This is a genomic window from Paenibacillus solisilvae, assembly GCF_042656405.1.
Lineage (GTDB): Bacteria > Bacillota > Bacilli > Paenibacillales > Paenibacillaceae > Paenibacillus_Z > Paenibacillus_Z solisilvae.
In genome coordinates this window covers 1-57120 of record NZ_JBHSOW010000098.1, presented here as the reverse complement: position 1 = coordinate 57120, position 57120 = coordinate 1, and the positions used below count along the sequence as shown (strand labels likewise).

Below are 57120 nucleotides of genomic sequence, written 5' to 3'. Positions count from 1 at the left end.
CAAGTAAGTGGAACAGGTGGTGAACAGTCAAGTAAGTGGGAATGGTGTGTGGAGCGGTTAGTGTGTAAGCAGATGTTTGAGAAGAGCTGAGCGAGACAGTTGATACCTATACTGGATTGCCTGCAGTATAGGGACCCTTTTTATTTAGTCCAGGCTGCTATACTGTAATCCATGTAGTATAGGAGCTCAAAAATGGCATTTTGGGCTGAAATTAGCCTGAAATAGGTGGAAAAATCCAGTTTAGATCATAATAATGACCGAATCATCGCCAAATAACTGGATTTAACCAGTATAGCTTCGGGTCATGAGTCGAAGAAACATCCTATATCGTAAAGTGTGGGACAACCGCGAAACGATACGAGAAATAATGACGCATCGAACGGACCGATAGCCCGGCTTTTTCAGTCCGGCTTCCTCCTCGATATTCCGCACCGTGGCCTATTTGGTGCTAAGCTTCTGTTTTCGAAACTGAACCGAACACTGCATGCCCGGTGTTAAGTTCAATTCGTAATACAGCAAATTTGGAACAGAACCCTTTTGAAGGGGATGTTACAATCAAGCTACCGATCGGGAGGTGGAGCGCTATCGCGTATATCGAGAGTTTCCAGAAGAGCATTGATTATATTGAGGAGCATCTTAAAGAACGAATAACCGTCGAGTGTCTGGCTGAAATCGCCGGTTTCTCCGCGTACCATTATTACCGATTATTTAATGCTTATGTCGGAATGCCGGTCATGGAGTACGTCCGTAGAAGGCGGCTGGAGCATGCGGTTAGTGAATTATCCGGTCATAAACGCATTATCGATATTGCAATGGAGTACGGATTTGAGTCCCACAGCGGTTTTGGCAAAGCCTTTCGCAAAGTATATAGCTGCTCACCGGAGCAATATCGGATTCATGCCACCGGCAATACGCCAAGCAAAGTGGATCTCATGCTGTTAAAACAATTTAATTTATCGGGAGGCATTATTCTGGAGCCAAAAATAATAACGAAGCCCGGCTTCAAGGTAGTTGGGTACGCACTGGAAACGACTTTGGAAGGCAATCGGAGAAAGCGCGATATTCCGGCTTTCTGGGATCATTTTAACGTTGAAGGGCTTGAAGCCAAGCTGTATGAGATGATTCAGCCCAAGGAGCATGGCGAATTCTGCATCTGTTTCCCGCCGGATATGGAGACCGGCAAATTCACTTATGTTATTGCGGTGAAAACGGATACTTTCGAGAATGCACCTGCGGATTTGTACAAAGGTGAAGTGCCTGAGGCAACCTACGCTGTATTCACAACGCCGCCTGCAGATTACAACGATAAGGGCTTTGTCCAGGCCATCGAGGGAACATGGCGATTTATTTACGAAAAATGGTTTCCCGCCTCCGGGTATGAGTTTGCCTCGGATAAAGTGGATTTTGAATTCTACGATGAACGGTGTCACCCTCAAATAGGGGCTGTGATGGAGATTTACATTCCAATCACCAGGTCCTCATAGGGAAGCAAAAGCGAATCCGCATGATTGCGAATCCGGCTTCATTCGAATCCAAGACCTCATAAGCAGCAATAAGCGAAGCCATTGGATGCGAATTTGGACAGAATTCGGGTCTATGGCTTCGCTTTTTCATGCTTATTCTCACGTGCATGCACTAGTGCGTTTCAACTCCAAGAGAGTCTTATGGATCCAGATAGCTGCCTGGGCGCCTTCTCCCATAGCAATCGTGACCTGCTCGGCATGTGCGGCCACATCGCCCGCCGCCCACACTTTCGGGACACTGGTCATTTTGCTGCGCGAATCGGTCCATATATGCTTATTCTCATGCAGGCGCGCGCCCAGCTGCTCAGCGAGTGCAGAACGAACCTCATTCCCGCCAAAAGCCAGAAAAGCCCGCTCGGCCTCAATTAGCCGACCGTCTTCAAGGACAATCCCGCGAAAGCAGCCGTCCTCTGTGCCGGCAACCCGCTCACTTACAGCCTCGAGATAGTCGATGCCGCCCGCATGCAGCGAATGGAGAAGCTCCGCGCTCACCTGCCCTTGCGACCGCCCGTGATTGATGTAGAGCAGCTTATTCGTCCAAATTTGCAGCGTCATGGACATACGGGCCCCGGCATCTCCTGCACCCAGGATAAGCGTTCTGCGGTCTTTAGCCTCGAAGCCGTCGCAATCCGGGCATACATATACAGTAAGCCCCAAGCACTCCCGCAAACCCGGAAGATCGGGGAACCGGTCCATAACCCCCGTTGCAAGAAGCAGCGTTCTTGCCTCATAAGAGGAGCCGTCCTGGCGGCCATGCAGAAGAAAAGAGCCGCTTGGCAGAGCCTTGGCCCGCATAACTTTATCGCGGATGAATTGAACGCCATAAGCAGCGGCTTGCTCTGTACCGGTCGCTCTCAAGTCCGACCCCGAAACTCCTTCCGGGTATCCCAGAATATTGCGATAGCTGCGGCAAATCGCTGAGCGCCCTTCTCCTGCGTCAAGGACCAGTACATTATGCATCGCGTATCTGCCCAGCTGAATGGCAGCTTGAAGTCCGGCTATTCCCCCGCCGACAATGATACAATCCCACACCATTTGCGGATCTCCTTCCAGTGGCGGCAATCTCACCTGTATCTCATTAATGTCGCCAACTCCAAATGAAGTATGCATCAGCAGGATACAGCCGGAAGCTTTGAAAATCTTAATATGTAGGATACGCTTGCGGTAGATAAATATAAGTCTCACTAACATGGAAAGCAGGGTGTACCTAGTATGAATCTTAACGAACAGTTTGGCGATATCGATATTTACTTATTTGATCAGCTGCTGAAAGGCAGGATTACACCGGACATGCGTATTCTCGATGCTGGCTGCGGCTCCGGGCGGAATTTGGTTTATTTGCTGCACAGCGGATTTGAGGTGTACGCGGTGGATCGCTCGGCGGATGCAATCGCCGCCGTTCAGCGGCTTGCGAAGGAGTTGGCGCCCCGCTGGTCAGAGGAGCAAGCGCGGGTTGAAGCGGTGGAGAGCATGAGCTTTGAGAGCGGCAGCTTTGACTTCGTCATCAGCAGCGCGGTCCTGCATTTTGCCGGCAGCGTGAAGCATTTTGACCAAATGGTGGAAGAATTATGGCGGGTGCTGAAGCCGGGAGGAAAGCTATTTGCGCGTCTGGCCTCCTCCATCGGCATCGAATCGAAGATCCAGCCGCTTGGCAATGAGCGTTATTTGCTGCCGGACGGGAGCACCCGGTTCTTGGTCGATGAGGAGCAGCTTTTGAATAAAACAGCTCAGCTTGGAGGGATGCTCTTCGAGCCGATCAAGACCGTACAAGTAGCAGGCCAGCGCTGTATGACAACTTGGTGTGTAAGCAAGAAATAAGGGGAGTGATAATGAGAAGGGGGAGCGCGAATGAATTAATGTTTGGCTGCGGAAGCGCGGCAACGGCGGGAGGGAATCTTGGATTTCTCGGAATGGGACAAGTTCTCAGTATGTTTCGGGCTGTTCGGATCAATGTGGGAGTCGGCGAGAACAGCGAAGGCAAAATACGACTCCTCCGCAGAAACAAACGTCGTTCCTCCGGTGAATTGGGATAAAACTGATAAACCGACAACACCGCCTGCAGCCTTCAAAAATCCGCGCCTGTCAATCGGACGTTTGAGCAAAGTTGAGGAATATTATTCCTTATTCAAGTTCAGGTTGTGTTTTTGTAAATGATAATCCCGATGCTACCTTAATAGTTGGTATAGGGGTGAGTGGATGGTCACTGGTTCGCCAGGTTTACTTAACATTAAAACGATTTATTAAAGCGAGTCACCTGGAAGCGGCGTTTTGGATTTGCTGTTTTCGGTGTGTTCGGCATCAGCTGCTGTTTCTGCAAGCCATTAAGGGTCACAACATTTTTGGATTATATATTCCTTGACAGGAATATTCCGTTTAAGGTATATTTAACTCAAGAAATTATCCACACGAATGAAATAACCTGTGCTGCAATCTTGGATTGAAGTATTGATCTCATATCTTATATTCGAGGAGGATTAACAATGACTCAGAAGAATGAAGCTGGAAATATCACCACAACGGTGAGAGAACGGGATTTTACGATGGAGCGTATCTTTGATGCACCGCGCGAGCTTGTGTTTCAGACATTTTCGAAACCTGAGCATATATCACGTTGGTGGGCTCCGCGCCCCTATACGATTCCCGTGTGCAACATTGATTTCAGACCCGGCGGGGTGTGGCATTACTGTATGCGGTCACCGGAGGGTGAGGTTCACTGGGCAAGGAGCGTTTATCAAGAAATTACAGAGCCGGAGCAGATTGTTTTTACCACCACCTTTGCAGATCAAGACGCCAATCCCACAGATGAAGTCCCGCTGCAGCGGGCAACCGTAACCTTAACCGAATATGAAGGCAAGACGAAGGTTAACCTTCGCTATCAATTTGAATCGGACGAGGATCTGCAAGTGACGGTAGCAATGGGCATAGTCGAAGGGATCACAGCTACGTTCGGGAATCTGGAGCAATTGTTACAAGAAATCTAAACGAAAGAGGGAAACCTTTGCAACAAACCTCTGATTCCTTGTAAAATGATAAGATAAAGCAAGTCTATCTGTTTGGAGTGGGTTCAGGTCATGGATACAACGACTTTTAGCGCTCTTGCCGAGCCCAACCGCTTTAACATTGTCGAACTTTTACGAAACGGACCGCTGTCCGTTGGAGAAATTGCTGATCGACTTGGGCTCAACCAGCCGCAAGCCTCCAAGCATCTTCGCGTCCTTAGTGAAGCTGGACTTGTCGAGGTACAGGCGATCGTCAATCGGAGGATTTATAAGCTGCGGCCCCAGCCGCTGATCGAGCTGGATAATTGGCTGGAGACCTACCGCAGTATCTGGAATGAGAGATTCGATCGTTTGGATGAGTATTTGCTAGAGCTGCAGAGTAAGGAAAACAAAAAGAGCGACCTATAATCAAGGTGAAAGGCACCGGTGTGCGGCCATGGGCGATCGACCCCGCACCGCCGGGCGATTATGGCGGCTGAGCGAGGAGCTTGCCGGCGCGAAGTTGGATCTCTAAGCTGTCCGGTGACTGCGGTCAGCCACGAGCGCTTATATACCGAGAAAAGAGCTAACCCTACAGCAGAGTGCTGCTTGCCGGGTCAGCTTTTTTTCTTTAGAGAGCCTCGGCAGCCCGCAGTCCTTATCAAACACAGTTTCAAATAGACTTCATCAGGAAACAACTGTAAAATCAACTTGTGCCTATTTGAAATGGGGGAAGAGGTGGCTCTACTTGTCTTTTGTTATACGGTTAAAATGGTTTTTTCAGCAAAGATGGGGCAGTTACGCACTCGCAATCGGCTTAATGTCAGCGGTAAGCCTGCTCACGACCATACCGCCTAAAATGATTGGGAACACGATAGATCATATTCGAAAAGGGGATTTAACCGCCTCCGGCTTGAACCAGACAGTTCTGCTGCTCGTATGTCTGTCCTTTCTGCTGTACGTTATGGTCTATGTATGGATAACGACTTTATTCGGCAACTCCGCATTGGTGGAGAAGCTGCTGCGAGGCAGGCTCCTGGCGCATTTGACGCGGATGACACCGGGCTTCTTCCAGCGCAACAGCACAGGCCAGCTTATGGCGCTTGCAACCAATGATATTCTGGCGATCGGACAAACCTCCGGATACGGCGTCATGACACTGGTGAATACGCTCGTAGGCGCTTCCGTGGTTATTGTGATGATGGTCACTTATATCAGCGCGAAGCTGATGCTTGCCGCGCTCATTCCGCTTCCTTTTCTGGTGCTGGTGATCAGCTCTTTAGGTAAGAAAGTACGCGTGCGCTTCCTGGATGCGCAAGCCTCCTTCGGTAAAATGAACGACCATGCGCTGGAGTCGATTTCCGGCATTCGCGTTATTCGTTCGTACGTGCAGGAGAATGACGATCTTCATGCCTTCGATGCGATGACGACAGAAGTCAGGGATAAGAACAAACGCGTATCGCTGCTGAATGCGCTTTTCCAGCCGCTTATATCGCTTATCGTTGGTGTCAGCTATTCCATTGGAATCGGTTACGGCGCGTATCTGGTCTTTGATGGTCAAATCACGCTGGGTCAGCTTGTTTCCTTTAATATTTATCTTGGCATGCTCATTTGGCCGATGATCTCGTTTGGCGAGTTTATTAACGTCCTCCAGCGCGGAAGCGCCTCTGCCGACCGGCTTCAGACCGCATTGGCGCAAGAAGCGGATTTGAAGGATGCGCAAAAGCCTGTAGAGCTTGATGTACCGGCGTCTATTGAGATGAAAGCCTTAACATTTACCTATCCAACCGCCCAGCAGCCGAGCCTCGATCACATTTCGTTCCGCTTGGAGCGAGGGGAAACGCTTGGCATTGTCGGACGTACGGGGAGCGGGAAGAGCACGCTGCTTAAGCAGCTGCTGCGGCAGTATCCTGTTGATCCGGGCAAGCTGTATCTATCTGATGTACCGGTAGAGCAAATCGCTATTGATCGGATGAAAAGCTGGGTTGCGTACGTCCCTCAGGAGCATCTGCTGCTGTCCAAGTCCATACGCGATAACATCGCGCTCGGCAAGCCAGGCGCGAGCACGGAGGAGATTGAGAGAGCCGTGGAGATGGCTTCCTTCACCGGGGATATCGCCCAGATGCCGGAAGGATTAGCCACGATCGTGGGAGAGAATGGGGTTATGCTCTCTGGCGGACAGAAGCAGCGCCTCGCCATCGCCCGGGCGCTGCTCATCAACTCCGAAATTTTGCTGCTCGACGATTCCCTGTCTGCTGTCGATGCCCGCACCGAAAGCCGGATTCTGCATCATATCCGGCTTGAACGGGCAGGCAAGACGACCCTGATTTCGACGCACCGCCTGTCAGCGGTTAGCCATGCGAACTGGATACTCGTTCTAAGCGAAGGCCGGATACTTGAAGAAGGCACGCATGAAGAATTGATGCTCCATGGCGGCTGGTACAAGGAACAATGGGAGCATCAGCAAATGCAAGCGAGCCTGGAGGAGTAGGAATTGACCAGGCGAAAGCACCGCAAAAACTTAGATTATGCTTTCGAAGCGAGTTTTGGCTTGATGTGCTTCATTCTTCCGCACACCAGGCGAAGCCCGCATAAACTTTTAAGGAGCTAAGCGACCATGTCGAAGCAATCGACGACGAGCAGACTGCTCGCGTATGCGCTTGTCTATAAATTCCGGATCATCGGCTCGCTGTTGATTCTATGCTGTGCGGTTGGTGCAGAGCTTGGCGGGCCCTATATTACGAAGACGATCATCGATAAGCATTTATCCGGCGGAGATCATGATCTATCGGCGGTGCTTCTGCTGCTTGGCCTGTATTTGGGACTGCTCTTCGTCGCGAGTGTCGGCAATTTTACGCAGGCGTACATTTTGCAGTCGACCGCTCTCCAAATCATCAAGAATATGCGGATGGACTTAATGCGCCATATCCAGCGCATACCGCTGCGCTATTTCGATAACACGCCGATTGGGCAGGTCGTCTCCAGAATTGCCAATGATACGGAAGCCGTCCGTGATCTGTTCATGAGTTTCATGGCCACCTTCGTGGTGAGCCTGATCCAGCTCTCCGGCATATTCATCGCATTATTCATCCTGGATGCGCGGCTCGCGCTGTTCACCCTGCTGCTGCCGCCGCTGTTCGCGGTCATTATGGTCGTTCATCTCAAGTACTCGAAGATCTATATTACGATCATGCGGGCGCGCCTTAGCGACATGAATGCCATGATTAATGAATCTATCGTCGTGATGCCGATTATTCAAGCTTTCCGCAGGGAGAAAGTAACGCTGGATGAATTCGAAGTGCTCAACGAGGACCGGTATGTGAACCAGATCAAACAGTTCCGTATCTTCTCCTTGTCCTCCCGGAACATCGTCGGTACGATCGGCAGCCTGCTCACCGCCTATGTCATCTGGTATTTTGGCCGCAGCTCACTGGAAACGGTCATCTCTTACGGGGTATTCTATGCCTTCATTGATTATTTGGGACGGATTTTTCAACCGATCATCGGGATCTTCGATCAGCTGACGAATGCGCAGCGTGCGTTTGTTTCGGCGGACAAAGTGTTTGCTATTATGGATCTCGAAGGTGTGGAAGTGGAGGAGACCGGCGCTGTGAAACGTCCGGAGGGGATCGTGAAATTCGACAATGTCACCTTCGCCTATAAAGCCGGGGAAAATGTGCTCAAAGGCATTTCGTTCGAAGCTCGAAAAGGGGAGACAGTGGCGCTTGTCGGCCACACCGGTTCAGGCAAGAGCTCCATTATCAACCTGCTGCTTGGCTTCTATGAGCCGGATGCCGGGCGAATTACGATAGATGGCGAAGCTATCTCGACGTTCTCCAAGCAGGCGCTGCGCAAGCATATGGGCATCGTGCTGCAGGACCCGTATTTATTTGCCGGAGACATCAAATTTAACGTTAGCCTCTATAACAAAGACATTTCAATCGAGCGGGTCCGCAGCGCGCTTCGCGACGTGGGCGCGGCGCCATTCATTGAGCAGCTCCCCAGCGGGTATGACGAGCCGGTGGTGGAGCGGGGCAGCACGCTGTCCTCGGGCCAGCGGCAGCTGATTTCTTTTGCCAGAGCTCTGGCGTTCGATCCCTCGATTCTCATTCTGGATGAAGCGACTGCCAGCATTGACAGCGAAACGGAAGGGCTCATTCAGCAAGCGCTGAAGGTGGTCAGCGAAGGAAGAACGACTCTCGTTATTGCGCACAGGCTGTCAACAATCAGGGATGCGGATCAAATTCTCGTGCTGCATCGCGGCGAAATTGTGGAACGGGGCAATCATGAAGCGCTGATGGCGCTCGAAGGCCGGTACTACAAGATGTATCAGCTGCAAAAAGGCGGAGAGAAGGTCTCTTCCTCCGCTTCAGCGGTGCCCGGCAAGGAGATAACCATTTAACGGACGATCCAGAATAATTGGAGACAGGGGCCGTTCAAAATCCGCCTGGGCCTAAAATGTCGTTTATGGATCGGCCTCCAGCTCCGATGAAAATCCGGAAAGGCTGTGCAGGCATCTGCGTCCAACGTTACGGCATATTCGAATTCAGTCCCGACATTTCAGCCGGGGCTGTTTGTGTGTATAATCCGCGCCGAATGCGTATGACCATTCGCAATCCCCATTTGCCAGCGTTTATAATGAGATAACCGTTCGGAAGCGGAGGCACTCCGCTTGCCGGGCTGCCTGCAAGAGAAGATCACCAAGCAGAAGATGATTAGGAGAATGCGCATGCTTATTGCACTTGCCGTTATTACCGTACTTATTGCCTTAGTTTATCTGGTTATGAACCTGTATCCGGCCTTTGGGGGAAAACAACAGGTGGAAAAACGTGCCCGGTTTGAACGAACCGGTCATTATGTAAACGGGAAGTTTGTGAATCAAATTCCAACCTCTATGAGTATGAATGCGAAGGAAACCGCTCGTGTGTTCTTCGAGTTTATGAGAGGCGCCCCGAACGGTAAACCGGCCAAACGAATCGCTGTAGAACCGCTGGTTCCTCGTCATCTTGGAGCCGGGCAAGCGGCGGTCACCTGGTTCGGTCATTCTGCATTGCTGCTTCAAATTGGCGGGAAAACCTTGTTCATCGATCCGATGCTCGGCAGGGCACCGTCGCCTTTTCCGGCAATTGGAGGCAAGCGTTACAGCGCTAATTTGCCTGTCGCCATTGAAGATCTTCCTCCGCTTGATGCAGTATTAATCTCACATGATCATTATGATCATCTGGATTATGGCTCCATTATGAAATTAAAAGATAAGGTCCGGCGGTTCTTCGTCCCTCTTGGCGTGGGCGTCCATCTGGAGCGATGGGGTGTGGATCCGGAGCGGATTGAAGAGCATGACTGGTGGGATGAATTCGAATTTGAAGGGCTAACCCTGGCCAGCACGCCGGCTAGGCATTTCTCGGGCCGAAGGGGTATGGACCGCGATTCGACGTTATGGTGCTCGTGGGTTATCGCCAGTCAAGAAACGAGGGTATTCTTCAGCGGAGACAGCGGCTATGGTCCGCATTTTGCCGAGATCGGAAATAAATACGGTCCCTTCGACTTAACGCTGATGGAATGCGGACAATATGATGAGCGCTGGGCAGCGATTCATATGATGCCGGAGGAGACCGTGCAGGCCCATCTGGATCTGCTCGGGAAGCTGATGATTCCGGTTCATTGGGGGGCTTTCACATTAGCGCTGCACAGCTGGACAGATCCTGCGGAACGCGCAGTTAAGGCGGCCGCAGCGCATAACACGCCGATTTGCACCCCGAGGATCGGAGAGACGGTGGTAATCGGAGCTTCCGGACTTCCGGCTTCACCTTGGTGGGAGGCATTTTCATAAGGCAAGCTTGACTGATTCAGAGCGACAACTCCCCACATGTAGAGGGATACGCGGATTTCAGTGTGTATTCCTTACTTCAATATAGACGAAAAAGGCCTCCGCCAAATCGTAGGGTTACGATTCAGGGAGGTCTGCAGGCGGTTCCATCCATTGTTCAGCCCAAGCGGCGATCTCAGTAAAGAGCGGGGCGAGGCCGCGGCCCTTCTCCGTTAGCTTATACTCAATGCGTACAGGTGTTTCAGGATAAACATCCCGCTGGATAATCCCTTCTGCCTCGAGCTCCTTCAATCGTTCGGAGAGAACCTTCCCGCTCAAATTCGGAATGGATTGCTCCAGATTAACGAATCGATAAGGGCCGGAGAGCAGCTGATACACGATCATGGATGTCCACCGTTTACCTAATATTTCGAGTGCCCGTTCGAACTTAGGACACAGATGCTGCGAAAACTCCATCATTATCACCTCATTCTTATCCTATATTATAGCGCCCTGGCTCTGATAAAACAAGCTTACCAAATCAAATATACATACTTGTTTAAATTAAATAATTTATAAATATCAACTTACATTAAGTAAACGATTTATAAGTCAAACGAGTCTTCAAATGGGCTCGGGTCCTGCTAATGATCAACCGGATACCATAATTTCCGCAGATCCACCCAGCCCTGAGAGTTGAAGCTGACCCCCCGTATGGAAGGCAGATAGGACGTTTGAACAGGCTTTTCATATAAAATATGCAGCTGATTCTCTTGAATAAGCCTTGCTTCAATCCGTTCATACTGCTGTGAACGCAAATGTGTGTCAGCTTCCCGCTTCACAGCTTGAAGGGACTGCTCAATATCTACCCGTGTATGCGGCTCAACATGGCCGGATATGGTAAGGTAGAGGTCGAACAGGCGCAGCTGCTCGTCCTGATCGCGCAGCAGGGAGAACAGAATGAGATCGGATTCAAGGCGGATGGAGCCTTTGAAATCCTCGGGCGAGGTGAATACCACCTTGCAGGCATAGCCGAATTTCGCAAGCTTCGCAGCAGCATTCTCCGCATCCTGCTTGTAAGGCGGAATGGTTGCAATCTGCAGTATGCATGGGAACTCCGAAACTTTTGCTTGTTCGTGGACAGAATCAGCGGCATCGCCGCTGTCATCCCGGAGACAAGCAAATAGATGAGCGCGAACGGTCGGATCGGTTAACGGTCCGGCTTTTTTGGTGTTGCAGGTTATAAATTTGCGGACAGCGGCATCGGAGTGGATCTGGCTCCATGCGCTATCTGCCGAAGATGGATTCTGAATCACATGGAAAGGAAGCAGATTGTCAGAGGATGCGCTGTTCTGGAGCTCCCAGGGGACATGCACGATCTCTACACGGTCCAGATGAGCCCTCTCCTGAAAGTAATGCGCGAAAGCCTCCAGCACGCAAATACTCTCATTCATCTCCGCCACCTTGAATGGTCCGGTGCCAATGGGCCGGGTGCCGAAGCCCGCCTCGCTGAGCTGATCCAGATCTTTCGGAACAATTGCAGCGCGGCTTGTGCACAGGAAGGGGAGGAAGAGCTCGCTTGGCTCTTCCAGTTCAATAGTGACCGTTGTCGCATTCCTTGCACGCACAGCTTTGATTTGTTTGAAAATAAAGCTGTACAGCGTTCTGCGCGAGGAGTTAATTAACCGCTCGAAGGAATAAACGACATCGGCGGCGGTCATGATTTTGCCGTTATGGAAGAGTACCTCCTTGCGCAGGAAGAAGGTCCATCTTATTCGGCTCTCATCCAGCTCCCAGGCATGTGCGATATTCGGCACAATCTCATCGGAATGAACGCGCCGCCTAACAAGTCCGCCAAACACATGGCTTGAGACGAAAGACTCGGCGAGCAGGTTCATGTATAACGGATCAACCGTATGCAGCCGCTCCCGGATAGGCAGGCGAAGCGTATCGATCTGCTTGTCGCTTCTGATCTCGGAATGATGGCCGAAGTATGTCAGCAGCCAGCCCTGCAGCCGGTCCTGCAGGGAGGATGACCGGGAATGAAGGCTGATCTGTTCCAGGGTTCGTTTAAGGTCCCTGCGGTTGATGGACTGCATGATGGATTGAACGGCAATTTCCTCCGGCTGAATCAAGAATCGCAACCTGGAGCGGCGTCCGCGTCCGCGGTGGGATTCCCATGCGATCCAGCCATGCTCCGCCATGTTATTGACGATCAGCATCGCGTTGCGATGCGTGCATTCTAACGTCGCCGCAAGCTCCGCGAGCGTGATGTCGACTGCTTCATGGTGCCCGTAATGAGCATGCAGACGCAGAAATTGATTGTTCAGCTTCATGCAGCGATCCACCGCCTTCTAAAATACGAAATTAATTCGTAATTTCTTTCTCTTTATCTTCTTATTTTATCATCTAGAATAAGCGTTAGATAGGTTGAAAGCGGAGGTATTCACGATGAACATCAAATCTGCACCGCTGTTAGGTCGGTCGCTTACGGCGCTGCTGGCGTCGCTCGTACTCACATTCGTGCATCATTATTTATTTTTTGGCAGCGATCCGGGCGTGTCGTTCCCCATCTTTGTCATTCTCTTCTACGGGTTTATGTTTCACTTGGCGCAGGATAGAATGCGGGCTCAAATGGGGTTCGGATGGCTGCTGCTGATCTCAGTCATCATGCTGTCCATGACGTATGTCCTGTTCAGCAATTCATTCTTCTACGTGCTGAACATGCTTGCCGTGCCGCCTCTGATCTTCATACATATGTCGTATATGCTGGGTTCAAGGCGAATGGAGTGGTCGAATCCCCGGATCCTTATCGATGCGCTGGATCATCTCGTTCCACAGAGCTTCCGGCATTTCTTCACAGCCATGAAGGTCGTCAGGTTCTCTGCCGTCCGCAGAGTAGGAAAGCACCGCAAGAATGTCATTGGCAAAGTATTGACCGGTCTTGCAGTCGCGGTTCTATTCTTAGTCATTGTCATTAAACTGCTGGCCTCGGCGGACGGAGTGTTTAATCATCTGCTGTCCGGCATTCCGAATTGGCTTGATCAGCTCACTTACAGCGAGAGCATCATGCGGGGAATATGGGTCGTAATCTTCAGCTTCCTGTTCTTCGGTTATCTCTGGGGGTTTGTGAAGCCGAAAGTTTACCAGTGGGAAAAGGATGCAGCAGCGCAAGCTGCGGAGGGTGAGGCCGGCAAGGACTGAGCGCTGTCCAAAACAAGCGTTCAGCTCGATCCGATCATCCTTGCGACCGTGTTAATCGCCTTCAATGCCGTCTACGTTCTGTTCGTCTTCGTACAGTTCAGTTATCTGTTCGGGGCTTGGCAGGGGGCGCTGCCCGAGGGAAGCTCCTATGCAGAGTATGCGAGGAGCGGGTTCTTCGAGCTGATTGCGGTATCGCTGATTAACTTTGTGATGATGCTGATTGCACTGAATTTCGGCAGCGGTCACGGGCAGAGGAGGCTGCAGCAGTTTATCCATGCGCTGCTGTATGTCTTAGTGGGATGCTCCGGCGTCATGCTGTATTCTGCTTATATGAGGCTGGCGCTGTATGAGGACACGTACGGCTACACCTATATTCGCTTCTTAGTGCATGCGTTTATGATCTTCCTGGCCCTGCTCTTAATTATCGCGGGGCTCCGGATCAAATACCCTCGAATACCGCTTGCCAAATGGTATATTATCCTTGCATTAGTTTCGTATGTGCTGGTCAATTACGCAGGCATGGACCGTATTATCGCATTTAATAACATCGAGCGCTTCCGGGATACCGGCAAAATCGACGCTCATTATTTGGCGGGTCTATCCACTGACGCTATGCCGAGGCTCATCGGCTTCAGCGAGGAAGAATATCCGCAGCTGAAGACGCTTCTGCAGGAGCGGTTGGAGCGTTTACAAGCCAGCAGGCTGAACCGAAGCTGGCCTTCGTTCAACTTATCGAAGTACCGGGCGGAGCGGGCATTGAACCGTTATTTTATAGAAGGAAAAGGGAGTTAACCCATGAAGGATATCGAGCTGCTCTACAATGGATTGTCAATCATAGCAAGCAGTAAAGCACAAACGGGCGATCATTGGGAAGCTCATTTCGGAGCGGCTGCAATCGCCGGTTATTTCTTCGTGCGGGATAATGATCTATCCGGGGAGACCGGTGCAGGTGTCACGCGCCAAGCGACTGCGATGGTGAACCGTTACCTTGGCGGCACTGATGCCGGCGGGAATGCCGCTGGAGGAGGTACAGGAATTGGCCTTCAGGAAGCGGAGTCGCTGATCCTTGCAGAGCTGGACAAAACCATTGACGGGCTGCACTGGGTAGGACATCCGGTCATTTATTCGGCCATCAGCCTGCTTGCTCTTCATGAGCTGGGCGGCTGGGGAAGTGAGGAGGAAGCTGCCGGAATCGCGGCGCTAATCCGCTCATTCGAGAGGACGATACCCGGACGGTCATGGATCGGCTATTCCACATCCGAAGTGAAGCGGGTGCAGCTGGAGGAGGAAGACCGGATACCCGATATTCATCATCCGGATCAGCTGTCGAAGTTCATTCTCGGTGAGCTGGCCGCTTGCCAAACGATATATAGAGCCGAAGCGCATCATGATTTATTGGGACATATGCTTACTTATTCGGATGCGCTCAACTTGTTGTATGATCTGGGTCATGGGGATTTCTTCCGGAGGGGCCTAACACCGTTATTCAAGATGGTCAAGGTGCTGAGGGCAAGCCGCAGCTTACATCCCGGCGATGACCTGAGGGTCTTCTCGCCTGTCGACCGGCTGCCGTTATCGGAGTGCAAGCGATCCGTTTGGCTGCCTACTGAGCTTGAATATTGGTCTTTTGACTACAGCGGGATCGATTGGGATTTTGGGCATGTCTTCAAGTTCCCCTTCAGCTTCTACAATCATCTAAAGCGTGATCTGATTGCCGGAGCCGGTGCAATTGAGCATTTCCGCTATATTATCCTTGCGCCTGATCAATAAGCGGTTGATGCATCATCCACGCTCTTCCCCCCGATATCCATTCCATCTGAATAGATGATAACCAGGGGAGACTGCCGAGATCGTGGCTCAGATTTTGCGGGAGGAACATTTTAACGTTGAGATTTCAGACACCCTTGATGTTTTTCTGGACACTGAGAAGCTGAAGCGGACCGATTTGATCGTTCCCTTATGGACAGCAGGTGTCATTACCAGGGATCAACTGCACAACCTGCTCAGTGCAGTTGCCGCCGGAACCGGTCTGGCTGGGCTGCATGGGATGGCAGATGCTTTCCGCTGCGAAATTGAATATCAAGGCATGGTCGGAGGACAGTATCTGGAACATCCCGGTGACCAAGTGACCTACCGGGTTCATTTCCCGTATCCTTATTATCCGCTTGTCGCAGGAATAGGCGATTTTTTCGTGAAGACCGAGCAGTATTATTTGATGGTGGATCCGTCGATTCAGGTTCTGGCTACCTCGTACTTCGACCGGGTCAATCCCCCTTTGGTCTGGAGGCCTGTGGTGATGCCCGTCGCTTGGATCAAGCAATACGGGAGCGGGCGGGTCTATTATACCTCGCTCGGTCATAGTCCGGATATTGTGAAGCTTCCTCAGGTCACAGCTATGCTTCGCCGGGGCATGGTGTGGGCAGCGCGATAGAGCCGCGGTTATTCTCCGACGGCTTTTGATTTTTTGTCAGGGCCTTTGATCAACGCGATCAAGGTGAGCAGAAGCAGCGGCGCAAAGTTAGCGATGCCATTCCACAGCGGCCATACGTTCCCCCATTTAATCTCGCTATCGTATAACACAATAGAGAGGAACAAGTTGATAAGTGCAAGAGGAAAAATAAGCAGCCGTTCATCCTGCAGCCGGAACAGCCGGGATAAAGTCAAATTCAGCACGAACAATGCGACCGCAGCTTTCATATACGAACCGGCAATCAGGGGACATGCCGATGACGGATTCGATCCTTTGGACGATTTCCTGAATGTCGATCATACGCGCGACCATATACAAGGAAAACTTGATGTCCCCGATCGCAGGCCCGAGCACCATATTCACGCAAAGCACGGACAGGATGAGAATGATTATGTTGAGCAGCAATGCAATCAATGCAATGAACATGTATCGTTTCATGCCGTATTTAATGCCCTGCTTTTTCTTGACGAACGGCAGAATCGTGGCGAATAGGAAGATTTCTGCATATGGGAATCCGAACGTGAAATAAGCACCATGCATAATCGGCTTGAATCCTTCAGGCATGATGGGAAGAAGCTGATCCATCTTATAATTGGGTATCGATAACAGCAGTACGATAAAAACAAAAAACAGCATGATTAGGATGAGGTTGGTAAACATGCGAACCATTACTTCAATGCCTGCCCGCACCGTGAAGGCAATGAGCAAAAAGATGAGGGAATTTAACACGAATATAGGCGTTTCCCTCATCATCGTGGTGGTCACGAATATGCCCACATCCAGCACGATCCCGGAAACCATATGAAACACGAGCAGGATAAAAGGGATGGATAGCAGCGCCGTCAACCAAGGTCCGAGCAGCTGCAAATCAGCGATCAGCTTGCCGAATTCCTGCTCAACCGTTTTTTTAACCCTTTCTTTGAAAGCGGTCTCATCCATTTTGTTTGTATAATTGAATATAAGGCAAAAGGGCAATCCCCACTTGGCTTTTTAATTGAATGGTCAAATCAAGCAAATTCGTTTTTACCGTTTTCGCCGAGTAGCGGGTTGCCGAGTATTCCATGGTCCTCAGCTGCTCGCCAATCGTGGATTCAATAAACGGCGAAACGTTTAAATACTTGCCAGCCTTTCCCTTTGCTGCCATGACGAGGACTGTCCCCCTCGGCTCGTGATCCCTGGAGAAGAAATCCATGATTTCCCCGATATCATGCCGCTTGATTACCTGCTCGCTTATGAGGATAACCCGCATATGATCCCATTTGGCTTTGCGTCCGGAATGGATGGTGATGTCCCGGATGGCTTCGAAAATCGTGTTCGCTTCGGTTTCAATCGTGAACGAACGGGAAGGGGGTTGTTGTCCGCCTTGCTGCGATCCGCTGCCCCGCCTGCTGGTCTGAAGAAAAGTGTCGTCAATTTCAGGTTGCTCTCACCTGCCTTGTCGATGGAAACGGCTTGGACGTAGCCGCGCTTGGAAGAAACTCCCTGGTTCTCGAAAAAACGGATCACATTTTCCGGGGCAATAACAGATAGGACCTCTCCGGATTCCTGAGAGGCGAGGTCCCGAAAGGCGGATTTGATAAAGAGAACCTTTTTCTCATCTGCCAATGTATCGCAATGAACCGAGAGAGCTTGATATTGATAAGTGGAACCATATTGGTACGGCTGCATCATGATGTCATAGCAATTTGCCAGCAGCTTGTCCAGTTCCTGGCGGTTATCGGACAAGCTTTGTGAAATCGGCTGATTCGTATTTAGTTGAGAGCTAGTATTGGATGTCATAGTGATTCCTTTTCTATAGGCAATCTAGAGGTATATTATCCCCTTGCTGGAAAGAACCATTCATTATTGGAAGGTCTTTTTCTTACGCGGCGGATTCGGGATTTTAGGGGAAGACAGCGCCGATATGGAGCAAGGCGGACAGGTCATTTATCAGCTTTAGCTTGGCCGATAACCAATGAAGCTATGAATCGGGTTATCGTTATTTCAAAGACTGCCAGGGTGTATCCGCGTTCGGCCTGCTGATTAATAGAATGGCAAAATGGCTGTGCAGTCGCTATTTTACTGCATCTAACCGAACAACCAAGCCTATTTTACGAAAAACAATCTCCTTTAATCGTGAAAGACATATCCTATTAGTAATGACAATACTACCGACTTGGGTGTGGATGGATGTAAAAGTTTCAACGTTAAAGGAGGGGACTGAATATCATGGGATACGGCCGCCGTTCATCACGACCCAAAATTAATATCGCTATCAACAATATCAATGTCACAACCATGAGCGGATCAGCCTCTTTTAACGTTGGAGACTTCGCAGTCATTGACCCGATCAGCAGTCAGAATACGTATACCAAAAACTTTAACAGCAACAACAACGCCAGCAGAACGACAACCACTCAGCATGGTGGAGCAGGCGCGTTCAATACGGGTAACAACAACCGGTTCAATACGCCGTTTAACCGCATAAACGATCTTGGCAACGGCGGAAGCGGGACTATCTGACCAGGAGGAATTCAACGTGAATTTGCAGACTTACGCCTACCAGTGGTATCCGTATTCATACATCGAACCTCCCGCTGCGTATCAGAGCGCATATCCATACTCCAGCAATGATTCCTATACTCAGGCATATAATGAGAAAATGATCCAAACCATGCAGCAGCTGCAGCTTGACCAGCAGCATACATCGCAAACCATGCAGCGGGTTCAGCATGACCAGAGGCGTACATCGCAATTTATGCAGCAGCTGCAGCATGACCAGCAGCGTACATCGCAATCCATGCTGCATTTGCAGCGCCAGCTCACTGACATTCAATCCGCCGTGGCGCAAATGAACCAGAACCGCCAGCCATCCAATACGTACGTCCATAACGATTTTGATAAGTTTGAGATTTTTCTCGATTCGATCAGCGTCCAGACGCTCAGCGGTTCTTTGCAGATCGGATTGTTCAACGGTTCCGCGGCTACCGGCGCTTTACCTCCCGTTGTCACAACGACGAATATAACGAGTCCACCCCATGCCCAGACTGCTCCTGGTGGAACTCAGGCTGCTCCTGCTGGTGGAACTCAGGTTCCTGCCCAGGTTCCTGACTCGGGTGCTGCTCCAGCTGCACCAGAGCCGACTGAGACCCTGCCTGCGGGAGAAGAGGACTTTGTCGGCAATCTCATACCCGGATCGCCAATCCCTCAAGGTTTCAGCATTCCGCCGGGACTGCCGCTTCCGCCGGGATCATCGATTGGGACCGGTATCATTCCGTTCTCGACGGGTGAAGAATCGCCTTCTTCCGCTCTTCCGGCGGGAGTGACAGTCGTTCCGCCAGGCATGTCGCTGCCTCCCGGAGCGGTCGAGATCGGACCTGGTCTCGCCGTGCTGCCCCCTGGAACATCACTGATTGCTGCCGGATCTGGCGCCTAGACGCCTCCAGAAGGCCGAAGACGACAATAAAGACACGGAATAGGGCGGTTACAGCCGCCTGTTCCGTGTCTTATTTGAAATTCCGTCTCATATCTTCCAGCTTCTGCTTTAGAAATTCGCGTTTCATCGCCTTCATTTCATCCTTCATCTGTTTGATGAGCTCGGCGTCTTCCTCTCTTTGCGGATTCATCGTAACAGGGGCAGGGGAGCCTTGACTTGACGGGATGGTTTTGCTGGATTGCTGTAGGTTGCTCTGATACGTTTCCAGGGCGGGCCGCCTTGACAGGTCGAGCTCTGCAAACGGAGTGCCCTGGCTCTTCATATCGTTTTTCCAATACTGATAAGTCCGCTCGTACAAGCTCTTCACTTCCTGCTCGCTCAGCCAGTCTTTTCTTTGCCATTCGTCGATCGTCTCATTGATCAGAAACTGCTGAACCGCCATCTTAATCTCCAGGTTCAGAATTTGATCGGAGATCGTCCCGATAACCTCCTCCATTAATTTGGAATAATCAGGAGAGTAGGGAGTGCTGCCTATACGTTTCTTAATCGGTTTAGATGCAGCAGGTTTGCGTTTCTTGCCGGCGGCACGTGATTGCTTCCGGCGTCCAGATTTCTTCCGAAGCAATAGAAGCGCTCCTTTTATAGATCATCATAGTGCTGTTCTACTATATGCCGGAGGAAGCACGACTCGTGACACATTGGCCGATCCGCATGTATTCCACCGACAAGCGGGAGCCCATGGTGGTCCGATACGCTGTACGTCGGCCCGGGTGAGAGGTATGAGGCTGCCTTTCTCGCGGATAATCCAGGCATATGGATGGATCATTGTCACAATCTGGATCATGCGAAAGTCGGCATGTCGATGCATCTTGCCTACGAGGGGGTCACGACTCCCTTTGTACTCGGGACGGAGTCACATAACCATCCCGAATAGATGGATTATGGAGGAAACCGGGGGCGGGCCATTGCAGCATCAATATGGAGCGAGCAGCGTATGAGCTGCCACGGCCGGGTGGGCCGGATGGATTTTTACAGCATATAAGCAAAACCGGAGGCGCTGCTTGAGCGGCCTCCGGTTGTTATGTGTTTGTAATGGACAGCAGAAGGCGGCAAATCATTATTGCTTCCAAACGTCATGATATTCTTTCTTCCGTTTGAATTGCGACAATGCATACGAGCAGACGGGGATAATCATCTTATTCGTTTCACGGGCGTAATCCACGACGCGCTTCACGAGGGCTTCGGCAATTTTCTGGCCGCGCAGCGCCTCCGAGACAAAAGTATGATCGATGACCAGGGTATCCTCCCCTTGAGGCACGAATGTAATTTCAGCTGCCCGTTCCCCGTTTTCTTCGATAACAAAGCTGTTTCCTTGTTTGATCAATTCGCTCATCCCGCATCACCTTTCCCTATCTCTCAATTGACGGTTTCGCTGCCGAGCCCGCCTAGTTGTCCATTTCAGTATGAAATAGCGGATGGATTAAAGCAACCCGTTTCCTGCGCGCAGCAGAACGAAAATAACCAGTTGACAAAAGCCTGACATTGTATTATCTTTAATTTAAGATAAAACAAACCGAGATAAACGAAAATAAGAGTTGAGGTGAACAGCATGGGACAATCTAAGGATGATTCCTTGAATCTCTTCATCGTACTTTCTCGAGCAAGCCAATGGGTTAATGCACATGCCGACCGGGATATTCGGTCACACGGGCTGAACCGTACCGAGTTTGGCGTACTGGAGCTCCTTTACCACAAGGGGGCACAGCCGATCCAGCAAATTGGCGGCAAAGTACTCATGAGCAGCGGCAATATTACGTACGTGGTGGATAAACTGGAGCAGAAGCAATTCGTGCAGCGCAAGGCTTCCACGGAAGACAGGCGTCTCATCTATGCGGAGATCACGGACAAAGGCAGGCAATTTATCGAAGAAATCTTCCCGGCGCATACGGCAGTCATTGAGAAGGCTGTAGCCGGACTGACGCCCGAAGAGAAGAAGACAGCGAGCCAGCTGCTTAAGAAGCTGGGAAGTTTCGCTCAGGAGAGCTTCAAGTAGGTATCGGGCCGTGCCTGATAGCTGCGCTCTCTTTTCTCATATATCTTAATTTAAAGATAATTATATTCCACAATGATAAGGAGATGGATTAGGATGGCACAACAAACGGCCGGTATCCACCATATTACTGCTTTTGTAAGAAATGCGCAGGAAACCGTTGATTTCTACTCAGGTGTACTCGGACTGCGCTTGGTGAAGAAAACAATCAATTTCGATGCGCCTGAAGTATACCATCTGTATTTCGGAGATGAGGCAGGCAGCCCGGGCACGATTATTACCTTCTTCCCTTGGGCGCATTCACGCAAAGGGCAAATCGGGGCAGGACAGGTTGGCACAACGACCTATGCCGTACCGGTTGGCGCATTCGGATTCTGGCAGGAGCGGCTGACGAAGCTCCAAATCCCCTTCACCTTGACACAGCGGTTCTCGGAATCTTATCTGGAGTTTGTTGATCCGGACGGACTGCAGATAGAGATCGTCGAGCGCGGGAAAGGAGCGCCAAGTACGTGGTCATTCGGAGGTGTCCCGGCTGAGAAAGCGATCAAAGGCTTTGGCGGCGCCATTCTATACAGCGGAGCGCCTGACAAGACGGCGAGATTGCTGGAGCAGGTGATGGGGCTTAGGAAATACGGGACAGAAGGGCCTTATGCAAGGTTCATAGCATCCGGAGAGCTGGGCAATATCATTGATGTGAACATTGCTGCGATGCCGATGGGGCATGGCGGAGCGGGCACCGTGCATCATATTGCATGGCGCGCCGCAGATGATGCGGATCATCTGAACTGGAGAAATAAAGTGATCGAAACCGGCTTTCAGCCTACACCTGTCATCGACCGCCAATATTTCAACGCCATCTATTTCCGTGAGGCGGGCGGCATTCTGTTCGAGATTGCTACGGATCCGCCGGGCTTCGCGCGGGATGAAGATCCGGATCAGCTGGGGGAGCATCTGATGCTGCCAAGCTGGTTGGAAGAAAAACGTGCTGACATTGAAGCTAATTTGCCGCCTATTGAAGTGCGGGTACTGGAGGAGGATTCCAAGTGAAACATATCTATCAAGCAGGAACGGATTCAAATGCGCCCGTGCTCGTTCTATTCCATGGAACCGGAGGAACCGAACGGGACTTGCTGCCGCTGGCAGGGATGATTTCGCCAGGATCTTCGGTACTGAGCGTTAGAGGCAATGTACTGGAGAATGGAATGCCGAGATTCTTCCGCCGCTTGGCGGAGGGCATCTTCGACGAGGAAGATCTCATCTTCCGGACGAAGGAGCTGCATGAATTTCTGGATCAAGCGGCTGCCGAATATGCTTTCGACCGAGACAATCTTGTCGCGATCGGCTACTCCAATGGCGCTAATATAGCGGGCAGCCTGTTATTCCACTATCCCGGTGCCTTGAAGGGCGCTGCCTTGCATCATCCTATGGTTCCCAGAAGGGGAGCCCTGCTTCCGGATTTGACGGGCCTGCCCGTCTTCATCGGAGCAGGGAAGAATGACCCGATCTGTTCCCCTCAAGAGACGGAAGAGCTGAGCGGTCTGCTGGAGCAGGCGGGTGCATCCGTAACGGTTCACTGGGAGAGCTTCGGCCATCAGCTGACTTCATCTGAAGTGAATGCGGCTGCGGAGTGGTTTAAGCAGGCTTTTTAAGCGATAAGGAATGATAGAGGATGACAGCATAATGGGAGGCTGAAGACGTTGACGATGATTTCGATTGACCCCGTGAGCCAAGGTGAACGGGATAATTACAAGCTGCTGACGGGGAGCATTATCCCAAGGCCGATCGCATTTGTTACGACCCTTTCCAGCAAAGGGGTTCTCAATGCAGCACCGTTCAGTTATTTTAATGTGGTTACCGCCAATCCCCCTATGGTCTCGGTATCGGTCAACCGCAAGCAGGGGGTCATGAAGGATACAGCCAGAAACGCGGCAGCTTCCGGCGCTTTCGTCGTCCATATTACAGATGAATCTTACATTGAACAGATTAATGTAACAGCTGCCAACCTGCCGCCCGATGAGAGCGAAGTGGATTTGGCTGGATTGACGCAGGCAGCCAGCATGAAGATCGCTGTTCCTGGGGTTGCGGAGGCCAAAATCCGGATGGAATGCGTGCTCGAACAGGCGATCCCGCTGGGTGGAACGGAAGATTCGCCTGCAGCGGATTTATTAATCGGAAGAGTGGTGTATTTTCATCTGGACGAGGCTGTTTATGAGAACGGCCATGTGGATGCAGAGGCGCTTAAGCCGGTCAGCCGGCTCGCCGGCAATCTGTATGCCAAGCTGGGAGAAACATTCGCTATTGACCGCCCGCAATAATAAGAGGCTCAACCCGTGCCAGCTTATCCGGGTTCACTATGATGAAGATCGCAGCGATGCGGTCTTCTTTAACGTCGAAGGAGAAGACGGTCGACGGCTGTCCATGGACGTAAGTGACCAGACCCGGCGTGCCGTTGACGAGAGCCTCCCGGTAAGAGAAGCCCTCTGGCACCTTGGCCAGCAGTCCGGATAGAAACCGTGTGATGAATTCGGCCCCGAAGATCGGACGAATGGCAGCCCGTACTTTGCCGCCGCCATCGGAGTACAGTGTTGCTTCGCTGGCCAGCATGCTCATCATTTCCTGGGCGCTGCCCGATGCGAGTGCATGGATGAATTGGCTGATCAGATTTTTTAACTGAGTGTTGTCGAGCGGGCTCTTAAGGGCAGAATCAGGATGAAGCCCGGCGTCTGCCGCCATCTTGGCATCTGCCGGTATGTTCATGATGCTCCGTTTCGCCCGGTGGAACAGCTGCCTGCAGTTGGTGCTGCTCCTGCCGACCATAGCAGCGATTTCCTCGTAGTCAACCTGCAGCACCTCCCGCAGCAGGAACACAGCCCTCTCCACGGATGAGAGCTGCTGGAGCAGCAGCAGATAGGCCGTCGAGAGGGATTCATTTTGCTGATACCTGTAATATGGGTCGTTTGTATGATTCTCTAAGCTGACCAGAGGCTCAGGAAGCCAGGGCCCGACATATACCTCGCGCTGCTTCCGGGCGGAACGCAGATAATCGATGCATCGGTTCGTTACGATACGGCATGAGTAAGCTTTGATATTCTGAATGGGCTCCTGTTTGGAGGAGGCGAGCTCCAGCGCCAGAAACGCCTCCTGAACGATATCCTCCGCATCCGCTGCACTCCCCAGCATCCGGTATGCCAAGGAGAAGAGCAGCGGCTGAAGCGATGGGTACAGCTCATCGATAGCTGTATTCGGGTTCCTGTTCATGAGATTCCTCCCTCAACAATTGCTGAACGGCTCTTCTTGCGCTTGCAGCCGCTGCATCGACAAGCATTTCTCCGTGGCTCGCCCAGTCTCCTGCAGCATACAGGCCGCCAATCTCCGGCACGGCAGGCCCTGGCCGAAGATCCGTCCGCCCTGTATGCATATGGTCCCCGGCAACCGTAATATGGGGCAGGTACTGCTCGGCGACGACCTCCTTCTGCCATCCCGGATGAAGCTGCGACATTGTGTCTTCCAGCAAGGCACGGTCTAACGCAGAATCGCTGCGGCCTGGCCCGTTGTACTTTATGAGATGTACGACGACGGAGCCATCCCCGCTTAGTTTAGCCGCTCTGGAGTGATTGGTGAAGAAGACCGGCTGGTCAATTCCGATAGCAAAATGCCGGCCTGCCACGGGAAGCTTCCGCAGACAGAGATCCAGACACGCGGCTGTAATTGGACGAGCCTGCGCGGCCCAGCGATGCAGCGCGGTGTGTTCAGCATCGCCACGGAGCAGCTTAATCGTCTCTGCAGGTGACAGCGTCGAGATCACCTTATCTACCTCCAGTGTATCTCCGCATTCCATGCGAAGCTTCCGCACCCGGTTATCATATTCGATTTCGCGCACATGCTGATGATTGAGGACGGTGACGCCGCCGGCTTCAGCCAGCCCGCGCAGTGCATGAATAATGCTTTGCCAGCCGCCGTCAATATACAGGACACTGCTTTTGAGTGAGCGCTGGATCTGCTGGATAACGGGACCGGTCAGCTGATAGTCGATGTCCCGTGAATAAGTGGCGGTGCGGCATAACGCATAGAACAGATGGCGAACCATAGGCAAGCGTATTTCGCTCTCTGCCCACACGCGAAGGCTGACAGCCGGCATTGCGGCTGCATTCAACCTGCCTAACCTGATCATAAACCGCCCGAACGCAAATTTCTCCGGTAAGGACAGAAGCTTTGAAGTCAGCAGCGTGAGCGGGTCCCCCGGCAGAGGAACAAGAGAATCTCTCCATATCGCTGAACCGGCCGCAAGTGGGACGCCTCCATCAAGCTTAACTCCAAATTCTTGCAGCATCGCATAGGCTTCTCCACCGCGGTACAGCGCATGCCCGCCCAGGTTGAACAGTGCGCCCTTCTTGTTCACGGTCATGGCGCGTCCGCCAAACTGTCCCGATTTCTCGAGCAGCACCACGGACTTGTTCGCCTTCGAGAGCTCCACCGCTGCAAGAAATCCCGCCATACCTCCGCCAATAACAGCTGTATCCACTTTTCTCATACGCTCGCCTCCATTTGGTCTATATCCTTAAGTCGAAATGGGGGATCGATTTGTGACATCAAGGGTATGGAAAATGTTTTTCCAGCATTTCAGCCCGTATTCAGGTATACTTGGTCAGAGTTCTGAAACCATTTCGGTTCCAAAACGTATGAATGAGAATGCACGTAATATTTATGTACGAATGGAAACGAAGAGAAGCGGTTGGAACGTATGAATGGAAATTAGTTAAGCGATTACAGCTTAAAGTAACGTAAGTCAGAGAGGACAATGTGAATTAATGTTTCAAGAAGAGCAAGGCAAATGGCGACAGGATATCGCAGCTTACGAAAGACCACGGATTCGTCATAGTGTATGGCAAATCATAAACACGTTATTGCCTGTTTTTCTACTTTGGTACCTGGCTTATGCAAGTCTATCGGTATCTTATTGGCTGACCCTTGGCTTGTCTATTGTCTGCGGAGGATTTCTCGTACGGACGTTCATTATTTTTCACGATTGCTGTCATAAGTCATTCTTCAAGAACAAGATAGCGAATGAAATTATCGGTACAATAACCGGAATTATGACCTATGTGCCCTTTCGACAATGGAGACATACGCACAGCGTTCATCATGCAACGAGCGGGAACCTGGATAAACGCGGCACAGGGGATATTTGGACACTGACAGTGGATGAATATTTGGCTGCATCGAAGCTGAAACGACTGGTTTATCGCCTGTATCGCAATCCATTCTTCATGTTTATTATCGGCCCGATTTATATATTTCTTCTCGATTACCGTTTCAACCGGAAGAAAGCAACGACCAAAGAACGGATTAACACGTACATTACGAATGTGGCTATCGTCGGCAGCGCGGCTGTGCTGTGCTGGGCCATCGGCTGGCAGGCGTATCTGATGATTCAAGTTCCTGTTTTCTTCGCTTCAAGCATGACAGGAATCTGGCTCTTCTATGTACAGCATCAATACGAAGAATCTTACTTCGAAGAGAATGAACAGTGGGATTATGTCAAGGCGGCTATGCAGGGAAGCTCGTTCTACAAGCTGCCGAAGGTATTGCACTGGATTACCGGTAATATCGGGTATCACCATATTCATCATCTAAGCCCCCGGGTGCCCAATTATAATTTGGAATCGGTTCATAATAAGCATGAGCGGTTTCGTAATGTGCAGACGATTTCGCTGTTAACGAGTCTGCAATCCCTGCGGTTTCGGTTGTGGGACGAACATACGAAACGGTTCGTGGGATTCAGGGATGTTAAAAGCCTGGCGGCCCGTAAGCTGACGCTTCCGCTCATCCCGGAGAAAAGAATATCGTAATATATCACTGCCGTATGGTACGGGGAATCGACTTCCCTGCGCCATACGGCATTTTTAGTTAGAATGAGAAGGGTCTATAGGTGACATACTAACCCCAAGATTTGGGGGGTGATGCAGATGAAGAAATATTGGACAGCCGGATTCGTTCTCCTATTAATCGCTGCAATGCTTTGCACAGCCTGCGGGAAGGAGAACAACAATACGACGAAGCCCTCCGGCGGCAATGTACTTGAGGTCATTAAGTCGAATGGTGAGCTGCGAGTCGGAACGGAAGGGACCTATGCGCCCTTTACGTTTCACGATAAAGACGGAACGCTCAAGGGCTTCGACGTGGATATCGCCAAGGAGGTCGCTAAGCGGCTTGATGTAAAGGCGACCTTCATTGAGACGAAATGGGACGGCATGCTGGCAGGTTTGGATGCCAAGCGCTTTGATATGGTAGCCAATGAAGTGTCTATCCGCGACGACCGCAAAGTGAAATATGATTTCTCCGATCCGTATATCGTCTCGAAGTCGGTCCTGATCGTCCGGCAGGACAATCAGGATATCAAGAGGCTGGCAGATCTGAAGGGCAAGAAATCCGGGCAGTCGCTCACCAGCAATCTGGGCGATATCGCCAAAGCCAACGGTGCGGTGATCGTTCAGGTCGATGGCTTCAACCAAGCGATCGACCTGCTGGCCTCCAAGCGGATCGATGCCACGATCAACGACAGCTTATCGTATCTCGATCTTAAGAAGCAGCGCCCTGATGCCCCGATTAAAGTCGTCGACGAGACAAGTGATGCGTCGCAGAGCGGGCTGCTGTTCCATAAAGGCAGTGAGCCGCTGGTGACAGCCGTGAATAAGGCGCTTGCTGACATGAAGGCGGACGGGACTTATTTGAAAATATCGCAAACTTATTTTGGCGCGGATGTTTCCAAGTAAAGCGGGTGGACGGAGAGCATGAGCGATAGAACGGAGCGGCTGCTTCACATCTTTGCGGACTCTTTCCTGCCCCTGCTGAAGGCCGGAGCCGCATTTACAGTTCCATTAACGCTGATTTCCTTCGTTATCGGTCTGATTCTGGCTATGATTACAGCGCTTGCGCGGCTGTCGGACTTTAGGCTGCTGGCCCTTATTGCAAGATTCTACGTCTGGATTATCCGGGGAACGCCGCTGCTCGTGCAGCTATTCATTATTTTCTACGGGCTGCCGAGCATCGGCGTGACGATTAATGCATTTCCCGCAGCCGTTATCGGATTCTCGCTAAGTGTCGGCGCCTATGGCTCGGAGATTATCCGCGCTGCGATCGTATCGATACCGAAGGGGCAATGGGAAGCGGCTTATTCGATCGGGCAGACACGCGCTCAAGCGCTGCGCCGGATCATCCTTCCGCAGGCGGCCCGGGTTTCAGTCCCGCCATTATCCAATTCCTTCATCAGCCTGGTGAAGGACACCTCTTTGGCTGCGTCGGTAACGGTAACGGAGCTGTTCCAGAAGGGGCAGCAAATTACGGCTGTCGTCTATGAACCGCTGCTTCTCTACAGTGAGGTTGCGCTCATTTATTTGCTGTTTTGCAGCGTGCTCTCCGGCCTGCAGCGCCGACTGGAGCTTCATTATGACCGGTTCACAGCGGGGTAGAGGAGGCGTGGGATGATTGAAGTACGAAGCTTGACCAAATCTTTTGGTGCGCTGGAAGTGCTGCGCGGGATCGATCTGAATCTGGACAAAGGCCATGTATTAGTCATCATCGGTCCTTCCGGCTCAGGTAAAACAACGCTGCTCCGGTGCATGAATGCGCTTGAGATGCCTTCTTCAGGGAGTATTGTGATTGGCAAGGCCCGGCTCTCATTCGAGCCAGGGTTAAAGCCGAGGAGGTCGGATGTGCTTGCGCTGCGCAAGCAGAGCGGCATGGTGTTTCAGTCCTATCATTTGTTCCCGCATATGACCGCAGTGCAGAATGTGATGGAAGGCCAGATTACCGTGAAGAAGCGGCCGAAGGAGGAAGCTCGTGCAAAGGCGATGGCTCTTCTTGCGAAGGTCGGTCTTGGCGATAAAGGCGAGGCTTACCCGCATCAGCTCTCAGGCGGGCAGCAGCAGCGGGTCGGAATCGCGCGGGCCATGTCGATTGATCCGGAGCTGCTGCTGTTCGATGAGCCTACATCGGCACTTGATCCGGAGCTGGTCCGGGATGTGCTCAAGGTTATCCGGCAGCTGGCGGCCGAGGGCAGAACGATGATGATTGTCACCCATGAGATGAAATTCGCCAGAGAGGTCGCGGACCGGATTATTCTTATGGATGAAGGCGCTATTATTGAAGAAGGCCCCCCTGAACAGCTGTTTAATAAGCCGCAGCAGGAACGGACCCGGCAATTTCTATCGATGCTGGAGGGCGTTGAACCGGCGGCATCCGTTAGCGGCCGCAAACAGATTTAGGGCAGCACGAGAGTAGATGGACTAAGTATCTACGAATCTTATTTTATTACAAAAAAGCTGGACATAATGGTTTAGTATTGTTTAAACTATTAAATAAAGCGTTTTTTTTGTTGATAAAAGGGGTGTCTTTGATGCTTGAACTATCTATTAATAATCCGGATGAACTGGTGAAGGTTGCTCATGCGCTCTCCTCACATACCCGTATCGGTATCATTAAGCTGCTTCTGACTAAGCCGAATCTTAATGTTGTCGATATTGCCCATGCACTCGATATTCCCGTGTCCACAGCTGCGATCAACGTGAAGGTGCTGGAGGAGGCTGAGCTTATTCTGACCGAGCTTCAGCCTGCGACGCGAGGGGCGATGAAGGTCTGCAGCCGGAACTTTGATGACGTACGGATGATTCTTAATCCGATTGCGTCCTACAAAAATCCGAATCAAATCTATGAGGTTGAAATGCCGGTAGGCCACTTCACCAATTTCGAGGTTCATCCCACATGTGGAATAGCAGGGAAGAACGGAATGCTTATACAAGAGGATATGCCGGCAAGCTTCTATCAGCCGGAGTGCAAGAATGCCGAGATTATTTGGCTTCGCCAGGGATGGATGGAATACCGCTTTCCCAAAACTTTATCGGCCAACGCCGTTATTAATTCCATCGAGTTCTCGCTCGAATTATGCTCAGAGGCCCCGAATTATAACAATATATGGCCCTCGGATATAACGGTCTGGATTAATGATGTTGAGGTAGGCTCTTGGCTGTCTCCAGGGGACTTTGGCGATCATCGGGGCCGCCTCAATCCGCCATGGTGGAATGACAGCAGCACGCAATATGGGCTGTTGAAGACTTGGCGGGTGGACAATCACCACAGCGCAGTGGACAACGTTATCGTTTCGTCCGTAACGACACAGGATTTGAAGCTGGACAGCAAGCCGTTTATTTCGTTTCGGATCGGGATAAAGCCTGATGCCCAGCATCGGGGGGGCATTAACCTATTTGGACGGGAATTCGGCGATCATGCCCAAGCCATTGTGATGAAGCTGCAATATACAGAATAATTGTAATTATATAGCAGGGAATGTTCCAGATGGTTTGTGACTACAAAGCATTCTGGACTTTTTTTGTTGAAACAAACAACAAATTTGAAAGAAAGCGTTGACATTACTTATTTTAAGGATATATAATCCGTATATAAACAGATTATATGTAATTAAACAAACAATCAATTAGCATATTGGACCCTTTCGTGAAATGAAAGTGTTTATGACAAGCTAAGCCTATTGAAGGCGGGATTGACTATCGTATGAGCTGTTTGGCTGATAAGGGGATTCACGGTTTGTGCAAGCGCTCCTGTTGAGATCATTAGGCAGATCAACCAAGGTATCATGCCTGAATTATCCTAAACGTTTAAAGAGACATCACCGGTCCGGTTCGTCAATAACCTAAACATTCAATCGGGTCAAACTTTAGAATGGCACTCCAAAAAGAAGGATAGAAGCTCATAAGCTTCTATCCTTCTTTTTTATGTATAATACATTTATATTGATTGAATAATATATTAAATCTAACATTAATATACAATATATTGAAAAATGCAATATTACTCTTCGAATGGGGATTTATATGAAAAGGGTTGCGTTATTGGCGCTGTGTTTTACCCTTCCTTCGGTATAGCGGGCTTGCCGAAGCGAATCCGATAACAAAGCAGGCACGGAGAGCTCAGAGGGTGGCAGCTCAGGTGGCAATTCTGTCGTCAATGGCAAGATGAAAGAAGAATTCGTCACGATTCCGAGAGCTGTCGATCCAAATGAAAAACCGGATGAAATTTTACGTCTTACACGTCTTACATGAATAATTTCTTCTTGGAACGCTGGAGATGATCTTGCATCCTCTCAATGCTTTCGGCCTTACCTTGCTTTAAAAGCTCGTAAATTTCGATATGATCCTGCCAGAACCCCTCCATTCTTTGCGGATCCTTCCTAAGATGGCGAAGAGTGATTCGAATCAGATGATCCTGATAATTGAGCAGCACACGATATATTTCTTGATTGCCGGCGAACCTGCATAAAAGCAAATGAAACTCATGATCGGCTTTACAGAAGGCTTTGATATCAAGGCGTTTGACAATTTTTTCTGATTCTTGAAGATTGGCCAATAACAGGTTGCTTTGCTCTTCATTAAGCCGACCCAGAATGGTTTGAATGTTGAAGGTTTCAAGTGCAGTCCTGAGATCGTAGATATCGACGATACGGTTCAAAGCCAGGTCGTTGATAATGATTCCTTGCTTAGACGACACCGTAACGAAACCTTCCGACTCCAGACGGGTAAGCGCCGATTTGATCGGGGTCTTGCTCATTTGGAGAATCTCGATTAACTCACGCTCCGATAAGAAGCGGCCAGGCACGAACCTTTCGTCAAGAATCCGCTCCTTGATCTGATCGTAAGCAATATCTTTTAGTAGAAGCGGTTCACCTAATCCTTTGGACTCCTCCATTGCTTGCATTCTCCTTTCCGCTTTCTCGCCCTCATGATATGCCGGCATCCCGTAGAGCGCCGCGACCACATTTTTACTGCCCGATGAATATTAACAAGCCGACTTGCTTTAAGGAAGCAATTCGGCCGGGGCGAATACTTTGGACGATTTTACCCCTCCATTATATCACAGATAAAGGAGAGGGAAAGAATGAGCGAGAAAATCTATGAAATGATAACGAACCGTATAATTCAACTACTGGAAATCGGCGTTGTTCCTTGGCGCAGCGGTGAACTGGAAAAATCAAAAGCCATATCGAGGCATTAATACACTTCTTTTTGAACCAGGGGAATATATCAGCTTCAAACAAGTGAGCGAAGCCGGGGGAACGGTGAAGAATTTTCTGGATATGTGCGACAAAACCAAAATGACCGTTCACCATCGGTTTCCCCAGCGGAAACCGAAACAACGGAACCAAATTATGATGCCGTCTGGTTCGTTCGCACACCTCAACAACTAGCTCGAGCAGGACCACTTCAATATCTTTGAGTTGGCGATACAAGCTCCAGCGGAGCGTCTTACCAAAGCTTACAGATTTCAATTGATGCCTACCCCTGATAGAACTGGGCTTGGATCTATGCCTTGGGCAGTCTTCCAATAGTAAGCCGCCTGGATGTCGCTCTGCTTCCCCATTTCGCGCCGCATCTTTCGTTTAAACTCACCAAATTCCATTCGTGCAATCGACCACAACCTATCTAAAAATTGCCCATCAATACTAAACGGCTCCACGGGATTCGGCTGAACCCCTTCAGCTTCGTTGGAACTGCCCAAAATGAACCGAAACCATTTTCCAACAAATGTTGAGAAACATTAGCATGTGCTTCACCAGGAGGTCGGTGGGAATCTATTATCGTTGATAAGCAAATAAATCTGTTGACATATGAAAGCGCATACCATAGTATAGATATCAAATAGATCTAACATAGATCTATGATGGAATCCGGCGACATCGATGAAATGAAGAGGAACCATGACCTCGTGAAGGCTGGCGGCACCTGAGTTATGGTCAGAATTAATAGTGTTGGATTGGTCGGTGGCGGCGGAATTCTTGCACACCCGGGTGGAATTGCCAAAGGAGTGCGCAGTATGCTGCAGCAAGGCTGCGAAGCCGCTGTACATGATATCGAATTGTCCGCCTATGCTAAGTCCCTGTCCAGAACTCCGGGAAGCTATATGAGTGTTCGGCAGCAAGTAAGCAAGTAGGGCGAATAACTTGGAGGAATACAACGATGAATGAAAACCAACAGCTTCTACTCACTTTTTACGGGGATGACTTTACGGGATCGACAGATGCCATGGAAGCGCTAACTAGAAGCGGTCACAGAACGGTATTGTTCCTCGAAGCCCCGACACCGGACATGTTAAGCCGCTTTGAAGGTATCCGCTGCGTAGGCGTAGCCGGCACAAGCAGAGCCAAGAATCCGCTTGAGCTAGAGAAGGAAGTCAGACCGGTGATGGAGCGCTTATCGCTCCTCGAGGCACCGATCGTTCATTATAAAACCTGCTCCACCTTTGACTCGTCGCCTGAGGTTGGGAGCATTGGCGAAGCTATCCGGGTTTCGCGCACCTTCTTCCCGGATCAGGCAACGGTACCTCTGCTGGTGGGAGCGCCAGCGCTAGGAAGGTATACGCTGTTCGGTCAACACTTCGCCCATATGGATGGACAAGTTCACCGCTTGGATCGCCATCCGGTCATGTCCCGCCATCCCGTCACTCCGATGCACGAGGCAGATTTACGACTTCACTTGAGAGAGCAGCTGGACGAGGAAATCGACTTGATGAACATCCTTGAGCTTGAAGGCGATCCAGCGCTCGTGAACGAACGTTACCAGCGGAAGCTGGACGCAAAACCATCCCTCCTGCTGATCGATGTGTTGGACGAAGCTCGCCTATCGTTAAGCGGCCAGCTGATCTGGGATGCGGCCAAGGAAGGCCAGAGGTTCGTCGTCGGATCATCCGGCGTAGAATACGCGATGACGGCATTCTGGAAGAAAGCCGGGATTGCTCAAGCAGGGCAAGCAGCGCCACCCGCCAGCATGAAACCGGCGAAGAACATTCTAGCGGTGTCCGGAAGCGCCTCGCCGATTAGCCAGAAGCAGATTGAAATGGCTATAGAACAGGGGTTCCACGGTATTCGGATTCCCGCAGCAGCGCTCGCCAATACGGAGAGTATGCCTCAAGAGACGCTAGAAGAAGCGATCCGCATACTGAATGAAGGGGATAGCGTGGTTCTTTATACAGCGCTAGGTCCGGAGGATGAGGCGATTGCCGACACTCGCGAGCAGTTCTCTAAGAGAGGCATTGAAGGTTCGCAAACAGGAGAATTTATCGGCCGGCGGCTTGGGCAATGGACGAAACACATCATGTGTAAAGCCGGATTAAGAAGGGTTATCATCGCAGGTGGTGACACCTCCGGATTCGTGACCAGCGAGATGGGGATTTACGGAATGGAAATGCTAATCTCTATTTCGCCTGGCGCACCCCTATGCCGAGTCTATTCAGAGGATGCGGGTATGGACGGAATCGAGCTCGCCCTGAAAGGCGGACAGTTCGGCAGCCCGGATTATTTCGCCAGAGTACGGGATGCCGGCATATCATGAGAGCGAGGGCGAGAAAGGGGGGAGGAGAACGCAAGCAATGGAGGAGTCCAAAGGATTAGGTGAACCGCTTCTACTAAAAGATATTGCTTACGATCAGATCAAGGAGCGGATTCTTGACGAAAGGTTCGTGCCTGGCCGCTTCTTATCGGAGCGTGAGTTAATCGAGATTCTCCAAATGAGCAAGACCCCGATCAAATCGGCGCTTACCCGTCTGGAGTCGGAAGGTTTCGTTACGGTGTCGTCTAAGCAAGGGATCATTATCAACGACCTGGCTTTGAACCGTATCGTCGATATCTACGATCTCAGGACTGTACTTGAAACCTTCAACATTCAAGCCATTCTAGGCCGGCTTAATGAAGAGCAAAGCAACCTGTTATTGGCCAATCTTCAAGAATCAGAAGAAATTGTCACACGCCTTGATATCAAAGCCTTCTGTAAAGCCGATCATGAGTTTCATTTGCTTTTATGCAGGTTCGCCGGTAATCAAGAAATATATCGTGTGCTGCTCAATTATCAGGATCATCTGATTCGAATCACGCTTCGCCATCTTAGGAAGGATCCGCACAGGATGGAGGGGTTCTGGCAGGATCATGTCAAAATTTACGAGCTTTTAATGCAAGGTAAGGCCGAAAGCATTGAGAGAATGCAAGATCATCTCCAGCGTTCCAAGAAGAAATTATTCATGTAAGACGTGTAAGACAACAGCAAATGTAAATAGAATGGAGGACAACCATGAAAGCGGTTTTTGTGCAAGATGCTTATAGCGTCATCGTCAAAGAAGTAGAGATACCGGTGCTCGCTGCCAATGAAGTGTTGATCAAAGTGAAGGCAGCCGGAATTTGCGGTTCAGACCTTCATACGTACAAAGGACTTCATCCTTTCCGTAAGCCACCGGTCATTATCGGACATGAGCTTTCCGGCGAGGTGGTCAAGATCGGTGAGGCGGTTACCAAGCTCCAGGTGGGAGATCACGTGACAGTAGAACCCCAAACCGGCTGCGGCACTTGCGAATATTGCCTGACCGGCAACATCAATTACTGCGAAAATCGCGGAGCACCTGGAATTGGGAATTGGTATGGAGCGATGGCGGAATATTTCGCCGCACCAGAGCAGACGGTATTCAAACTGCCGGATGGGATGGATTATGAACAAGGGGTGCTTGTTGAACCTTTTGCCGTAGGCGTTCATGCTGTCCGGAAAGCGGGCATCGGAGTAGGAGATAAGGTAGCTATTCTAGGTGCGGGCCCGATTGGTCTTCTTGCAATGGTAGCATCGAAGGTAGCGGGAGCAACGACTCTTCTCGTTACGGACGTCATGGATTATGCACTAGACAGTGCTCTGAACATGGGTGCTACTCACACTCTGAACATTTTGAACAAAAAGGAATGGATGGAAGAAGCCAAGATGCTGGTCGGCGGAAGTTTCGATAAGGTCCTGGTTGCTGCAGGGGTTCCCGGAATTATTGACCAAGCTTTAGCGCTTCTGGGAAAAGGCGGACGCGTCGTCACCATTGCCATGTTCCATGGAGACCAGACGTTCAACATTCATAACTTGCAGAACCAAGAGAAAGAAATCGTAGGGTGCATGACTTATACCCGGGAAGATACGATTACCGCAATTGATCTGATTGCTGCGGGAGCCGTTAACAAGAGTGTTATCATTACTCACCGGTTGTCCCCTGAGCAAGCAGCGGAAGGATTCCGAATAGTCGATAAGAAGGAGGATTCTTCCTTAAAAGTGCTGGTTGAATTTTAAATATTGGTTTACTATTCCGGCCATGGATTGTCTCTTATTTCCTTTAAACTATGGAGATCTTGCCTTGATGGGGGTTGCCGCCCCCTTTTCCAGTAATTCGGTTTCTCCGCTGCTATTCAGGGAATTTTATTAAAGCGCTTTCTCTTAACTTATGCTCCATTCGCTTGCACAAGTTTGGTCTACGTAAGGTCATGGAGACTTTGAAAGGGCTTACAAAAGTGTTCTCAAGAAATACAAGGGACAGACTCTGCTGGAGAACCATCAACCCGTTACAACTAAGTCTGCGCAAAAAACCTTACTTTGCAGGCCAATGGCTTGGAAATAAACAGATTGACACCGAACGGCGGTGTATGAATACAGGATAAGAAGGAGTGAGACATCATGCCAGATATTGAATCCATTAGAATAGAATTGAAGAAAACCGGAAAATATATGATGGAATACGGGTTGGCTTGGGGAAATGCAGGGAATATTAGCGCACGTACTAACGAAGACCGCTATCTGATTACTGCAAGCGGCACATTTTTGGGTGAATTGGAAAACTCGGATATTGTTGAGTGCTTGCTTTTAGGACAATCTTTGGAGCAAGGCGGAAAGAAGCCATCTAAAGAAACGCCGATGCACCGTGCGATCTATGAAAATCGCCCAGATATTGGAGCCGTACTGCATGCTTCTCCCTTTTACAGTACCCTTGTCAGTTGTTCTTCCATCGAGATCCCGTCGAACTGGTTTGTGGAGACGATGTATTATTTAGAGAAGGTGGAACGGGTAAACTATCATCACCCGGGAAGCACGGCTTTAGGTGATGCTGTTGCAGAGAAGGCAAAAGCGGCAAACATCCTGCTGCTTGAAAATCACGGGGTACTGGTTTACGACGTTAGTATCCGTGAGGCTCGGATGGCGCTGCAGACCTTGGAAATGGCCTGCAAAATGCTGATTGTCTCCCAAACTGGCAAAGTGAACATGAATGGTTTGCCTCGTGAAACCGAAATGGATTTTCTAGAAAAAGCGGGCTATAAGTCCAGGAGAAATTGGAATCTTTAATAACAATCAAATTATGAATCGATAGAGACTCACATTCTACCTTACGATAAGCAGGTATTAATTTACTTTTAAAGGAAATTTTATTAATTTGCTGCAAGGAAGGTGGATATTGTATGGAAAAAAAATATAGATATGAAGAAATGATGCCTGCCGAATTTCTCAAATCCGTTGAACGGATGCCGGTTTTTATAGTGCCGACAGGCTTGCTCGAATGGCATGGAGACCACTTGCCGCTTGGATTAGACGCACTAAAAGCGCATGCCATTTGCTTAAAGATAGCCGAGAAGTTAGGAGGTGGCATTGTTTTGCCCCCCAATTATTACGGGCGGCCGGGCTATTCCAGATATGCAGGCACTCTAACTTTTTCTGAGGCTTTAATGAATCTTCTATTTACGGAATTGTGCGATCAACTGCGTAAAGTAGGAGCTCAGGTTATTGCACTGATCACCGGTCATTATGGACCATGTCAGGTTAATTTTTTGAAAAATTTTGCTTATAACTATATGACCGAATATCCGGGAGTTACTCTTATAGCCAAACCTGAATACGAAGGTGTAACGATTAATGGCGAAGTTCCAGCAGACCATGCCGGAAAGTGGGAAACATCGATGTTCATGTATCTTCATTCAGAACTCACCCATATGGAAAATTATCGATTGGATACGCCCATCCGAAAAATATACGATAATCCGCCAAACGATTGGTATAAAGAAGAAGCGTTATGGACTTGGAAAGACGATTTGACGAAGTCGGCATCCATAGAGCTCGGCAAACAGTGTGTGGATGCCATTACCAACTCGATTAGCACCGAAATCCTCACAGCTTTGAACCAAAAAGAAGGAGGTCAGTGATTCGTGGGTGCTTTGCGAAACTGGGTCCGCAAGTTATTTACCATGTTATCCATAATACGTTATAAGGGAGATGTTAATATGAAGTTCACAAAAAAAACTATGATTGCCATTTTAACGTTGATTTGCATTTTTTCGTTGACAGCATGCAGCAGTGGTTCCACCGGCGGTTCCGGTCAGAATACCGGACAGGTCAAGTTAAGTCTTTGGGGTTGGATTAACGATACTTATCCTGCAAAGACAAAAGTTCTTGATGAAGCGATCAAAGAATTTAATGCTCATAACGACTACAACGCCGTCATTGAATATCAGTCTTTCACTTCAAACGATTACAACACGAAAATTACGACGGAGGTGGCCGCAAACAACGCGCCTGATATTTTCTTTGTTCGTGAAGCAGGTTTCATGCAACCATTCGTCAAATCCGGCGCCTTAGAGCCATTGGACGATTTGCTTGGCTCCGAATTCGATAAGTTCGTCCCTGGTATTTTGGATACAGTCTCGTTTGATGGCAAAAAGTATGCAGTACCGTCCTCGCAAACTGCACAACTGATATACTACAATAAGGACATTTTCGACCAGAATGGATTGTCAGTGCCGAAGACGATGGATGATTTGCTCACTACTGTGAAAACGCTTAAAGCTAAAGGAATTACTCCTTTTGCACTCGGCAATAAAGATATTTGGACTGGCGGATTATACCTGAATATGCTCGCATACCGTTATGGCGGAAGCCAAGCATTCACCGACGTACAATCCGGCAAAATTTCTTTTAAAGACGATGTCTTTATGAAAGCGGCTGCAGACTTCTCGAAGATGGTTAGTGCAGGTGCGTTCAATCAAGATGCAAACAGCGCCAGCTTGGACGATTCAAGACAGATGTTCATGCAGGGCAAAGCTGCAATGTGGATAAATGGTACCTGGGAATTGGCAAAACTTGGAGTTAAAACCGACGCTAATAACGGCGTGGAAAATCCCATATACGGCAAAGTAGGAATCTTCAACTGGCCTGAGGTGCCAGGTGGAAAAACCGGCTTGAACGATTGGATTCTGGCCCCTGACTGGAATATTGCGATCTCAAAAGATGCGAAGAACAAGGAAGCGGCCAGTGCGTTTATCAAGCTGATCACTTCAGATAAGTACCAAAATATATTAGTCAGCATTTCTCAGCTCCCTTCAACCAACATCCAATATGATAAATCGACAGTAGAACCGATGCTTGCCGATTTCTTGGGACAGATCAGCCAAGTCAAAAGTACGATTACTTTCCCAGATCGTATTCTTGGACAACAAACGATTGGTGGAGAAATGAATAAATCGGTCCAAGAGCTTCTGATAGGGGAAGATCCCGCAAAAGTGATGGAACGACTGGAAGATCGCGTGAAAAATATGCGAACGAATTAAACGACATTGCGGTAACACGTTTATCGTGAAAGCCGTTACATCCTTCACCTGTATTCGACTCGGGAAGAGTAGCGGCTTTCATCTTTTTCATTGTATAAGCTACGACATTATTGGATAGAGGTGGTTTCATGCAAAAAATTTATAGGGATTACCGCGCAATTATCGTCTTGCTGTTACCCGCCTTATTTTTCTACCTGCTGTTTTGTTTGCTCCCCATTGTCGAATCGTTTGTTGTGAGCTTGTTCCGTTGGAATATGATGAACGGGAAAACGTGGGTAGGACTGCAGAACTACATCGGTATGATATCAGACGACGTATTGATACGCTCAGTAAAAAATCTTTTTATTCTGCTCGTCGTCAATATCGTATTCAGTATTCCCATCGCATTCATATTGGCTTGGCTGCTTACTTTGCGGCTAGCCGGCACAAAAGTAGTCCGTTCGATGATGTATATTCCCAACCTGTTGTCAACCGTTGCGGTAGGTACGCTCTGGGTATACATGTATCATCCAGATTACGGCATCGTGAATCAGTTTCTGGCCTTGTTCCATATCGAGATGAAAACGTCTCTACTAGCGAATAGTTATACAGTATTGCCGGCGATCGGCTTCGTTATGGCGTGGCAGCACATCGGTTTTTACATTTTGCTGTATATGGTTGGTATGCAAAACATACCTTCGGAGATCTCCGACAGCGCCAGAATCGATGGGGTTAACCATTGGCAAAAGATCCGATACATTACTCTTCCTATGATGAGGCCTGTCATACATGTTTCTCTTTTATTGTTAACCACAAGCGCTTTCAAATCGTTCGATTATGTTTTTGTTCTTACCAAGGGCGGCCCCAATCGTGCGAGTGAAGTTCTGTCCTCGTACATGTACGATGTCGGCTTTTTACAAATGAATATGGGTTATGCGGCTGCGATGGGATTCCTATTATTCATCATGTGCTTCTTGGTGAGTAAGTTCATTTCCATGTTCGAAGGCAAAGAAGAAATTCACTATTAGGGGGTGATTAACATGATAAGAATCCGGGAAGAGTCGATCACTGCCAGATGGTTTCAGCATATACTCGTTTACGCTTTCCTATTTTTCAATTTAATGCCAATCGCATGGCTCTTGCTAAGTTCTTTAAAAACGAACCAGGAATTCTTGAATAACCCTTGGAGCCTTCCGGAGATGATACAATGGGGAAATTTCACGAACGCCTGGATTGGAGGAGTACAAAAATACTTTTTGAACAGTGTCATCGTTGTCGGTACTTCTGTCCTTCTGACTATAATGGTCACGGTTCCGGCCGGGTTTGTGTTGCTTCGCATGAAGTTCCCTTTTCGAAAAACGCTGCTTTCGCTTGTATTGATCGGTGTTATGGTGCCTGGACACGCAGTAGCCATTCCACTCTTTCAAATCCTGAATGAGCTGGGTGTCCGTAATAGTTATTTGTCCATGATTTTGCCTTATGTAGCATTTGCCGTTTCCTTTTCTATATTGATCTTATCCGCTCGGCTCAAAACTATTTCCAGGGAGTTGGAAGAAGCGTCCGTTATGGACGGTTGCGGCGCGTTCGGAATTTTTTTCAAAATCATCGCGCCACTTTTATCCGCGGAAATCGTAACGGTAACCATCGTTAATTTCATTTGGATGTGGAACGAGCTTTTCTTTGCGATGATATTTACCTCATCCGAAGATATCAGGACACTTCCGTTTGGACTCACAGCTTTCGTTGGAGAATACGGGACGAATTGGACACCGATGTTTGCGGCATTAGTCATTTCTTTCGTACCTTTATTCGTTTTGTATCTCATTTTGCAAAACAAGATAGTCGGAGGCATGACAGCCGGCTCCATAAAAGGATAATGTCTTGGGCGTGGGAAGAAAAGGAGTAATTAGTTGTTTTTATTGGGCGCTTTGTGCCGTTCTAATTTATCTGAATGAGGAGGAAATAAACAAATGTATTACGGTGTCGATTATTATCCGGAACATTGGGATGAAACGATGTGGGAACCGGATTTGCGTTTGATGAAAGAAGCTCGTTTCAATATGGTCCGCATTGCCGAGTTTGCTTGGAGCAGGCTCGAACCCCGGGAAGGCGAATATGATTTTGCCTGGCTAGACCGGTTTCTGAAGCTTTGCAACGAGCAGGATATGTTAGTGATGATGGGGATTCCGGCACGAAATGTCCCTGCGTGGTTAATCAAAAAATTTCCTGATTTAGCGGTAGTAACGAAAGAAGGCATCCGCGAATCGTTCGGATCGCGTTATACCATTTGTCTGAATCATCCTTATTGGCCTCAATATGCGCTACGATTGGCTGAAAAGATGGCAGAACGTTATGGAAGCCATCCGCTTGTCCATTCCTGGCACTTGGATAATGAATATGGGGACGGCAATATTTGTTACTGCGAGCACTGTCGCATTCGATTTACTGAATGGCTGAAGGAGAAATACGGTACTATCCAAAAACTGAATGCTGCATGGGGGTTGGTCTTTTGGAGCCTGGAGATATCGGATTGGGATGAGCTTTGGCTGCCGGCGATGACCAACCGCTTTGGGCATAACCCTGGTTTACTGCAGGATCACCACAGATTTGTATCTTGGACAACAGAACAATTTGTGATGAAGCAGGGTGATGCATTTAGGAAACTTGCTCCGGATCAACCGATAACGACCAACTTGCAAAGTATGACAAGGTATCATACGGATTATTACCAGTTATCGGAACAAATTGATATGGTGTCGACAAATTATTATCCACCGCTTTCATATAACTCTGCCGATCTCGATTTGATGCGGAGCTTAAAAAATCAAAATTTCTGGGTGGTCGAGCAGAAGAGTGGACCCCCAGGATGGGCTCATAACGGATATTTAACCCCTGCTCCGGGCGAAACAAGGATGTACACATACCAAGCGATCGGCCATGGTGCGGACGCGATTTTATATTTCCGTTGGCGCCCGAGCAATTTTGGTCAGGAGCAGTTCCATAAAGGAATTTTAGATTACGACAGCAAAACCAATCGAATTTTCAAGGAAATTAGTCAAGTGGGCGAGGAACTCCAAAAGATAGCTCCGGCTTTAAAAGGAACGACTTGCCAGGCCGAAGTTGCTATCTTGTTTTCCTACGATTCGCGGTGGGCGCTGGAGCATTATTACCCTCATCCTGATATACAATATCGGGATTACTTCTTAACCTATTACTTGGAACTGCAGCGGCAGCACGTGATGGCGGATTTGGTTCAACCCAAAACGGATTTAAGTAAATACAAAGCAGTATTCGCTCCTCTAGTGTATCTAATGGACCAAGAGATCGCCGACAATCTGGCACGCTATGTGGAACAAGGGGGAACCCTGGTATACACATTTAGGTCCGGAGCTAAGGATGAATATAACAATGTTGTCAGATCCACTTTGCGACCCGTTATCCGGAACATGCTGGGGATCGAAATCGAGGAATCTTTCGCGCTTAACCCCCAAGAAGTTAACTTCATGTCGGCAGCGAACGGTGATATTTTCAGTTCTTCCCGTTGGGTAGACTTGATCCAACCCGTCCAGGCTGAAGTGATAGCCCGATATGAAAGCCAATGGTATAAAGGATACCCGGCCGTTACGTCCAATAGTTATGGAAAAGGTAAAGCCTACTATATCGGAACATTTACGGAAGACGACCGATTTTATGAATCGATTGTTTCAAGAGTGCTTCAGGAGACTGGGGTTCAACCGCTTATAAACGTTCCGAGAGAAGTGGAAGTTACCGTTCGTACAGATGGACATAAATCAATATATTTTATTATGAACCGCGCTTCTGAGCTTCAGGAAATCGTGCTGTCCGGAACGTATTGGGATGTGATTCAAGACATGGAGCTTCAAGGACGTTTTGAAATTGAACCGTTTGGCGTAAGAATATTGACCAAAACATAAGAAAGCAGTTGAAGAGATGAACCCCGCCATGAAAAGGAACTGATTCATTTCTGGGACTTGATGACAGGGCAAGAATATTCATAAAATAAATAGCCGTTAACTTAAAAAATGACTAGCTGAGAATTGGATTCATATCATCCATTGTGCTAGTCATTTTTTGAATAAGGGGAGGACAATGAAAATGGATCTTATTCAATTTGCAATTATAGGCGCAGGCTGGAGGGCTGAGTTTTTTCTGAGAATTGCCCAGCAATTTCCAGATCGGTTTAAGGTAACGGGAATGTTTGTCCGTAATGAGGAGAGAAGTCGGGAGATTGAGCAAAAATGGGGAGTGAAGACTTATCCGACACTTAACCAACTGATAGAGCAATCAAATTTTTCGTTTGTAATTGTCAGTGTGCCTAGGGATGTGGCTCCTTCCTACATGATTGAACTGACTGGTCGAGGGATACCTGTCCTGTGCGAGACCCCGCCCGCCATTGATATGGAGTCGCTATTGGCTTTGCATCAATCTATCGATAAGAATGCAAAAATACAAATCGCAGAGCAGTACATTTTTCAACCTTATCACGCAGCCCGTCTTCAAATCTCAAAATCCGGAAAGCTGGGCGAAATTAGTCAGGCCCAAATTTCCGCAGCTCATCACTACCATGGCATTAGCTTAATACGCCATTTTTTGGGAATCACGTATGAGGATGCAACCATACAAGCTTTATCATTTACATCCCCGCTTGTTGAAAACCCGAATAGAAGTGGAATCGTGCTCGGCAACAAAATAATAGAGTCCATACAAACGATTGCCTACATTAGGTTTGGCGACAAACTGGGTGTCTACGATTTTACGAACGACCAATATTTTTCGTGGGTCCGTTCACCGCGCATCCTGGTTCGAGGAATAAGAGGAGAAATTAACAATTACAAAGTAAAATATATGAAGGACTCCCAAGCCGTTGATCTTGAATTGGCTAGAATCAGCGCAGGAATAGATGGGAATTTGGAGGGGCATTATTTAAAGGGAATATTATTAGGGGAAGAAGCTGTTTATAAAAATCCTTTTATTCCCGGAAGATTGACAGACGATGAAATTGCCATTGCCACCTCGTTGGAGAAAATGGATCTTTACGCTAAGGGCGGTCCGAGTTTTTACAGCCTTGCTGAAGCCTCGCAGGATCACTATTTGGCATTAATGATTCAAAAAGCAGCAACTATCAAGGAAACCATTTCCACCACAAAACAACCTTGGGCCGATTAGCTGATTGACAAAAATGAATGAACAGCTTCGCTGTGCGGATTCCATGCGGCGAAGCTTTTTCTATATCAATTGGAAGGTTGGGAAACCGGCTAGCTTAAAACAAGTTGCGCCCTGATAGGTCGAAATATTATATTTGGTATATAGAAAGCAATTTAGTTAGGGGCAATTCCAATGCGAAATGAGCGATCTCCACTTTATTTTCAGATCAAACAGTATATTCAGGATGGAATTATCGAAGGAAAGTACGGGGAAAACGGCCGCATTCCAACGGAAAATGAGCTGATGGAAAAATTCAGCGTCAGTCGGATTACCGTTAAAAACGCGCTTAACTTGTTAGCCCAAGAAGGGTGGATCTATCGGATTCCCGGGCGGGGCAGCTTTGTGAATGATAAAGAAATGTCCATCAAGCAAAAGCTCGCTGAGCATGAGTCCTCCATTGTTCCGTCTATAACCGACTCTGTCCGGGCCCCGGTGAAGCAAAAAAAAATCGGGCTTATCATGCCCGGAATCGACGATTATTTTGCTATAGGTTTGCTTTGGGGGATTCAAAGGATTCTCAATGTCCATGACTTCTCTCTAACGATTATGCTCTCGGCAGGAGATAAGGAGAAGGAATCCAAAGCTATTAGGGAGCTGATGGCACAAGGTGCAGCGGGACTGCTCATTTTTCCAATCGATGAGGAGCTGTACAACGAGGAAATCCTATCCTTAAAAGTGCATGAGTTCCCATTCGTGCTGATTGACCGGTATTTGCCCGGCGTCGAAACCAATTATATTGCCTCTGACGGAATGCTGGGTGCAAGATTAGCCGTCAGGTATTTGTGGGAGCTCGGCCATCGCAATATCGCGATATGTTCGAACACCCCTCCCTCCACGGTTACCGTCCAGGAACGGCTGCAGGGGTATATGAACGAGCTGACGGATCAAGGGTCTTTGATCAATCCTGCTCACATTTTAATGGACTTGGATAAAAGTCAAGTTCAAGAAGAAGATCCGTTATACCAATATCTCAAGAACGGTATGGCAACGGCCTATATCACCCTGAACGGGCATCTGGGAATCCATGTTGCAAGGGCGGCTGAACAAATCGGACTTCGCGTTCCGGAAGATATCTCCATTGTGACATTTGACAATCCGGCCCCCTACTTTGATGATCGCAGTTTTTTCACGCATATTTCACAGTCGGAAGAGGAAATCGGAGAAAGAGCGACGCAAATATTGATGGATATCATTCTGGGACATAACGCGATGCAAAATTATCGTAAAATCCTGGTGGAGCCGAAAATGGTCACCCGAAAGTCCGCAGGTCCAGCGAAGCAAGCGAAATAATGAATCGATCAAAAATGGTGCGAGACAGATCTCGCGCCATTTTTATTTCAATTTCGTTTTGCATGTCGGACTCTATATCTTGCACTATAGAATATATATATAAATATACTATTTATAATAAATAGTATAAATTAGGAAACACTGCGGTGTATCGACGTGAGAGAGCGAGCCGTCCATGCAGCCTGAACAAGGGCGGTTTGGACGGCTCTTTGTCCTGCTCCAGGCGCCCGTCTACAGGTGAAGCCACCAAATGCCTGCGCATTCCGGGAGCTTCGTTATATGTTGCTGCGCCACATGATCGGCGAGCTCATCGCCGAAGAAGAAGCGGGTTAATTCTTCTGCCTGACCGGCGTCCTCGAACTCATAATCGGCACGAATCCAGCGGTGGGAGAATCCGTGCTCATTGACCAGCGCCTCGTAGTAGCCTGTTAAGAAATCCGGAGCGCATGGCGTTTCATGGCCGGTACCTAAGGTCTCCATGATGATCATGGTGCCGCCGTCCCGAAGAACGCGCCGTGCTTCCCCTAAGATCTGCCTGATATTAAGCTCCCAATCCGGATTGTCGGTACTGCATAAGTAGCAAATGCTCCAGCCGGATATGATCAGATCCGCGGTGTTGTCCCCGAGCGGAAGGCTCCGGTGATCGGCTGCCTGTGTGCGCCAATTGGTCAGCCCGGCTTCGCCCAGCCGGTTGGCGTTGATTTGCAGCATCGCCTCGGAAGCGTCGAGCGCGGCAATAGAGCTTGCTTCTACTGCAAGTCCGGTCGTGAACCGTCCCGTACCCGCGCCCAAATCTACGATATCCAATCCGCTGATTGGCCGGATCTCATTAATGTAAGCAGTAAGATCGGGTTGTTTGGCTATTAACTGATGGTACTTGTGCGCCTGAGAAGCATAGATTTCGTTATGTTCCGGCATAGGAATACCTCCTTGGAAGTGATGAATCCCTTCCATCTTACAGGTTTACGCTGCGGGAAGGTCAATGATCTATTTTCAGGGGAGTGGAGGCGATGCGCTTGACAGACAGCACAGGCTGCCCGCAGCCTCCCTTGCGTAAAAATCATCGGACGGGGTAAAGAGTCGTATAGGCAGTGAGCCCGCATGAACGAAAGGGGAGGAATCGAATGAAAAACCCGATCGGTGGAATGAAGAAAGAGTTAGAGGAAATGAAGGCGTCCATGGACGCAATGAAATCGGATGTGCAGCATACGGTCGATGAAGTAAAGGGAACGGTTGCGAAGATGAAAGAAACGGGTGCTTTATTAAAAGACTTCGGCAAGCCGGATAAGACGGATGGAGACATTGTTCGTGAAAAAAATGCATTCTATTTTTGTATGGAAGAAGCCGGACAAATCGGAGAAATATCTTACATGCCCTCAGACAGGCATATATGGGTCATTAATCATACGTTCGTATCGCCGCCTTACCGCAATCAGGGTATCGCCCACCGGCTGCTTGCGCGTTTAGTAGAGACAGCCCGTGCGGAAGGAAAGCAAATCATTCCGATTTGTACCTTTGCAGCTGCGGAATTCAAGCGTGATCCCGCTTATGCTGATGTCTGGAAACAAAAGCAGGAGCGGTGATTCAGCTTTTGGGCTAGCGGAGCGGGACCGCATAAACCATATGATGCAGGGGGATGATGCGATGCTGCTTGAGCAGGTAGCCCCTTCTCCTCGAACCACCCGGGGAAATGCGGATAGCTGTCCAGCTGCCCCGCGATACAGATCCGGCCGCGCGGCTTTAATACGCGGCGCATTTCCTCCAGTGCAATCAGCTGCTGATCATCCGACAGATGGTGAAAGGCGAAGCTGCTGACGATGAAGTCGAATTCACCCTCCAAATAAGGAATGGCGAGGAAGTTGCCCGGGCGGACATCCAGAGCGGGAAATTTACGCCGGCACTGCCGAAGCATTTCCTTGGACTGGTCGACCCCGGACATTTGGATGCCTTGTGCCAGGAATCTTCCTGCTAAATTACCCGTTCCCGTCCCCAAATCCAGCCCGTGCTCGCCTTGAACAGCGGATACCCACTCCACGATCAGGTTAAGCGTCTCCTCATAATGGGCATAATCTCCGGTATGGCTTGCTGTCCGCTCATCGTGAGTAGAGGCGAGCTGATCGTAGTCCCATGTGTCTGTCCAGGCTGTGCGCAGCTCTCTGAGGTTCCGGGAACCCTCGGCCAGCTTATAGATGGCCTCAAGCGGCAGGGAATGGTTCGTCTTGAGCAGTGTAATCATATGATCGGTCGTCTCAATCACCTGCTTCATCTCGAGCCACTGTGAGACAAGCGCCGAACGCTGCAGCTCCAGATAATACTGCAGCTCCCCGTGGTTCTCCTTGTCCATCTCGCCCAGCGTATGGTGAATGATCTCAAGCGGCATGCCGGATTCCCGCAGCGCAATAATCGTCTGCAGACGCCATATATCCTGTTCAGTAAAGGTGCGGTATTGATTATGCGGCTGTTTGGAGGTGGTTAACAATCCTTTCTCCTCATAAAATCGTATGGTGCGCGGAGTAATGTTCAGCTTGTCTGCGATTTCTTTGATTTTCAGATGAATCGCTCCTTTCCCCCTTATTCTAAACCTTTCCGTTACGTTAATGTACAGAGGTTCAGGTTTCTGATCTTCGCAGCTTATTCGGATTGCTTAGGGACGAGTGCGAGTATTTCCTTGACGACAACGTCCGGACGGTAATGATGAAGGTAATGGGAAGTGCCCGGTACGATCAGCTGCTTGCCGGCGGTTGACCAAGATGGCAGCCCGGCCTCATTGTCCATCCAAGCCTTATCCTGGCTTAGTTTGCCGAAGTAATCGGCGGTCAAGACGGTAACCGGAACAGTCAAGGGCTTGTTTCCGGCAAGCACGGTTTTGGCGTTCTTGCGGCTTTGTCTGATCTCAGCGGTCATGTCTTTGTCCGCAAGCTTGATGAGCGTCGACTGGCGGTCCATCTCCTTAAGCTTATCGGGGATCAGCTTCAGCGCGTTTCGTTCGCTGGCGAGCGATTCCGCAAAGCCGTCAACTTGATAGAACGCCCGGATGACGCCTATATTCAGTAAAGCCCTTTCCACATACGGAATAATCGTGAGCGGTGTGCGCGAAGCGTAGTATTCCGGACTTCCGCCTTCCACCAGCACAATCCCCGACACCTCTTCCGGGAACCGCTGCGCATAACGAAGCGCCTCCAGGGAGCCGAGGGAGTGACCGACGAGGATATAAGGCGGTTTCTGCCCGGATATACGAAAGAGCTCGTGCATTTCGTCCGTAATGGCATCGATGCTGCGTTCTTTCCCGGTTGAATCACTGTAGCCATAACCAAACCGATCGTACACCGCAATCTTCACCTGCGAGGATAAACCTTTGTATAACGGATAAAAGTCCACATATGCATTCGCCGTTCCCCAACCCGCTGCGAACACAACCGTCGTCTCTCCTTGCCCTTCGGTGTACAGGTGCATCTTGCGGCCCATCACGTCATACAATTTCCCAACGGGTGTGTACGACTTTAAATCCTCTCGAACGCCAAACCATTGATAGGCCGACCCAGCTCCTATAAGTACAATCAGAAAAAAAAAAAAATAGCGTGTGATTGTTCGGATCCTTTTCCACATATGCCTATATGGGCTCCTTTCGGTTGCCGCTTAGTATTCGGCTGGGAACCGAACCTCTCCTCTCATCTTATCTTTTCACCCTATATTTGGAAATTGTCTTAGGGAGGGGGAGATCCCCCGGCAATAGACGGGGATGCCTGTGCGAAATCTCACCCTTAAACACAGCAAAAACACATCTGTTGGAGGTGTTTTGTTTTGCTGCATAACAGAATTTTTTTATAAAGCGGATACTCGGCTTATTCCCTGACCTCAACGATCAGCTCGATTTCTACGGGAGTATGGAATGGCAGATCGCTGGTGCCGATCGCAGAACGTGCGTGCCTGCCGTTCTCTCCGAATACTTCAATGAGGAAATTGGATGCACCGTTGATGACATAGGGCTGATCGGCGAATCCTGGAGCGCTGTTGACGAAAGCGAGCATTTTGACGATTTTGACGACACGGTCCAAATCGCCGAGATGATGCTTCATGACGGCCAGGCAGTTGATGATGACCTGGCGTGCAGCCTGCTGGCCCTGCTCGATCGAGAGCTCGCTGCCGAGCTTGCCTTCAAACATCAAAGTGCCGTCAATCCGGCAATCCTGGCCGGAGAGATAGAGCAGGTTGCCGGTTTGGTTGGCGGGGATATAGCTGAATTTGGGTTCTCCGACAGCCGGCAGCTCGACGCCGAGTTCTTTGAGACGATTTTCGATGACAGACATATGGTTATTCCTCCGATATTAGGTTTGAATTGGTTAGCGGGTAGTTCCTTTGACGATTGTCCATTCTTCATCCATACAACCAGAATTGTAGAGACATTCTCCTCATGAGGTGATGCTATTCAAGCATGCCGCGGGCTAATACCGGCAATTCAACCGACTGTTCTCCATCGAGCCAATACAGCTTGTTGTGAAGGTTCAGTGTACTGCAGATATGATTCGGAATAATGCGCAGGCGGTCCCCTATTTTCACGGAGTGATGAGGGAGCAGGCGGATAACGCCGTGTTCCTCCGACAATCTCTCCAGTACGGCGTCCGGCAGCTCTACGATATGACCAAAGCCCTGCAGCCGCAGAGGCTCCGTATTTGGCTGCACATCCGTAGCGAACGTCTTGCTGCCGCCGTCGATGACGGCATAATCATCGCTTGGCCGGCTAACGACCGTTGCCAGGATAGAGCCCGCGCATTCATCCCATGTGGATACACCCAGCTTGGTTTGCATCGCATCGTTGAATATGTAGGTGCCGGGACGAATTTCGGTTACGCCTTTGACAGCTGCCGCGTAAAGCCCGGTAGGGGTGGAGCCGACACTGATATCTGTAATCGGAATGCCCTGCGCCCTCATCTCATCCGCGAGCTGTACCATCCATGTGCCTTCCTGTATGCCGGCACTCTTGAGATCAAGCGTGGATTGGCCGCCCAGCAGGGGGCCGCGGAATGTGAAGATACCCTGCAGGCGAAGATGGGGGAGCTTGTGAATTTGATAAGCCAGCTGCAGAGCGTTCTCACGGCGGACGCCTGTACGCTTCAGTCCGGTATCGATTTCAAGCCTGACGTTCAGGGTTTCGCCGTGTTTACCGGCGGTTTCGGATAACCTTGAAGCTCCTTCTAAGCTGTCGGCACCCACGGTCAGCCGGATATTGCGGCCGAGCTTAACGGCGCGTTCGATTTTGGAATCGGCCACCAGTGGATAAGCGATGAAGATATCGCTGATTCCATGCCGGGCCATGACTTCGGCTTCGGATATTTTGGCTGTGGTAATGCCCGCGGCGCCTGCGGCAATCTGCAGTGCGGCGGCGGAAGGGAGCTTATGCGTCTTGGCATGCGGCCTTAAGTTCACGCCAAGCTGTTTGGCATGCGCGGCCATGCGGCTAATGTTAGTTCTCACGATTTGAGCGTCAATGATCAGACAGGGCGTTTCCAACACAGTCAGCCTCCTTTATTAATACAAATCCCGTTCGAATCGTGAACTTGGCCCGGCCTCCCCGGAAAATCTCGCGGGAGTACTTGATAGGCCAATTTCCATTGGCCTAAGTTATCGCATAATGAATAAAGGCAGCGCGACGACCGGTGCGCTCAAGTATTTGCCGATGGCATCTTCCATCAGGAAAGACTCTTCTCCTCACAGTGAGAGAGATCCAAGTCGGTCATATTTGTCCCCCATTTAAGCATACAAGGAACTGGAGCACTCTTCAATCGTGAGTCCCGGTACGAGGGCGAGATTCCAGGGTATATACGTAATCACGTAGAACAAAGAGAGTCCATCTGCCAGCCGCATCCGCTCAACCGGGATACCATGTCGTTTTCCGCGATGTTCAACAAGCGAATAGAGAGTAAACAGGAAAAACCCCTCCTGTGAATGGAAGCGGCGTGAAGCGCGTCCATTTCACACGACGAGGGGTTTCTATATGTTCATCTACGTTAATCAGCAGCTGAAAAGTTCGATTATTCCCAGTTCTCCAGAACGATTTTGCCGATCGTGCTTCCGGTCTCGATCATGGCATGCGCCTTGCGCAGGGTGGCGGCGTTAATCGGCGAGAGGCGGTGGGTGATCGTCGTGCGGAGCTTGCCTGCATCAATACGGTCTGCAAGCTGATCTAAGAGCAGATGCTGCTCCGCCATATCCGCCGTCTCATACATTGACCTTGTGAACATGAACTCCCATGCGAAGCTCGCGCTTTTATTCTTCAGCAGGGTCAGATTCAGCGGCTCGCTTGTCTCCACGATGGAACATATTTTGCCTTGCGGGGCGATAGCCTCGGCCATGTTCTCCCAATGCTGGGCCGTTTGATTCAGACATAGAATATATTCTACATTCGCATGACCGATTGCCTTCAGCTGAGGAGCGAACGGCTCGTGATGATTGATGATATGGGCGGCGCCCAGCTGTTTGGCCCATTCCGATGATGCCGGGCGCGAGGCCGTGCCAATAACGGTAAGTCCGGCTGCATGGGCAAGCTGCAGCGCAATGGACCCCACCCCTCCGGCTGCGCCGATGATGAGAATGGAGCGTCCGCTGTTCTGCTCGGCTGAATGCGGGACTCCCAGTCGGTCGAATAAGCTTTCCCAGGCTGTAATCGTCGTCAAAGGCAGCGCGGCAGCTTCTGCAAAATCAAGCGTCTTCGGCTTCTTGCCGGCAATACGCTCATCCACCAGATGATACTGACTGTTGCCGCCGGGACGCGTGATGCTTCCGGCATAATACACTTCATCTCCAGGCTGGAAGAGGGTTACGCCCTCTCCGACGGATGTTACGATACCCGCAGCATCCCAGCCAAGCACGCGCGGGGATTGTTCTGTTCTTTCCTTGGGGGCGCGAACCTTGACATCCACGGGGTTGACGGAGATGGCTTTCACTTCAACGAGTAAATCACGTCCTTGCGCAGCGGGAATCTCCAGCTCCACATCGAGCAGGCTCTCACTGTGATCGATGGGCAAATAGCGGTGCAAACCAATGGCTTTCATAAGCGGCATTCTTCTTCATCCTCTCTCTTCCATGTTCTGATACGATTATATGTGATACTATGAAAAGACGGTAGTACGCACATTTTTGATATGTAGTATCCTATTTTATACCGTAAGGGGAGGCTTGGCCGATGAAGGATCGAGGAGAAGGACAGGAAGTCTGCCCGAATGAAGAAGGCTGCTCGGTAGAATTTACGCTTACGGTCATTGGCGGGAAGTGGAAGGGCGTTCTGCTGTACCACCTTATTGATGGAACCAAGCGCTTTAATGAATTCCGCAAAATATGCCCGACCATAACGCAGCGCATGCTTACGCTGCAGCTAAGAGAGCTGGAGAGCGACGGCATTATTCATCGCGAGGTGTACCAGCAGGTTCCGCCCAAGGTGGAATATTCGCTTACGCCATTTGGCGAAACGCTGAAGCCGATCATCCTCAGCATGAAGCAGTGGGGCGATCTGAATAAGGATACGGTTATGGCCTGCAGAGGCCTTGATGTTATGGGGCCGGCAAGCAAGTAACGAAGATGCCATGCGGGCGATTCCGGCATTTCGGTTTCCCGCCTGTGATGTGCTACAATAGAGTCATTATAATGCTTACGAAGCGAGTTTTTGCTTATTGATACCGAATATTCGGTATTATGAGCAGAGCTCCGCAAAAACTTTTAGGAGTTGGCGAAATGAGTAATGATCAAGGACAACAGATTAATGAGCAGGAGCTTATTGCTTATATTGCAAGCGAGACCAATGCGGACGTGAAGAGCATCGAGCTTGTTTTGAAATTGGAACAGAAGTTTATTGATAACGCGCAAGTGGATGCCAAAGGTGAGGTCGAAGTGGACAGCGATGAGCTGGTCGATTATATTCTTAAGCAGCAGAACGTGAAACTGGATGAAATGACCGTGGAGAGCATATTGGAAGCGGAAATGGAATATTTGCTCGATAAGGGATTTGTCGGTTACATCGATTAATAAGCCTGGTACAAACGAAGGCTCATGGTTCCTCTTCATGAGGAGCCATGAGCCTTTTTTGATTATCTCTTCCCAAGGGTGCCGCGGTCCAGCTCCCGGTACGCTGACGCATGGAGGGCACGAGCTGAGGTGCAGCCAAGGCAAGCTTCAGAATGCCGGTTACATAGATAATGGGCAGCCGCCAGGGCACGGCTGCACATCCTTCCCTGGTTTACCTGAGATGAGGATTAGTAAACCACACAGAGAACATTAAACCGATTATGCCTTTCTTGAGTAACCCTTGCGTTTGTGAAGAGAGACCGACCGATACAAACGTGCAAGCTTCTGGCGTTTGGCCACAGTCAGACCGGATGCATTCATATGCAGGCTGGTGTTCAAAGCATTCCGCAGCACCATTTGCCTCCTGTAATTCGCATGAAAATAATTCCCGTACGTTTCGAATTCGGAGAAAGCAAACTGCTTCTTCTTATTCATGCTCCGCATGATGGCGGTGTACCAGCGGGTGCCGTGTCTGGCTTCAATCGTTCTTTTCAGGCGCGCTACCTTGGATTTTTCAAACAGCATATAATGGGTCACTAAGGAGACAGGCGAGGAGGCCTTCTTGCCGAGAAGCTTCTTATAGGTTCTAAAATATTCCGGCTGGCTCCACCTGCGGTAATAGAAGATGGTTTGCCCGCCGCCGGTCCTAAACGTATGCGGACGGATGAGTACCGTATCGGCGTCAATAACGAGATAATACGCTTGCTTGCCTAAGCGGTTGCCGCCCAGCTTGAGCAGCTGCTGATACAGCCAGCCTGACCGGTCCCACCTGGCTGAGGAATAGTTGATGTTCTTCTTCGTAATCGGAAGAACGGTTCTCTCATTAACGAATGTACAGCCTTTTCTGGCGCAGAGCTGCTTGATTTTCCAGCTGTTCGGCGAAACGATCATAAATTTCCCGATCGGATGCCGGACCTGTTTTCTCACACTATCGATGACGTAGGGCAGTGTCCCCAGATCCTTCTCGATCGCGGGAATCAGAATATCTATTTTGGGAAGAGGCATCGCTTCATCTCCGTTGTCTTATTTTCACTTATGAGCTTGCTTGCATATCGGTGGAGGCAGATAGGCGGTTGGCACGTGAAGTGCACACTCATCATGATATGACAACGGGTGGATGATGGTTCAGCGGTAATGACAGAGAAAGAGGAATTTAAGGGGTGAGGCGCAGGGATACTTGAAGCTACATGAGAGTAGAGATTGCCCAGTGGATGACTTCGATTTTGCCTTCATGCCTGTATGCCGTATATTTCCAATGCTCTTTTGCCAGCCTTTGGAGCTCCTGCTCCCGATAATAATACAATTTCTCTTCTGCATAATAATGAATCACGACAATCACACTCCAGTTCCAGCCTAGCTAAACTTGGATTTGTTTACCTAGTTGTTGATGAGCACAATATATCATGTACATTATTATTACAGTTATCTATAATAATCGATAATCACAATCAGAAATTTTGATAGTAGGGAGGGGAAGAGAGTGGATATTCAATACTTTCTTACTTTCCGGGAGGTAGCCAAATGGCAGAATTTCACCAAGGCAGCTGAGAAGCTCGGTTATGCGCAGTCCAGCGTGACCACGCAAATTCAGCGGCTGGAGCAGGAGTATGGAACGGTTATTTTCGAACGGTATGGACGTAAAATGCGGTTAACCCAATCGGGTGAGGAGCTTCTTAAGTATGCCAACCAGCTGGTCAGCATCTATCAGGAGTCCAAAGAGGTTATTGCGCTGCAGGAGCGGGGCAATCTGAGCATCAGCACGATCGAAACCTTGGCTGCTTTCTTTCTTCCCCGGTATTTGCAGGAATTCCGTCAGGCTTTCTCCAACATTCACGTATCGCTGGAACCTGGAGTTGAGGAAAGAGTCATTCAAGCGGTTAAGGACGGAGACGCGGATATGGGGCTCATATTGGATCCCCCGTTTACAGACCCCGAGCTCAACAGCATTCTCATACGCCCGGAAGAATTGGTGTTGGTCGCAAGTCCGAGTCACCCTTTATCCCGGCTGCAGCAGGTGGAATGGGCTGATCTGAACAGTCAATCGTTGGTTGTAACGGAGCAGGGGTGCACGTACAGAGGGTCATTTGAGAGGGTGCTCAAAGCAAGGCAGGTACAGTATCAGCTGGCTTATGAGCTGGGCAGCATGGAGGCCATCAAACAATGTGTGGTCTATGGCCTTGGCATTGCATTCATTCCCAAAATCACCGTCATGTCGGAGCTTGAGCGGGGCAGTCTCTGCACATTGGCATTCTCATCCACGGAATTATGCTTCTATACGCAGCTCATTTATCACAAGAAGAAACGAATCACGCCGTCCATGAAGTATTTGATTGAACTTCTGTCCGGACGCGCGATGTAACAGAGGAGAAGGAGCTGTCTCAAATCTTAACAGAGAAATTTGGGGGCAGACCCGTCATACACTTGTGTAAATGACCTGCTGCGTGTTCGGCATTCGCGGTTTATTTTCTGCACTGCGCGCAACTCCCAGGCGCGTGGCGGGGAGATACGTGTCGGCAGTCAACCACATGACGCGTGCGCATCTATCTATACTGGATTTTTACAGCTATTTCGGGCTATAGACGTTCAAAATAGCGCTATACTGGAAATTCGGTTAGGCCCCCTAATTCCGGAGTCAGCAGCCAAGAATAGCATGTTTCCTTAGCATTACTTGGTTTC

Annotated in this window: 58 protein-coding genes and 1 pseudogene; 39 read left to right on the top strand and 20 right to left on the bottom strand. The window is 49.7% G+C overall.

Annotated features, from left to right (window positions below):
* Positions 1-521: 521 nt before the first annotated feature.
* Positions 522-1484 (top strand): AraC family transcriptional regulator, encoded by a 963-nt coding sequence (locus ACFPYJ_RS26135; protein WP_379191177.1) that lies wholly within the window; start codon positions 522-524, stop codon positions 1482-1484.
* A 138-nt stretch (positions 1485-1622) separates the two neighbouring features.
* Here ACFPYJ_RS26135 and ACFPYJ_RS26130 read toward each other — a convergent pair whose 3' ends face one another.
* On the bottom strand, positions 1623-2558 hold the full coding sequence (locus ACFPYJ_RS26130; protein ID WP_379191176.1) for an NAD(P)/FAD-dependent oxidoreductase: 936 nt from the start codon (positions 2556-2558) through the stop codon (positions 1623-1625).
* A 177-nt stretch (positions 2559-2735) separates the two neighbouring features.
* On the opposite strand from ACFPYJ_RS26130, the gene ACFPYJ_RS26125 reads away from it, so the two are divergent.
* From ACFPYJ_RS26125 to ACFPYJ_RS26095, 7 genes are all read left to right on the top strand, one after another.
* Positions 2736-3341 carry a class I SAM-dependent methyltransferase gene (locus tag ACFPYJ_RS26125; RefSeq protein ID WP_379191175.1) on the top strand — a complete coding sequence of 202 codons (606 nt, stop codon included), beginning with the start codon at positions 2736-2738 and terminating at the stop codon, positions 3339-3341.
* An 11-nt stretch (positions 3342-3352) separates the two neighbouring features.
* Complete coding sequence (locus ACFPYJ_RS26120) at positions 3353-3556, top strand: hypothetical protein (protein ID WP_379191174.1); 204 nt, start codon at positions 3353-3355, stop codon at positions 3554-3556.
* Between the two features lie 447 nt (positions 3557-4003).
* Positions 4004-4504, top strand: coding sequence for an SRPBCC family protein (locus tag ACFPYJ_RS26115; protein ID WP_379191173.1), 501 nt, complete (start codon positions 4004-4006; stop codon positions 4502-4504).
* Positions 4505-4594: 90 nt separating this feature from the next.
* A complete protein-coding gene (locus ACFPYJ_RS26110; protein WP_379191172.1) occupies positions 4595-4930 on the top strand; it encodes an ArsR/SmtB family transcription factor in 336 nt (111 codons plus the stop codon).
* A 319-nt stretch (positions 4931-5249) separates the two neighbouring features.
* Entirely contained in the window at positions 5250-6992 is a 1743-nt protein-coding gene (locus tag ACFPYJ_RS26105) for an ABC transporter ATP-binding protein (RefSeq protein ID WP_379191170.1), read from the top strand.
* A gap of 126 nt (positions 6993-7118) precedes the next feature.
* Positions 7119-8903 (top strand): ABC transporter ATP-binding protein, encoded by a 1785-nt coding sequence (locus tag ACFPYJ_RS26100; RefSeq protein WP_379191169.1) that lies wholly within the window; start codon positions 7119-7121, stop codon positions 8901-8903.
* 327 nt (positions 8904-9230) lie between these two features.
* Entirely contained in the window at positions 9231-10331 is a 1101-nt protein-coding gene (locus tag ACFPYJ_RS26095; protein ID WP_379191168.1) for an MBL fold metallo-hydrolase, read from the top strand.
* Between the two features lie 114 nt (positions 10332-10445).
* Here the strand turns inward: ACFPYJ_RS26095 and ACFPYJ_RS26090 are convergent, their stop codons facing one another.
* Positions 10446-10787, bottom strand: a complete 342-nt coding sequence (locus tag ACFPYJ_RS26090) for a winged helix-turn-helix transcriptional regulator (RefSeq protein ID WP_379191167.1) — start codon at positions 10785-10787, stop codon at positions 10446-10448.
* 164 nt (positions 10788-10951) lie between these two features.
* Entirely contained in the window at positions 10952-12643 is a 1692-nt protein-coding gene (locus tag ACFPYJ_RS26085; protein ID WP_379191166.1) for an ABC transporter substrate-binding protein, read from the bottom strand.
* Between the two features lie 115 nt (positions 12644-12758).
* Between ACFPYJ_RS26085 and ACFPYJ_RS26080 the strand changes: the two are divergent.
* The 3 genes and pseudogenes from ACFPYJ_RS26080 (at position 12759) to ACFPYJ_RS26070 (ending at position 15942) form a co-directional block, all read left to right on the top strand.
* Positions 12759-14303 (top strand): annotated as a pseudogene (locus tag ACFPYJ_RS26080) (DUF4153 domain-containing protein).
* 3 nt (positions 14304-14306) lie between these two features.
* Entirely contained in the window at positions 14307-15281 is a 975-nt protein-coding gene (locus tag ACFPYJ_RS26075) for a hypothetical protein (protein ID WP_379191165.1), read from the top strand.
* Between the two features lie 82 nt (positions 15282-15363).
* Positions 15364-15942 carry a ThuA domain-containing protein gene (locus ACFPYJ_RS26070; RefSeq protein WP_379191164.1) on the top strand — a complete coding sequence of 193 codons (579 nt, stop codon included), beginning with the start codon at positions 15364-15366 and terminating at the stop codon, positions 15940-15942.
* 8 nt (positions 15943-15950) lie between these two features.
* Here the strand turns inward: ACFPYJ_RS26070 and ACFPYJ_RS26065 are convergent, their stop codons facing one another.
* The 4 genes from ACFPYJ_RS26065 to ACFPYJ_RS26050 are packed head-to-tail and all read right to left on the bottom strand — an operon-like array spanning position 15951 to position 17760.
* Positions 15951-16184 (bottom strand): hypothetical protein, encoded by a 234-nt coding sequence (locus ACFPYJ_RS26065; RefSeq protein ID WP_379191163.1) that lies wholly within the window; start codon positions 16182-16184, stop codon positions 15951-15953.
* Complete coding sequence (locus ACFPYJ_RS26060; protein ID WP_379191162.1) at positions 16141-16920, bottom strand: GerAB/ArcD/ProY family transporter; 780 nt, start codon at positions 16918-16920, stop codon at positions 16141-16143. Before ACFPYJ_RS26060 ends, ACFPYJ_RS26065 begins: the two co-directional genes overlap by 44 nt.
* Positions 16913-17311 carry a Ger(x)C family spore germination protein gene (locus ACFPYJ_RS33235; RefSeq protein ID WP_465263369.1) on the bottom strand — a complete coding sequence of 133 codons (399 nt, stop codon included), beginning with the start codon at positions 17309-17311 and terminating at the stop codon, positions 16913-16915. Before ACFPYJ_RS33235 ends, ACFPYJ_RS26060 begins: the two co-directional genes overlap by 8 nt.
* Positions 17212-17760, bottom strand: coding sequence for a hypothetical protein (locus ACFPYJ_RS26050; RefSeq protein WP_379191160.1), 549 nt, complete (start codon positions 17758-17760; stop codon positions 17212-17214). The genes ACFPYJ_RS33235 and ACFPYJ_RS26050 overlap by 100 nt, the downstream gene beginning before the upstream one ends.
* Before the next feature lie 429 nt (positions 17761-18189).
* Here ACFPYJ_RS26050 and ACFPYJ_RS26045 point away from each other — a divergent pair, with 429 nt between their 5' ends.
* Together ACFPYJ_RS26045 and ACFPYJ_RS26040 are read left to right on the top strand one after the other, a co-directional pair.
* Positions 18190-18483, top strand: a complete 294-nt coding sequence (locus ACFPYJ_RS26045; RefSeq protein WP_379191159.1) for a hypothetical protein — start codon at positions 18190-18192, stop codon at positions 18481-18483.
* A gap of 16 nt (positions 18484-18499) precedes the next feature.
* A complete protein-coding gene (locus ACFPYJ_RS26040; protein WP_379191158.1) occupies positions 18500-19396 on the top strand; it encodes a hypothetical protein in 897 nt (298 codons plus the stop codon).
* 70 nt (positions 19397-19466) lie between these two features.
* Here the strand turns inward: ACFPYJ_RS26040 and ACFPYJ_RS26035 are convergent, their stop codons facing one another.
* Positions 19467-20021 carry a hypothetical protein gene (locus ACFPYJ_RS26035; RefSeq protein WP_379191157.1) on the bottom strand — a complete coding sequence of 185 codons (555 nt, stop codon included), beginning with the start codon at positions 20019-20021 and terminating at the stop codon, positions 19467-19469.
* Positions 20022-20093: 72 nt separating this feature from the next.
* Here ACFPYJ_RS26035 and ACFPYJ_RS26030 point away from each other — a divergent pair, with 72 nt between their 5' ends.
* Positions 20094-20330, top strand: a complete 237-nt coding sequence (locus ACFPYJ_RS26030) for a multicopper oxidase domain-containing protein (protein ID WP_379191265.1) — start codon at positions 20094-20096, stop codon at positions 20328-20330.
* A gap of 183 nt (positions 20331-20513) precedes the next feature.
* Here the strand turns inward: ACFPYJ_RS26030 and ACFPYJ_RS26025 are convergent, their stop codons facing one another.
* Positions 20514-20789, bottom strand: a complete 276-nt coding sequence (locus ACFPYJ_RS26025; RefSeq protein WP_379191156.1) for a GNAT family N-acetyltransferase — start codon at positions 20787-20789, stop codon at positions 20514-20516.
* A gap of 216 nt (positions 20790-21005) precedes the next feature.
* Here ACFPYJ_RS26025 and ACFPYJ_RS26020 point away from each other — a divergent pair, with 216 nt between their 5' ends.
* The 4 genes from ACFPYJ_RS26020 (at position 21006) to ACFPYJ_RS26005 (ending at position 23761) form a co-directional block, all read left to right on the top strand.
* A complete protein-coding gene (locus ACFPYJ_RS26020) occupies positions 21006-21449 on the top strand; it encodes a MarR family winged helix-turn-helix transcriptional regulator (protein ID WP_379191155.1) in 444 nt (147 codons plus the stop codon).
* Positions 21450-21542: 93 nt separating this feature from the next.
* Positions 21543-22493: a ring-cleaving dioxygenase gene (locus tag ACFPYJ_RS26015; RefSeq protein WP_379191154.1), complete on the top strand. Its 951-nt coding sequence runs from the start codon at positions 21543-21545 to the stop codon at positions 22491-22493.
* Positions 22490-23095, top strand: coding sequence for an alpha/beta hydrolase (locus ACFPYJ_RS26010; RefSeq protein WP_379191153.1), 606 nt, complete (start codon positions 22490-22492; stop codon positions 23093-23095). The genes ACFPYJ_RS26015 and ACFPYJ_RS26010 overlap by 4 nt, the downstream gene beginning before the upstream one ends.
* A gap of 54 nt (positions 23096-23149) precedes the next feature.
* Entirely contained in the window at positions 23150-23761 is a 612-nt protein-coding gene (locus ACFPYJ_RS26005) for a flavin reductase family protein (RefSeq protein ID WP_379191263.1), read from the top strand.
* On the opposite strand, the gene ACFPYJ_RS26000 is transcribed toward ACFPYJ_RS26005, so the two are convergent.
* Both ACFPYJ_RS26000 and ACFPYJ_RS25995 read right to left on the bottom strand, forming a co-directional pair.
* Positions 23742-24704, bottom strand: a complete 963-nt coding sequence (locus ACFPYJ_RS26000) for an RNA polymerase sigma-70 factor (protein WP_379191152.1) — start codon at positions 24702-24704, stop codon at positions 23742-23744. The two genes, ACFPYJ_RS26005 and ACFPYJ_RS26000, sit on opposite strands and share 20 nt — an antisense overlap.
* A complete protein-coding gene (locus tag ACFPYJ_RS25995; RefSeq protein ID WP_379191151.1) occupies positions 24673-25977 on the bottom strand; it encodes a phytoene desaturase family protein in 1305 nt (434 codons plus the stop codon). Before ACFPYJ_RS25995 ends, ACFPYJ_RS26000 begins: the two co-directional genes overlap by 32 nt.
* Before the next feature lie 277 nt (positions 25978-26254).
* Here ACFPYJ_RS25995 and desA point away from each other — a divergent pair, with 277 nt between their 5' ends.
* From desA to ACFPYJ_RS25970, 5 genes are all read left to right on the top strand, one after another.
* Entirely contained in the window at positions 26255-27295 is a 1041-nt protein-coding gene (gene desA, locus ACFPYJ_RS25990; RefSeq protein WP_379191150.1) for a Delta(5) desaturase DesA, read from the top strand.
* A gap of 117 nt (positions 27296-27412) precedes the next feature.
* Entirely contained in the window at positions 27413-28219 is an 807-nt protein-coding gene (locus ACFPYJ_RS25985; RefSeq protein ID WP_379191149.1) for an amino acid ABC transporter substrate-binding protein, read from the top strand.
* An 18-nt stretch (positions 28220-28237) separates the two neighbouring features.
* The gene (locus tag ACFPYJ_RS25980) at positions 28238-28915 is read left to right on the top strand and encodes an amino acid ABC transporter permease (RefSeq protein WP_379191148.1); all 678 of its coding nucleotides are present in this window, start codon (positions 28238-28240) and stop codon (positions 28913-28915) included.
* Positions 28916-28927: 12 nt separating this feature from the next.
* Positions 28928-29710, top strand: coding sequence for an amino acid ABC transporter ATP-binding protein (locus ACFPYJ_RS25975; protein WP_379191147.1), 783 nt, complete (start codon positions 28928-28930; stop codon positions 29708-29710).
* Positions 29711-29841: 131 nt separating this feature from the next.
* Positions 29842-30768, top strand: coding sequence for an ArsR/SmtB family transcription factor (locus ACFPYJ_RS25970; RefSeq protein WP_379191146.1), 927 nt, complete (start codon positions 29842-29844; stop codon positions 30766-30768).
* A gap of 785 nt (positions 30769-31553) precedes the next feature.
* Here ACFPYJ_RS25970 and ACFPYJ_RS25965 read toward each other — a convergent pair.
* On the bottom strand, positions 31554-32204 hold the full coding sequence (locus ACFPYJ_RS25965; RefSeq protein ID WP_379191145.1) for a GntR family transcriptional regulator: 651 nt from the start codon (positions 32202-32204) through the stop codon (positions 31554-31556).
* 1041 nt (positions 32205-33245) lie between these two features.
* On the opposite strand from ACFPYJ_RS25965, the gene ACFPYJ_RS25960 reads away from it, so the two are divergent.
* The 12 genes from ACFPYJ_RS25960 (at position 33246) to ACFPYJ_RS25905 (ending at position 46389) form a co-directional block, all read left to right on the top strand.
* On the top strand, positions 33246-33446 hold the full coding sequence (locus ACFPYJ_RS25960) for a hypothetical protein (RefSeq protein WP_379191144.1): 201 nt from the start codon (positions 33246-33248) through the stop codon (positions 33444-33446).
* A gap of 26 nt (positions 33447-33472) precedes the next feature.
* A complete protein-coding gene (locus ACFPYJ_RS25955; protein ID WP_379191143.1) occupies positions 33473-34843 on the top strand; it encodes a four-carbon acid sugar kinase family protein in 1371 nt (456 codons plus the stop codon).
* A gap of 37 nt (positions 34844-34880) precedes the next feature.
* Positions 34881-35531 (top strand): GntR family transcriptional regulator, encoded by a 651-nt coding sequence (locus ACFPYJ_RS25950; RefSeq protein WP_379191142.1) that lies wholly within the window; start codon positions 34881-34883, stop codon positions 35529-35531.
* Positions 35532-35575: 44 nt separating this feature from the next.
* Positions 35576-36598, top strand: a complete 1023-nt coding sequence (locus tag ACFPYJ_RS25945; RefSeq protein ID WP_379191141.1) for a zinc-dependent alcohol dehydrogenase — start codon at positions 35576-35578, stop codon at positions 36596-36598.
* Positions 36599-36979: 381 nt separating this feature from the next.
* On the top strand, positions 36980-37642 hold the full coding sequence (locus ACFPYJ_RS25940; protein ID WP_379191140.1) for a class II aldolase/adducin family protein: 663 nt from the start codon (positions 36980-36982) through the stop codon (positions 37640-37642).
* 113 nt (positions 37643-37755) lie between these two features.
* Positions 37756-38493 carry a creatininase family protein gene (locus ACFPYJ_RS25935; RefSeq protein WP_379191139.1) on the top strand — a complete coding sequence of 246 codons (738 nt, stop codon included), beginning with the start codon at positions 37756-37758 and terminating at the stop codon, positions 38491-38493.
* Positions 38494-38571: 78 nt separating this feature from the next.
* Positions 38572-39894 carry an ABC transporter substrate-binding protein gene (locus ACFPYJ_RS25930; protein WP_379191138.1) on the top strand — a complete coding sequence of 441 codons (1323 nt, stop codon included), beginning with the start codon at positions 38572-38574 and terminating at the stop codon, positions 39892-39894.
* Between the two features lie 128 nt (positions 39895-40022).
* Complete coding sequence (locus ACFPYJ_RS25925) at positions 40023-40901, top strand: carbohydrate ABC transporter permease (protein WP_379191137.1); 879 nt, start codon at positions 40023-40025, stop codon at positions 40899-40901.
* A 12-nt stretch (positions 40902-40913) separates the two neighbouring features.
* Positions 40914-41750 carry a carbohydrate ABC transporter permease gene (locus tag ACFPYJ_RS25920; RefSeq protein WP_379191136.1) on the top strand — a complete coding sequence of 279 codons (837 nt, stop codon included), beginning with the start codon at positions 40914-40916 and terminating at the stop codon, positions 41748-41750.
* Positions 41751-41843: 93 nt separating this feature from the next.
* Positions 41844-43808 (top strand): beta-galactosidase, encoded by a 1965-nt coding sequence (locus ACFPYJ_RS25915; protein ID WP_379191135.1) that lies wholly within the window; start codon positions 41844-41846, stop codon positions 43806-43808.
* A 181-nt stretch (positions 43809-43989) separates the two neighbouring features.
* Positions 43990-45060: a Gfo/Idh/MocA family protein gene (locus ACFPYJ_RS25910; protein ID WP_379191134.1), complete on the top strand. Its 1071-nt coding sequence runs from the start codon at positions 43990-43992 to the stop codon at positions 45058-45060.
* A 171-nt stretch (positions 45061-45231) separates the two neighbouring features.
* A complete protein-coding gene (locus tag ACFPYJ_RS25905; protein ID WP_379191133.1) occupies positions 45232-46389 on the top strand; it encodes a GntR family transcriptional regulator in 1158 nt (385 codons plus the stop codon).
* Between the two features lie 231 nt (positions 46390-46620).
* Here ACFPYJ_RS25905 and ACFPYJ_RS25900 read toward each other — a convergent pair whose 3' ends face one another.
* Positions 46621-47307, bottom strand: coding sequence for a class I SAM-dependent methyltransferase (locus tag ACFPYJ_RS25900; protein ID WP_379191132.1), 687 nt, complete (start codon positions 47305-47307; stop codon positions 46621-46623).
* A 206-nt stretch (positions 47308-47513) separates the two neighbouring features.
* On the opposite strand from ACFPYJ_RS25900, the gene ACFPYJ_RS25895 reads away from it, so the two are divergent.
* A complete protein-coding gene (locus ACFPYJ_RS25895) occupies positions 47514-47972 on the top strand; it encodes a GNAT family N-acetyltransferase (protein WP_379191131.1) in 459 nt (152 codons plus the stop codon).
* Here the strand turns inward: ACFPYJ_RS25895 and ACFPYJ_RS25890 are convergent.
* The 5 genes from ACFPYJ_RS25890 to ACFPYJ_RS25870 form a co-directional block, all read right to left on the bottom strand.
* Entirely contained in the window at positions 47936-48892 is a 957-nt protein-coding gene (locus ACFPYJ_RS25890) for a MerR family transcriptional regulator (protein WP_379191262.1), read from the bottom strand. The genes ACFPYJ_RS25895 and ACFPYJ_RS25890 overlap by 37 nt on opposite strands.
* A 128-nt stretch (positions 48893-49020) precedes the next feature.
* Positions 49021-49995, bottom strand: a complete 975-nt coding sequence (locus tag ACFPYJ_RS25885) for an alpha/beta fold hydrolase (RefSeq protein ID WP_379191129.1) — start codon at positions 49993-49995, stop codon at positions 49021-49023.
* A 236-nt stretch (positions 49996-50231) separates the two neighbouring features.
* A complete protein-coding gene (locus ACFPYJ_RS25880) occupies positions 50232-50696 on the bottom strand; it encodes a RidA family protein (protein ID WP_379191128.1) in 465 nt (154 codons plus the stop codon).
* Positions 50697-50811: 115 nt separating this feature from the next.
* Entirely contained in the window at positions 50812-51900 is a 1089-nt protein-coding gene (locus ACFPYJ_RS25875) for an alanine racemase (protein ID WP_379191127.1), read from the bottom strand.
* Positions 51901-52418: 518 nt separating this feature from the next.
* Entirely contained in the window at positions 52419-53447 is a 1029-nt protein-coding gene (locus tag ACFPYJ_RS25870) for a zinc-binding alcohol dehydrogenase family protein (protein ID WP_379191126.1), read from the bottom strand.
* A gap of 122 nt (positions 53448-53569) precedes the next feature.
* Between ACFPYJ_RS25870 and ACFPYJ_RS25865 the strand changes: the two genes are divergently transcribed.
* On the top strand, positions 53570-53956 hold the full coding sequence (locus ACFPYJ_RS25865; RefSeq protein WP_379191125.1) for a winged helix-turn-helix transcriptional regulator: 387 nt from the start codon (positions 53570-53572) through the stop codon (positions 53954-53956).
* 158 nt (positions 53957-54114) lie between these two features.
* Positions 54115-54405 carry a hypothetical protein gene (locus ACFPYJ_RS25860; RefSeq protein WP_379191124.1) on the top strand — a complete coding sequence of 97 codons (291 nt, stop codon included), beginning with the start codon at positions 54115-54117 and terminating at the stop codon, positions 54403-54405.
* Between the two features lie 258 nt (positions 54406-54663).
* Here ACFPYJ_RS25860 and ACFPYJ_RS25855 read toward each other — a convergent pair whose 3' ends face one another.
* On the bottom strand, positions 54664-55449 hold the full coding sequence (locus tag ACFPYJ_RS25855) for a DUF6492 family protein (protein ID WP_379191123.1): 786 nt from the start codon (positions 55447-55449) through the stop codon (positions 54664-54666).
* Between the two features lie 178 nt (positions 55450-55627).
* The gene (locus ACFPYJ_RS25850; RefSeq protein ID WP_379191122.1) at positions 55628-55774 is read right to left on the bottom strand and encodes a hypothetical protein; all 147 of its coding nucleotides are present in this window, start codon (positions 55772-55774) and stop codon (positions 55628-55630) included.
* Between the two features lie 150 nt (positions 55775-55924).
* On the opposite strand from ACFPYJ_RS25850, the gene ACFPYJ_RS25845 reads away from it, so the two are divergent.
* Positions 55925-56803: a LysR family transcriptional regulator gene (locus ACFPYJ_RS25845; protein ID WP_379191121.1), complete on the top strand. Its 879-nt coding sequence runs from the start codon at positions 55925-55927 to the stop codon at positions 56801-56803.
* Positions 56804-57120: the final 317 nt, after the last annotated feature.

Coding starts and splice junctions, on each gene's coding strand:
- ACFPYJ_RS26130 (WP_379191176.1), bottom strand. CDS start 2,558: ATGGTGTGGGATTGTATCATTGTCGGCGGGGGAATAGCCGGACTTCAA.
- ACFPYJ_RS26125 (WP_379191175.1), top strand. CDS start 2,736: ATGAATCTTAACGAACAGTTTGGCGATATCGATATTTACTTATTTGAT.
- ACFPYJ_RS26120 (WP_379191174.1), top strand. CDS start 3,353: ATGAGAAGGGGGAGCGCGAATGAATTAATGTTTGGCTGCGGAAGCGCG.
- ACFPYJ_RS26115 (WP_379191173.1), top strand. CDS start 4,004: ATGACTCAGAAGAATGAAGCTGGAAATATCACCACAACGGTGAGAGAA.
- ACFPYJ_RS26110 (WP_379191172.1), top strand. CDS start 4,595: ATGGATACAACGACTTTTAGCGCTCTTGCCGAGCCCAACCGCTTTAAC.
- ACFPYJ_RS26100 (WP_379191169.1), top strand. CDS start 7,119: ATGTCGAAGCAATCGACGACGAGCAGACTGCTCGCGTATGCGCTTGTC.
- ACFPYJ_RS26095 (WP_379191168.1), top strand. CDS start 9,231: ATGCTTATTGCACTTGCCGTTATTACCGTACTTATTGCCTTAGTTTAT.
- ACFPYJ_RS26090 (WP_379191167.1), bottom strand. CDS start 10,787: ATGATGGAGTTTTCGCAGCATCTGTGTCCTAAGTTCGAACGGGCACTC.
- ACFPYJ_RS26085 (WP_379191166.1), bottom strand. CDS start 12,643: ATGAAGCTGAACAATCAATTTCTGCGTCTGCATGCTCATTACGGGCAC.
- ACFPYJ_RS26075 (WP_379191165.1), top strand. CDS start 14,307: ATGAAGGATATCGAGCTGCTCTACAATGGATTGTCAATCATAGCAAGC.
- ACFPYJ_RS26060 (WP_379191162.1), bottom strand. CDS start 16,920: ATGGATGAGACCGCTTTCAAAGAAAGGGTTAAAAAAACGGTTGAGCAG.
- ACFPYJ_RS26050 (WP_379191160.1), bottom strand. CDS start 17,760: ATGACATCCAATACTAGCTCTCAACTAAATACGAATCAGCCGATTTCA.
- ACFPYJ_RS26045 (WP_379191159.1), top strand. CDS start 18,190: ATGGGATACGGCCGCCGTTCATCACGACCCAAAATTAATATCGCTATC.
- ACFPYJ_RS26025 (WP_379191156.1), bottom strand. CDS start 20,789: ATGAGCGAATTGATCAAACAAGGAAACAGCTTTGTTATCGAAGAAAAC.
- ACFPYJ_RS26020 (WP_379191155.1), top strand. CDS start 21,006: ATGGGACAATCTAAGGATGATTCCTTGAATCTCTTCATCGTACTTTCT.
- ACFPYJ_RS26015 (WP_379191154.1), top strand. CDS start 21,543: ATGGCACAACAAACGGCCGGTATCCACCATATTACTGCTTTTGTAAGA.
- ACFPYJ_RS26005 (WP_379191263.1), top strand. CDS start 23,150: ATGATTTCGATTGACCCCGTGAGCCAAGGTGAACGGGATAATTACAAG.
- ACFPYJ_RS26000 (WP_379191152.1), bottom strand. CDS start 24,704: ATGAACAGGAACCCGAATACAGCTATCGATGAGCTGTACCCATCGCTT.
- ACFPYJ_RS25995 (WP_379191151.1), bottom strand. CDS start 25,977: ATGAGAAAAGTGGATACAGCTGTTATTGGCGGAGGTATGGCGGGATTT.
- desA (WP_379191150.1), top strand. CDS start 26,255: ATGTTTCAAGAAGAGCAAGGCAAATGGCGACAGGATATCGCAGCTTAC.
- ACFPYJ_RS25985 (WP_379191149.1), top strand. CDS start 27,413: ATGAAGAAATATTGGACAGCCGGATTCGTTCTCCTATTAATCGCTGCA.
- ACFPYJ_RS25980 (WP_379191148.1), top strand. CDS start 28,238: ATGAGCGATAGAACGGAGCGGCTGCTTCACATCTTTGCGGACTCTTTC.
- ACFPYJ_RS25975 (WP_379191147.1), top strand. CDS start 28,928: ATGATTGAAGTACGAAGCTTGACCAAATCTTTTGGTGCGCTGGAAGTG.
- ACFPYJ_RS25970 (WP_379191146.1), top strand. CDS start 29,842: ATGCTTGAACTATCTATTAATAATCCGGATGAACTGGTGAAGGTTGCT.
- ACFPYJ_RS25965 (WP_379191145.1), bottom strand. CDS start 32,204: ATGGAGGAGTCCAAAGGATTAGGTGAACCGCTTCTACTAAAAGATATT.
- ACFPYJ_RS25960 (WP_379191144.1), top strand. CDS start 33,246: ATGGTCAGAATTAATAGTGTTGGATTGGTCGGTGGCGGCGGAATTCTT.
- ACFPYJ_RS25955 (WP_379191143.1), top strand. CDS start 33,473: ATGAATGAAAACCAACAGCTTCTACTCACTTTTTACGGGGATGACTTT.
- ACFPYJ_RS25950 (WP_379191142.1), top strand. CDS start 34,881: ATGGAGGAGTCCAAAGGATTAGGTGAACCGCTTCTACTAAAAGATATT.
- ACFPYJ_RS25945 (WP_379191141.1), top strand. CDS start 35,576: ATGAAAGCGGTTTTTGTGCAAGATGCTTATAGCGTCATCGTCAAAGAA.
- ACFPYJ_RS25940 (WP_379191140.1), top strand. CDS start 36,980: ATGCCAGATATTGAATCCATTAGAATAGAATTGAAGAAAACCGGAAAA.
- ACFPYJ_RS25935 (WP_379191139.1), top strand. CDS start 37,756: ATGGAAAAAAAATATAGATATGAAGAAATGATGCCTGCCGAATTTCTC.
- ACFPYJ_RS25930 (WP_379191138.1), top strand. CDS start 38,572: ATGAAGTTCACAAAAAAAACTATGATTGCCATTTTAACGTTGATTTGC.
- ACFPYJ_RS25925 (WP_379191137.1), top strand. CDS start 40,023: ATGCAAAAAATTTATAGGGATTACCGCGCAATTATCGTCTTGCTGTTA.
- ACFPYJ_RS25920 (WP_379191136.1), top strand. CDS start 40,914: ATGATAAGAATCCGGGAAGAGTCGATCACTGCCAGATGGTTTCAGCAT.
- ACFPYJ_RS25915 (WP_379191135.1), top strand. CDS start 41,844: ATGTATTACGGTGTCGATTATTATCCGGAACATTGGGATGAAACGATG.
- ACFPYJ_RS25910 (WP_379191134.1), top strand. CDS start 43,990: ATGGATCTTATTCAATTTGCAATTATAGGCGCAGGCTGGAGGGCTGAG.
- ACFPYJ_RS25905 (WP_379191133.1), top strand. CDS start 45,232: ATGCGAAATGAGCGATCTCCACTTTATTTTCAGATCAAACAGTATATT.
- ACFPYJ_RS25900 (WP_379191132.1), bottom strand. CDS start 47,307: ATGCCGGAACATAACGAAATCTATGCTTCTCAGGCGCACAAGTACCAT.
- ACFPYJ_RS25895 (WP_379191131.1), top strand. CDS start 47,514: ATGAAAAACCCGATCGGTGGAATGAAGAAAGAGTTAGAGGAAATGAAG.
- ACFPYJ_RS25885 (WP_379191129.1), bottom strand. CDS start 49,995: ATGTGGAAAAGGATCCGAACAATCACACGCTATTTTTTTTTTTTTCTG.
- ACFPYJ_RS25880 (WP_379191128.1), bottom strand. CDS start 50,696: ATGTCTGTCATCGAAAATCGTCTCAAAGAACTCGGCGTCGAGCTGCCG.
- ACFPYJ_RS25870 (WP_379191126.1), bottom strand. CDS start 53,447: ATGCCGCTTATGAAAGCCATTGGTTTGCACCGCTATTTGCCCATCGAT.
- ACFPYJ_RS25865 (WP_379191125.1), top strand. CDS start 53,570: ATGAAGGATCGAGGAGAAGGACAGGAAGTCTGCCCGAATGAAGAAGGC.
- ACFPYJ_RS25860 (WP_379191124.1), top strand. CDS start 54,115: ATGAGTAATGATCAAGGACAACAGATTAATGAGCAGGAGCTTATTGCT.
- ACFPYJ_RS25855 (WP_379191123.1), bottom strand. CDS start 55,449: ATGCCTCTTCCCAAAATAGATATTCTGATTCCCGCGATCGAGAAGGAT.